The sequence below is a fragment of the Bacillus cereus group sp. BfR-BA-01309 genome, assembly GCF_022664315.1.
In the GTDB taxonomy this organism is placed as follows: domain Bacteria; phylum Bacillota; class Bacilli; order Bacillales; family Bacillaceae_G; genus Bacillus_A; species Bacillus_A mobilis.
In genome coordinates this window covers 1-57,671 of sequence record NZ_JAKUHE010000001.1, presented here as the reverse complement: position 1 = coordinate 57,671, position 57,671 = coordinate 1, and the positions used below count along the sequence as shown (strand labels likewise).

Sequence of the window (57,671 nt, the reverse complement as noted above, 5' to 3'; positions counted from 1 at the left end):
TGCATCAATCATTACAATTTTTTCTTGTCCAACGATCATTCCTAATATAGGTCTATCTGTTTCAGAAACAGGTGTCATATACCAAAATGAGTTTCCTATTTTTTTAAGTTGCTGCATAATTAGCTCCTCCATTTACTACTATTCTTTTCAATTATTATCTGTAAAACCTTCATCCAGCATAAAGCATGAAATAACACTATTTTTTCTTCCGACAAACTACTACCATAGAATAGCAATCTTCCCCTAACTCATTTCCTTCCCAATCATTATGTATATGTAATAATTCAAATCCATTCGCTGCTAATAATCTGTCTAACTCCTGCGGATATGTATAGCGAAGATCAATCGTTGTTTTCAGTTCTTCTACTTTCACATCATCCTCATAAAACCTTCTTGTTGTTATGTAGTGCTGTATTTGCTGAATTGAATCGTATGTCATTTCAGTATATAAATCACATTTTCTTCCCTTTTCATCACTAATAGTTGTCCAATATTCTTCTGTAGATGGTTGTATTAATTCTTCTTTTGAAGGAAAACGTGTATCGAATATAAATATACCATTATCAGCTAACACATGATGAATAGATGTTAATAAATTATTTTGATCAGTATTCATAAGAAAATGCTGAAATCCGTGACCAACCATAAATGCTAACGGAATCGTTTCTTCAATCTTTAATTGTAAGCAGTCTTGTTGTAGCCATTTTACTTTTTTATACTCCGTAGATTTTCTCTTCGCTTCAGCAAGCATACCTTCATGTATATCTACACCGATCATTTTATATCCGTTTTCTATAAAGGGAAGTGTAACTCTCCCTGTTCCGCAAGCAATATCTAGAATCCATTCATTTTTGATATTTAATTTTTGTGCCCATGATAGTAAAAACGGAAAATCTGACAAACTTTTATTTTCCACATCATATTGTTTTGGATTTTCATATTCAGATAGACTCCATTTTGTATGCAAACTTATTCCCTATTTCCACTTAAATTTAATATGTAAATTATAACGAATTATTAGTTTTTTCTCTATAATCAAACACAATTACTTGGACTAATCTAACTTTCCTTTTCGTAAGCTAAAAATAAGTGGAAGAATCGGAGTGTGATACGATGGAACGATTATGGATTCCTATGATAGTTACATTTTTTTCATTCGGTGGATTACTATTAGGCGGTGCTGTCGGCATTGCTACGCGCCAGCTAATTGAAGAAAAAATGCATCGTTTATATGCATTATGTGGCGGAATTTTGCTCGGTCTTTTATCCCTTGAAATTATTCCTGAAACATTTGCAAGCTATGAAATAATTGGCCCTATACTCGGTATAGCTATCGGTATTTTAGTTATGAGCTTATTAGATAACTATTGTCATCATCCAATGATACATAAAAAAGATCAACAAGCATGGCAAACTTTCCTTTTTCTTTCTTTTGCTATATTTATTCATAATTTGCCGAGTGGCTTTGCATTAGGTACAGCATTTATAAATCATAATGACTCTGCCATTCCTTTCTTACTTGCGATTGTTATTCACCATATTCCCGAAGGCTTAGCATTAATCATCCCCTTCCTATTTACAAAGCATAAATATATTTCATTTTTATTAACAACTTTATTACTTTCTCTTATCCTCGGTACAGGTACTGTTTTTGGAATTTTGATGGAAGGAAAGGCTTTACATTTACAAGGGCTCATTATGGGGAGCGCTATCGGTTCACTTGGCTATGTCACAATTCATGAAATGCTTTGGAAAGCAAAGAAACAGCTCTCTTTCCTTTCATTTTTAACATGGGCAACTAGCGGTTTTTTCCTAATAACAGTATTTACACTATTTACTGGTCATCATTAAAGATAATAATATTATTATTTGTATATTTTTCCTTTTTCTCCAAAACATAATAGTATCTACCTAATTATAAGGAGGAAACATTATGTTTGGGAAAACAGCCGGTGAAGCACTAGTTGACCTATTAATTGACTGGGGAGTAGAACACATATACGGAATGCCTGGAGATTCTATCAATTCTATAATTGAAGCTTTAAGAAAAAAACAAGATAAAATCAAATTTATTCAAGTTCGCCATGAAGAAGCTGGCGCACTAGCAGCTGCTGCCTATGCTAAGTTAACAGGAAAACTCGGCGTTTGTATGGCAATCGCAGGACCGGGTGCTATTCATTTATTAAATGGTTTGTATGATGCAAAACTTGATAAAGCCCCTGTTCTAGCAATTTCAGGTCAAGTAGAGACAGATTTACTCGGGACAGATTTTTTTCAAGAAGTTAACTTAGAAAGATTGTTCGATGATGTCGCAGTTTATAACCAGCGCATTATGTCAGCAGAACAACTACCTGCTGTCGTAAATCAAGCGATTCGAATGGCTTATACGAAAAAAGGTGTATCTGTTCTTACAATTCCAGATGATGTTCCGAAATTCGAAGTAAAAAGCGGTGCTCGTGTTACAAATACTTCTTTTACATTACCTGAGTTATTTCCGCAAGAAGAAGATTTACACGCTGCAAAACTCGCAATAAATGAAGCGAAAAAGCCAGTTATTTTAGCTGGAAAAGGTGCAAAACATGCGAGAGAATCTTTACTTACTTTCGCAGAACACATTGGTGCTCCAATTGTACTTACATTACCAGCTAAAGGAATTATCCCTGACGAACATCCACTTTGTATCGGTGGATTAGGATTAATTGGAACAAAACCTTCTTATGATGCAATGAAACATGCAGATACTTTAATTATGGTTGGTACTTCTTATCCGTTCACCGGTTTCTTACCCGAAAAAGCAAAAACAATCCATATCGATACTGATCCTGCCCAAATCGGAAAACGTTACGCTACAGATATCGGCTTAGCTGGTGATGCTGATAAAACATTAAAATGGTTAATTGAAAATGTAGAAAAACACGAGGACCATTCCTTCTTAGAGCATCATCAAGAAATGATGAAAAAGTGGGAGGAAAAATTACACGATCAAGAAGACGATACTTCTACTCCAATTAAGCCACAACGTGTTATGCATGCACTGCAACAAGTAGCTCATGATGATGCAATATTATCAGTCGATGTCGGAAATGTAACCGTTTGGACAGCAAGGCACTTCCGTATGACAAATCAGCAATTTATTATTTCTAGCTGGCTCGCAACACTTGGCTGCGGTTTACCTGGTGCCCTTGCTGGAAAAATTGCTTTCCCGGATAAACAAGTATTTGCTGTTTGTGGTGATGGTGGTTTCGGAATGACAATGAACGATTTCGTAACAGCTGTTAAATATAAACTGCCAATCGTTGTCGTCGTTTTAAATAATAATAAAATCGCCATGATTAAATTCGAACAAGAAGTTATGGGGAATATCGAATTTGGTACAGACTTAACAAACCCTGATTTTGCAAAATACGCAGAGGCGTGTGGAGGTATTGGATACCGTGTTGAGAATGTCAATGAACTACTTCCTGCTTTCGAAAGTGCGATAAAACAAAATAGACCGTGTATTATTGATGTTGTTGTTGATGCAAATGAAGCACCAATGCCAGCAAAAATCACCTTTGGTCAGGCCGCTGGTTATACGAAGCATATGATAAAAGAATTATTTGAAGAAGGTAAGATTGATTTACCACCACTATAAACAAAAAAGATAGCTGAAAACGATTTGTCTTCAGCTATCTCTTTTATTTTTGTATCTCACTATAGAAAGAAAAATCATTCACAGTATGCTGTATTTGTTTCTCTTCCTTCATTTCTTTATCCTTGTTCTTAGATGTTCTTACATTGCCTAGTTTAATCGCATCTTGCATACTATTACTTACTAGATTTCCCGCAAGAATTGTCATACTATAAAAAGCAATCGGTATAAGTACAATCCATGTATGAGTCGTTAAGTGGCGGAAGTTTTGACCAATTAGACCCGTCCATTCTTTTGTTACACTATCTGGGTCCATTCCACTGAAGGTTATTGTTCCACCAAAAAATAATTGCAACAAACCAAGGTGTAAAAGAAGCAATAAAGTACTCACAAATTGTTGCGCTACTAATAAAAGAAATGATGGTAACATATGTGGCCATATATGGCGCTTCAACCTATGCCACTTACTTCCGCCGAGCACAGTAGCTGCCAACATAAATTCTTCTTTCTTAATACGCTTTACTTCTTGCGCTATATACAACATAACCGTTGGTACAGCAAGGCATACAAGTACTATAATTTGAAATGCCACACGCAAATATAACGGCACAACTTCCGCTCCACTATCAAACGTTAAAACTTCATTTAACATAAAATAAGAAATCATAACCATCGGTACAATACTAAAAGGATCAAAAAAGGATGAAATAACTGGAAAAGAACGTTTACCATACATACCAAGAAGTAAACCAATTCCCCCGCCAACTATAACTCGTAAAATCGCTATAATTATACTCGCTCCAACTGTCCATTTCGCGCCTTCTATTATTAATTGAACAAGATCGCGACCTTTCACATCACTTCCAAACCAAAATTTACTTGATGGTGAAAATGGAGCTGCCTCTAGTTCCCCTTTTTCGTTATACATCATCGTAAGTTCACGAATATTCCCATCAAAAAACACCGTATATCTAATACTAACAATCATTAGTACACTCAAAAAAGTAATACCTATCCAAAATCTCACATCTCTTTTTACAACTTGCCACATGTTACACACGCTCCTTTATCACATTTTGTAAAAGCGTATGTAATATACGAAATAGTATAAAAAGCGGTACATATAATATTACTAGACTCACTGTAAATATTTCTAATTTAGAATTTTCTTTTACAAAAACAAACATACCATATGTATTAAATATCCATTCAATAATATATAAATTGGAAAGCATAAATAAAATATTTGTTTTCGCATAATAAATTGTCGTCAATAAAACATTTCTTGAAATATGATGTGTCAAAATATGCCGTAAGCTTAACCCTTTACTCTTGGCAAACAAGCTATATTCTTTCTCTAATTCTTCTTTAAATCGTAATAACAATAGTTTAATAAACAATAATGTTGTTGGTATTGTAAGACATATAATCGGTAACAAACGTATTCTTTCTTCCCCTAATCCAGCCAGTTTGACCGGCATAAACCCTGTTTTTTGAAAAAGAATTACGACAAGAAGTTGTGATAATAATATAAGTAATATATCCGGTATACTCTCCAGCGTAAGAAAAACTCCGTTCCACAATTTTTGTTTCATATGAGAACGCTGCAATACCCAAACAACAAGTATATACGCTATAAGCAAAGATAGTAAAAACGCTGATAGAAATACAATCATCGTTTCAAAATAATGAATCCATATTTGCGGAAATAATTTTCTTGAGTCTCGAAATCCATATGTAATTTCACCCGGTTGAAGTATCTTCCCTCCAAGAAAGACAATCGTGTTCCAAAAACCGATTAAATCAATTTGCAATCCCTTAAATAAACGCGGTAGCGCGCCTAGACAGATTATACATAAAATTGCAGCTACTAGTTGTAAACAAGTAAACCCACACCATTTAGCAATTCGCATCAACATAACGATTTCCCCTTACTATTCGATAGAATATTCAGAAATCAAAGTCAGATATATTACATCTCTTCAGCTATACTTTGCACGCGTTTCTTCCCACTAGGTAAAATGGCTTGATATAAACACGTAACAAAAAATAATAAACCAAATAAAATAATAAACAACGTATCTGCACGAATCCATTTCGGGAACAACATCGCTATCGCACCGAGAGATAACAACTGGAATCCTGTAGTTAATGGACTAAGTAAACTTTGAACACGTCCCATGAATGATTCTTCTACAATTTCATACATCCAGCCCATAATTGCAACATTAATAAACGGTAAAAAGAAAGTCGCAAAAGCGATACACACATAAAAAGACCATACGTGGTTTACAAAGTAACACATACCGAAAAAGACCCCTGAGCCTGCCATACCAAAGACAATAATAGGCTTGGGTGCATATTTCTTCCCTACACTTGTTGCTACTATACTTCCAATTAGTAATGAAATCCCTCCAACTACACCACCCACCATCGCTAAACTTTCATACGTTGCAGGTGCTAATTTATATTTTAATATGTAAGTTGTGGATACGCTTAAAATACCATTTAATAGTCCAAATACGATAAATCCTAAAAGTAATTTTTTTAAAGTGTCATTTTGATATATATACTTGATCCCTTCTTGAAACTCTGTTATTAACATTTTCAAATTAACTTCTTTCCATTTTGTTCTACCGTTTGGCAAACGCACTTTTTCTGGAATGGAGATCGTTTGAATCAAAATACCACTCATAATAAAAGTAAGCGTATTTACTAAAATACTCCCGTATATTCCAAAAGTCCAGTACACCATCGTTGCAATTCCTACACCAAACAAAGCATACAAACTATTCACCATTTGATTCACACCTGCTGCTGCACCGTATTGATCGGATTCAACTACTCCCTGTATCATCGACTGTTCTGATGGAGAGAAAAATTGTATACATGCATTTTCCAAAAATAAAAATATAAAGACGAGTATAATCATCCCGTAATAAAGCGAAATTAGAATTCCAATATTACAGAGCGAACAACATATGTTACTTACCGTGCATATACGCTGTCTATCAAAACGATCTACTACTGTCCCTACTAATAGAAAAAAGATTAATGCAGGTAATGCCATCATAATTTGTGTCATCGTTGCGTAAACTGGTTGTTTTCCGTATTGATCTAGCAAATAAAACATTAAAGAAACTCCAGCAATCATAGAACCGAGTCGCTCTAAAATATTTGCTAGAAAAAAACGTGCATACACTTTGTTGCGAAATAACTGTAGCATTTCTTTCATACTTAATATCCTTTCTCTCGACAAAATTTTATTAATCTAGTCATTTCTTGGAAGTTATATTATAATTTTTCGACTATTATCCAATCTTTTCCTTCTATATAGAGAACATTATAAAAGGACTTTTTTATAAAAGAGTCCTTTTATTTCACTTCGCTTCACGTAATGATATGTAGCTAAAATCTTTTACGTCTCGCTAACTATTTTAATTTTCTAAAGTTCGGATACACTTTATTTATTTTACGAATGTATCGCACATCCACTTGTAAAACTTTTCTTTCTCTTCAAATTGTGGATAATGAGCTGATTTCTCAAAAGTAATAAATTCTTTTTGATCTGCTTCAATCGTATCAAAATATGTTTTTGCTGCATGAAATGAAGTGTTATAGTCATATGTCCCCATAAGGAAATAAAGCGGTAATTTCATTTTAGTCACCTTAGTAGGCAATGGACTCTTTAAATCCTTTTCTAATAAGACAGTTTGAGAATATGATAATCCAACATTATAACGAATTACGTCTAACAAGTTATATTCATTACTGAGTAACATTCCGGTGTTATCACCATCTGGATTTTCAATGCCTCTTGATGTTCCACCATATTTCGCAACATAATTTCTCGGAGTGTATGTATCACCATTTTTAATTTTTTCAGTCAACCCATTAAAATAGGAAACCTCATCTGTATTTCCAGCATTTTGTGCCTGTTCAATCACATAGTTTAAACTATCCATTTCACTTTCTACTGTATCACTCATCTGCCCTATGCCAACATATGCTTCATATTTTTCAGGAGCTTTATTGGCAGCTTGCATTCCAATATATGTACCGTAAGAATGACCAATCAATATTACTTTTTCTTTACCAAGACGTTTTGAAACATAATCTGTCATAGCTAATACATCTTCTACAAGAAAATCTGATGTAAGATTCGAATAGTCTTCAAAAAAATGATACGACTTCCCGCTCGCTCTTTGATCATAATTAACAACTGTGAATTTCTCTTCCAATAAGTTTTGGTATTTTTGAGCATATGGTATTTCTGAAGTACCTGGTCCACCATGTACAAAAATAATAACCGGATTGTTCTTATCTTTTCCGCGTATCATAATTTCATGACCACTTCCATTTATCTCTACTTGCTCTAATGTACTTATACTATTTTTCCCTTTTATTTGCGAGGTCCATGTAGGAAATATTAGTGCTACGATTAATAATAGTATAGTAATGACTCCAATTAGTTTTATTAATTTTATTATCTTCTTCATACGTAGTTTCCTTTCTTTTAAACTTATATAAACATCAATTTAATTCTGTAAAACTCCCTCAAAATAATATGAATATATGACAATTTCGCTCTGCAATTTCATCTTGCTCTTTTGCACATACTTAATATCCCATACACTTCTTAACTTTCCGCTATATAAACTCTTAATATTTTCTTAATTTTCAATACACAATTCGTAGAAAGACTCGATCACAATGTATTACAAATATAGAAAAGAGCCCTTGTTTTCTAAACAAGGACTCTTTTCTTAAACTATTTCGCTACTTCTTCTTTCGGCATTACCATACCTTTATAAAGTTGGACAGTAATCCAGTAATAGATGAAATAAATGACTAAGAAAATCCCTATCGGCACCCACACCTTTACAAACGGGTCAACTAGTATAAAGCTGAATAAGTTAAGCCCTACTAACACGTGGGAAATTCCAATAATCGCTGGGAAGATAAATAAATATGAAATTTCTTTATAAATACTTTTCGTTAACATACTACGTCTCACGCCGATTTTTCGTAACATTTCATAACGACGTACGTCACGAGAAGCACCTGTTAATATTTTGAACATAAGCGAACTTGCCATCATTGCTAAAAAGGCAATCCCTAGGAAGAATCCCATAAACATTGTTCCACTCATGAAACTGTTCATAAACTGATAAATTGTCATTTTTGTAAATAAGTCTACTTTTGTACCTGTTGTTTTTTCAATTTGTTCTTTTTGTCTCTTGTCTATTTCAATTAACAACGGTTTATATTTTTTCATATCATCTACTTTTGCTAATGTTACACTATGTTCCGTTCCTTGAACAGCTTTGTAGTGCTCTTCATCGGCAATTCTTACAGGTTTTCCGTTAAATTGATTATGTGTAATTTGTATTTCTCTTACAACCGCATCTTCCCAATCCCTTGGCATACGAGGAAGCTTATTCGCTGCTTCGGGAGCTTCCAAAGCAGAATAAACAGGTTCAGTTAAAGGTTCAGCCACTCGTTTTCGAACTGGCTCTTTTAAAGTTTTTGTATCAAAGTGATCAGAAACAAGTGGTGGTTTCGCAGTTAAGTCGTTACGTAAATAATAAACCGCTTCTCCATCTACTTTATACTTGTACTTACTTTCTTCAACAATTTTCATTTCTTTCAAGGCCGCATTATCCTGTTCATTTGGATCATGAATTACAACATCATATACACGAGAAAAGTCTGTCATAATGCCGACATTTTTTTGAAACGCCATACCTGCCGTCATTGCTCCTGCACCTAATGCAATTAACATCGCTACCGTACCTAATACTCTCGATAAACTATTTACTCGAAAACGTAGCTGTGCATATGTAAAACTATTTAAGCCCGTTTCATTTCGTTTTTTATTCCCTTTAATTTTCATCACAAAAAATGGGAGCAATGAACTAAAGATAAAATATGTTCCAAGTGTTGTAACGATTGTCGCTATTATAAAACCAAGTTCGGCAAATGTTTTTATATTTACCATAAAGTAGTATCCTGTACTTACTAGCAATATACCGAGTACTGTCATGATAATAATACGAGTTTTACTTTTCTTCACTTCATCTAGTGTTTCATCTTCACGAATTAACTCTAGTTCTGTTTTGCGTAATAACCGGATGCTATTCATTAAACCAGTAATAAAAAATAGTATTAAGAAGAAAATAGCTGTAACTAAGATTGCTGGTGTATATACAGATGAGTAACTACCTTTCGCTGAAATTTCCATACCATTCATTAAAAAGTTTCCTGCTACACTTGCAAGTAACATCCCTACTAAAATCCCGATAATAATACTGACAATACCCATACCGAATGTTTCAATAAATAATAATTGCGCTACTTTTTTCTTTTTCGCACCGAGCATCATGTACATACCCAGTTCTTTTCTTCTTAATGTGAGCAAGAAAGAATTGGCATATATAATATAAAATACAGTAATAAACGATAATAGGATGGCGCCTACCCAGAATACGAGTCTAATACTACTAATAAGACTATTATCCTTCGTAAATTCACTATTCATCGCCATCGTTTGGAACATGTAGAAGATACTAATACTAATAACGAGACCAATAAGTAAAACCATATAATCTTTTAACATCTTTTTCATACTATGACGTGATAATTTGAATAACATAGTCTCGCCCCCCTACTTAGACTCAGCAGCTGAGCCCATATGAGCGAGCACACCTAAAATATCTTGATAGAAATTTTCTCGCGTTCCTTGACGCATTAACTCTTTATATAGAAGGCCATCTTGAATAAATAAAATACGTTCACAATAACTCGCACTAAACGCATCGTGCGTTACCATTAAAATACTTACATTGTGATTTTCATGTAAATCTTGCATCGCTTCTAATAAGCTTTTTGCATTTTTACTATCAAGCGCTCCTGTCGGTTCATCTGCTAATACGATTGCTGGATTATGTACTAAAGCTCGAGCTGCCGCTGTTCTTTGCTTTTGTCCACCAGAAACAGCAGTTGGATATTTCGTTAAAATTTCAGTAATCCCTAATTTCTTCGCAACCTCATTCACCTTTCCAGTAATCTCACTTGAAGGTACTCCTTGCAAAGAAAGTGGTAAAGCGATATTTTCATAAATTGATAAGTTTTCTAGTAAGTTAAAATCTTGAAAAATAAACCCTAATTTTTGAGATCGAAAATCTGATAAAGCATTCCCCTTCATTGAGGTAATATTTGTGCCAGCTATTGTCACACTGCCACCTGTCGCTTGATCCAGTGTACTAATCACATTAAGTAGTGTCGTTTTTCCAGAGCCAGAAGGACCCATAATCCCGACGAATTCCCCTTCTTTAATACTTAATGACACACCCCTTAATGCTTTTGACTGATTCTCATTTCTTTTCCCATACGTTTTTTCTACACTTTCTACAGTAACTACATTTGTTGACATCTCTTTCACTCCATCCCTTTTGTATAAAATGAATTTCTCACATATTTCTTATCTTTTTCTCATGTAAATTCTTAAGAATTTTTTAATTTTTCAATCAGAAAGTATTGTACGAGTTACGCAAACCTTTTTCCTATTTCATATTCTCACTTTTCTAACACTCGTTCCTTCGATTTCGCTTACATTTACCTTACATTTTTGTAAGGTAAAAAAGAAAACACACCATTTTGAAGTGGTGTGTTTTCTTTTCAAACTCTATTTCCGATTATTTATTTCCTCTTTCATACTTTCCACAAATACACCTAATTCAAAAACTTCTGATTTTTCTTCCCCATATTTACGTACATTTACAGCCCCGTTCTCCATTTCCTTATCCCCAATAACAAGAACATAAGGAACTTTTTGCATTTGTGCTTCTCTTATTTTATATCCTAATTTTTCTTCTCGCATATCTCGTTCTACACGAACACCAGCTTGTTCTAATTTATCTGCAACTTCATCTGCATATTGTACATGAACTGCATTTGAAACAGGAATGACTTTTACTTGAACTGGTGCTACCCATGCCGGGAATGCCCCTCCAAAATGCTCAATTAATATAGCTAAGAAACGATCTAAAGACCCTAATACTGCCCGGTGAATAACAACTGGTCTTTTCTTTTCATTCTTCTCATCTATATAATTTAAATCAAACTTCTCTGGCATTTGGAAATCTAGCTGGATTGTTCCGCACTGATGACTTCTATTTAAAGCGTCTTTAATATGAAAATCGATTTTCGGTCCGTAAAATGCACCGTCACCTTCATTTAGTCTATATTTATAATGCAATGAATGTAATACATTTGCTAATGACGCCTCTGCTTGCTCCCATAACTTATCATCACCCATTGAATCTTCTGGACGAGTAGAAAGCTCTACTTCATATTCGAATCCGAAAGTTTTATAAACGTAATCAATTTGCGCCATTACGGATTTAATTTCATTTTCAATTTGTTCTGGAGTTACAAATAAATGAGCATCATCTTGGCAGAAAGTACGTACTCTTAATAATCCGTTTAATGCCCCGCTAAATTCGTGTCGGTGTACTTGACCGAACTCACACATACGAATTGGTAATTCACGATAAGAATGTAATTTATTTTTGAACATTAGCATATGTCCTGGGCAGTTCATCGGTTTTAATGCAAAGCTTTTATTGTCTACCTCTGAGAAATACATGTTATCCTTGTAATGTCCCCAATGTCCTGATTTCTCCCATAATTCTTGGTTCATCATAAACGGAGTACGTACTTCTTGATACTTATACTCTTTTTGAATTTCTCTTAAAAATGCTTCTAATTCATTTCGGATAATCTGGCCTTTCGGTAAATAAAATGGCATTCCCGGAGCCTCTTCTGAAAACATAAATAACTCTAGCTCACTACCTAACTTACGATGATTTCTTTTTGCTGCTTCTTCAACGAAATGTACATACTCTTCTAATTTTTTTTGAGAAGAGAACGCAACGCCATATATACGCTGAAGCACTTGATTGTTACTATCCCCCCGCCAATATGCACCTGAAACGTGAGTTAATTGGAATGCTTTCAAATATCCTGTTGACGGTAAATGTGGTCCTCTACATAAATCTACAAATTCACCTTGTTTATATAGTGTTACACTTTCCCCACTAGGAATTGCTTCTAACAATTCTAATTTCAGGTGATCATTCATTTCATGAAACAGTTTTTTCGCCTCTTCTCTTGAGACTTCAACTCGCTCTATTTTTACATTTTCATTTATAATCTTTTTCATTTCTTTTTCGATTTCCGGTAAATCTTCTACGTTCACACTACTCGGAAGGTCCATATCATAATAAAATCCATTTTCAATAACAGGCCCTACACCAAGGTTTACATTGCCATACATTCTCTTTACAGCTTGCGCTAAAATATGTGCCGCAGAATGTCTTGCAATTTCTACCCCTTCATTTGAATCTATAGTAACGATTTCTACTTCCGCATTTTCTTCAATATTTCGGCGTAAATCATATAACTGATTATTTACTTTCCCCGCTACTGCTTTCTTTTTCAAACTACTGCTAATGGATTCAGCAATTTCTTCTAAAGTAATTCCTTTTGCAAATTCTTTAACGCTACCATCTGGAAATTTAATTTCAATCATTTGTTCTTTCATTTTTCATCTCTCCATTTCATAATAAAAAGCACACTCATCCCTAAAATAGGGACGAGTGTGCTTATACCCGTGGTTCCACCCAGATTCCCATCGTAAACATACAATGGCTTCTTTTACGGTAACGTCGTTTACACGGCACTAGATACTTAATTTCCCCAGTGCAGCTCTAAGGTGGTAAGTTATTTTTCTGTGTTAGGAAGTTCTCAGCTTTCCTTCCTTCTCTGTATAACCGGATAAAATAACTCGTGTCCTTTTCTTCGCTTATTATGAAATTGAATGCAAAAAAGCATATTCATCCCTAAAAATTAGGGACGAATATGCTTATATTCGTGGTTCCACCCAGATTCCCATCATAAAAAACATAATGGCTTCTTTTGCGATAACGTCGCTTACACGGCACTAGATACTTAATTTCCCTAGTGCAGCTCTAAGGTGGTAAGTTATTTTTCTGCGTTAGGAAGTTCTCAGCTTTCCTTCCCTCTCTGTATAACCGGGTAAAATAACTCGTGTCCTTTTCTTTGCTTTTATAAGTACATCCATTAATTGTTATTTACTATATCCTATTCATTTTATTATTGCAAGTGTTTAAAAAAGTTTTTTTATTTAATAAAAAAAGAAACCAAAAATAGATTCTTGGTTTCTCCTTCTCAATTTTACCAATCTTGTGGTTCGTAATTTAAGTCTGAAAATAGACGTCGTTTCTCTTTCTTCGATAAATCTCTCCACTGTCCAACAGGTAAATTATTCAATTCAATATTCATAATTCTCGTACGTTTTAACGTGTATACTTGATAACCTAAAGCTTCACACATGCGACGAATTTGGCGATTTAGCCCTTGTGTTAAAATAATGTTGAACTCATATTTTGATAACTGTGTGATCTCACAAGGAAGTGTTTTCGTTCCTAAAATTTTCACACCAGCTGCCATTTTTTCTAAGAAATCAGGTGTAATTGGCTTATCTACTGAAACGATATATTCTTTCTCATGTTTGTTTTCAGCACGTAAAATTTCATTAACGATATCACCATCATTCGTTAACAAAATTAAACCGTCTGAGTCTTTATCAAGACGTCCAATGTGACTAATTCGTAAAGGATGGTTCACTAAATCGATAATGTTACCTTTTACAGCTTTTTCACTCGTACATGTAATACCTACTGGTTTATTTAAAGCAATATATACGTGATCTCGAGCAATACGAAGTTGCTCTCCATTTACGCGTACATCATCACCTGGATTGACTTGGTCACCAATTTTTGCAACCTTACCGTTAATAATTACTCTTCTCTCATTAATTAATTTATCTGCTCCACGTCGAGACGCTTTTCCAGCTTCACTAATAAATTTATTGATACGCAAATTAGGCACATCCTTTTCTAAACAAAATTTCAAGCTCACACTGCTTCTACCGTACAATACAAAAGGGTAAGCCTTCTATTATAACTTAAATATATTAACATGAAAGGGTATATAACGTCTTCTATTAATTACTCGTTTATAAGAAAATATCTTTATTATACATTCATTTATGCACGTTTTGTACACTTAATATACAAGCCACTCTTCCTTACATATAGCTTGTTTACCTCGTATATCTTCTAAGTCATCATGAATATTAGCTAGTTTATATAACTCAGGCAAAATCTCTTCTACATAACTTTGATGTGCCATTTCATCTTTCCAATAAGTTAACACTATGTAACGATTTTCAGTTTTTAAAGACTTCCCAACAAATCCAGCTAACATCCCTTTTGCTTTTTCCATTCCTGTATTCCAAATTGTTTCTTGTTTATGTAAAAAATACTTTTCCTTTCCAACCTTTACATCACATATAGCAACTCTGACGAATGCCCCTCCTGTAACAACGTCTTTCAAAGGCATATCAGTAATATTATACAACGTTTGAAACAATTCAATTTCACATGAAAGAAAGGTATCCTCTTGATTACTATTTACATAAATGGTATCGTGAGCACCATTCATAAATGATTGATATGCACCTCGATCTTCCCATAAAGTAAATACACATGCCTCATCTTTATTCCACCCACCAAATTGTCCTTGAAATCCATCTAGATGCTGTATATCACGCCATTTTTCTTGTGCTTTTGAAAATAAGTTTTTTTTCTCTTCTTCCACTTTACAATAGATTGTTTTTAGTAACATTTTTAATTCCCCCTTATGATACGATCCATTTCCCACTTTCAATACTTTCTACTTTTCCACCTACACTAACATTAATTTCACTCTCTATTTCTTTTTGTTTACATAATATAATTATATTCACCTAGTTATCTATAGTATTCAAAAAATCATCCGCTTTTTCTATCAACCATTCACCAAATGTATCTAAAAACATTAAAATTTCATTTATATCATTTACCGTTTCAATTACATATTGTAATGCCTTTCTCATACTTTTTTCTTGTTCGGGAAAATACTTACTAAATAATATATATGCTGGGTATAAGTCTCTAGAGTAGAGCCCTTCTCTATCAATCGTTAATGCAAGACCTGCCCTGATTATTATCTTCATTATCCAACGACAACAATCTTCTATATCTTCCACGCCTTTATTATGTATTAACTCTTTGCGTGCTTGTCCAATTTGTTTACGCAGTTGAATAAGATGTACATAGGTTAACTCTTGACTCACTTTATATTTAGGTAAAGACAATTTTACGTCTTCCCCCAGTATACAAACACCATGTGTCTGTATAATAAAGCTTATAAAAGAAAAACGATTGGGATTTATCACTTCTTTTTCACTGTAAAAACTTAACTCCACTCCTGATATACAATTAAACTTTTTTAAACTTTGAACTTCTAGCTTCTCTCGCCAACTTAAGTCTATTAATTTTGGATCCTTTCGCACTAATATAATTACATCTATATCAGCAATCCCTTCAATTCCAATCCCTCTTGGAATTGAACCTCTTATATAAACACTGTGTAAATCATCCTGTAACAATTCACAACAAGTATTTTTTATTTCCTGTATTACCTCCATAAACATAGGTTGTACTTTTTCAATATGTGCATCATTTATAATATATCCTTCATCATCTGTAGGACAAAAACGTCCTATTTTTTTTATACTTGGCAAATTATCACCTCACTTCCATACAAAAATCATTTTATTCCATACGTATATTATAATTCGAATAATTCAGAATTAAAAACAGAAAAATAGGACGTAAACGCTCTTATAAGGGCGTTTACATCCTTTCACTTTTATCATCATTTATTTTTCAAATCATACCGCATATCTTTCCATATGCTGTCTATATAACTTCCAGCCATCCATTTCTTTCTTAAAAACTTCCATCGCTAAAACGGATACTACTTTTTTATCCTGCACATAAAAATCTACAATTGCAGATAAAATCAGTTCGCTCTCCGTTCTTAAACTGTTTGCTAAATCTTTTTATTTCCAATAGGGTTTTTGTCCTTCATAACTTTTTAAAGTTTCAATATTATCTTCTTTATATGTATCGCCTCGGTATACCTCATAGTCTTTATCACTGTAATACCCAAAGTAACCTATAAAATCATCTGATACCCAACTATTTATTTTCTCAATGTTACCAGCATTTAAATCTTTACGATATTCCTCAACCGCACGTATGGCTTCGTTTTCCATTGAATATATCTCCTTTTATTTTCTTATACCATTTTTGTATTCTCTTCTTTATAACAAAACACCTTCTAATTTATAGATTCAACTTCTTTTTAAAAATACAAATAGCCATAAACTACTTAGTAAAACCGCGTTGTCTATGACTCATTCCATTTACTTTTCAAATAGGTAATACGTAATTTCTCCTGGATAATGTAATACAGTTACCTTCCGCTCTCCTTTTTTAAAACTAACAGTATGCCCGTTTTCCCCTAAGTTCTCCCATCCACTCGCCTTTGTAATTGGCATTACACTTATATATTTATAATCCTCTTCCTTATCATTGTTAATATGTATTGCTGACATTGGCACTGGAAAATCTTTAATTTTAGATTCTTTATTCATAAATATGAATGCAATTAAACCCATTAGTAACATAGCCATTGAAATATTTGAAACTAGTTTTCTTCTATTTATTTTCACTAAAAATCCTCTTTTCTCACATATAACTTTCATCATTTTACTAACTTTAATTATTTTTTTATAGAAAATATATAATTTAAATCATTTCTAACCTATTTTCTCTACTTTAAACAACTTTATTGTTATATATTATAATTATAAGTTTTTTAATTTTGGAGGCGTTACATATTGCAGAAATTATTTTTTACTAAATGGACAGTTGTTATTTCTATTTTCATCATTTTCGGTACAATTTTCTACGTTACTAATGTTAAAAATAACAACGAAAAAGCAACTGTAGAAACAATTGATACAAAAACATTCACAACTAAATTGCAACCTAAAATTAATGAATTAACTAATAATTATAATGACATCATCGATAAACATTGGTTACCTGCCTGGGAAGAAATTAACACGAACGGAGATTCAGTAGACAGAGATAAACTATTAGTCACAATGACTGCTATTTCCAAACAATACGAAAAAATTATGAACGAAATAGACACTTTAAAAATTAAAGAAAATATATCAGAAGTACAAATACAAGAACAACTAGTTTATTTCACAACTGAATTTAAGGCTGCTTCTAAATTTATGAAAAACGCCGCAGATTTAATTATAGACGGAGCCAAAAACTCTACTCTAAACAGTGCAACAATTGAAAATACTAAACATGCTTTAGGCCTTGCGGATCAACATATTGTCATTGCTTTATCTACTTTAACTGAAGTTGAGGAGAAATTAGGACTTGCAAAAAAATAAAACTGTTTACTATTTTAAAATAAAAAAAGATTGCATTTCACATTTTGTCTGTCTATAATATTTTTATTGATTTACAATCAATGTTCTTATAATTTTTATAATTCGGATGAACCATTCAGGAGAAGATCAATTGATCTACCGACGGGGCAAAAAGTTGTAAAACCAACTTTGAAACTCTCAGGTCTTGGTTACAAGTAGAACTGCATGGGGACGAATCTCTGGAGAGACTCCCTCTCGATTTATATAGCGCGGAGGAAAACGAGCACCGAAGGAGCAAATCCGCTACTATAGCGGATAATCTCTCAGGTAAAAGGACAGAGACAAGCGAAAGAAAAAGCCGATTTGTATCGGTTTATTTTTCTATCCCTTGTTTCTCCAGAGACCATTTCATTTACTTGAAGTGGTTTTTATTTTTTCTAAAAAAGGAGAATACAGATGGAGACAGTAAGTACAGTATTAGAACAAATCAATCACTATGTGTGGGGATTACCAACATTATTGTTACTCGTTGGTACTGGTATCATTCTCACAGTGCGTTTAAAAGGTTTACAATTTAGTAAACTATTATACGCTCACAAACTAGCATTTAAAAAATCAGAAGATACATCTTCCTCTGGAGATATTAGCCACTTCCAAGCACTTATGACAGCTATGGCAGCAACGATTGGTATGGGAAATATAGCCGGTGTTGCAACTGCTGTGACAATCGGTGGACCCGGTGCAATCTTTTGGATGTGGATTACTGCTTTGTTCGGTATGGCAACAAAATATGCCGAAGCAATTCTTGCGGTGAAATACCGTGTTAGCAATGAAAATGGTGAATATTCAGGTGGACCAATGTATTATTTAGAACGAGGTTTAGGTAAGAAATGGCTTGCGGTTTTATTTGCTATATTTGGTACAACTGCTTCTTTCGGTATCGGTAATATGGTGCAGTCTAACTCAGTAGCAGAGGCAATGCGAATTAATTTCTCTTTCCCCCCTGTTTTAACTGGTATATTCATGTCCTTTTTAATTGCTATTGTTATTTTAGGCGGTGTTAAAAAAATTGGGAAAGTAACAGGATATATCGTTCCTATTAAAGCTTTCTTTTATATCATTGCTGGTCTTATTATTATTTTCTATCACTACGATCAAATTCCAGAAGCATTCTCACTTATTTTTTCTGGTGCGTTTAATGGTACTGCAGCTGCTGGTGGTTTTATCGGTGCAACAGTTGCATCAGCTATTCAAATCGGAATGGCGCGCGGTGTATTTGCAAACGAAGCTGGTTTAGGTAGTGCGCCCATTGCCGCGGCTGCTGCAAAAACAGATTCACCTGCAAAGCAAGCTTTAGTTTCTATGACTGGTACTTTTCTAGATACGTTTATTGTATGTACCATTACAGGGCTAGTATTAATTACTACAGGTGCATGGAAATCTGGTAAAACTGGCGTTGAAGCTACCACACTTGCGTTCCAATCTGTATTTGGCACTGCTGGTAGTATGATTCTCGGTATCGCGATTATATTATTCGCCTACTCTACTATTTTAGGCTGGTCGTATTACGGTGAAAAATGCGTGGCTTATTTATTTGGAGAAGGCGCTGTTAAATATTATAAAGCAATCTTTATCGTCATGATTGCTGTTGGTGCGAATTTAAAATTAGGCATCGTATGGACATTTGCTGATATTGCAAATGGACTTATGGCGATTCCAAACTTAATAGGGCTAATTGGTTTAAGTGGTATTGTTGTAGCTGAAACGAATCGTTTTTTACAAGAAGAAAAATTGAAAGAAAGTCATAAAAAGCAGGCAAGTTAATCTATTGATAAAGGAATGACTCATACATAATGAGCATTCCTTTTTTCGTTATCTTATTCAATCAATTTCATATGAAAGAGTGACCTTAACAATCAAAGATTCTCTTTCCTAGAAACTATATTCCCCCTTCTTTCTGAACATATGTCACCCTTATCAATTAGCACCTTACTGTATGAAACAAATCTTTTGCTTTTTCATTTCCGCATTTCTATCAGCCTTTGCAATCCCTTTCCCTTCAATTTCACGTTTATTTATAGTTTTATATTTTACATACGTATGAAAGTCCGTTTGAAATGGAAACGGTGTGATCCGAATTGTTTCCTCGCCCACCCACTCTGCTTGAACAGGTTTCTCCTCCTTACTATTAAACATTTCTGTTCCTTCAAAACCACCTTTAAACAAATCAATTTCATTTTCCTTTTTTACACCAGGTTTATTCATACATACATATAAAGAAAGTTCATCGCAAAACTTTAATAATCTATAATGTTTATCAAACATCGCAAACTGTTCTTTTGTTAACGTTTTCAAAATTCTTTTTTGTCGTTCCAATTCCCCTGTATAAAATGACATCATCTCTTCATCTTCCTCATTTAATGGAAATGATAAAAAATGTTTACTACAAAGTAATGCTCCGTATGGATTTGAATCTTCAATTTCATTCAAACCAATCGTATAAAAAACAAAGCGTAATGAACTTGGACAGTCCATAAATGTATATGGAATATTTTTAGCATCATTCAAAATTGGCACTTTATCAAGTTCTATCCATCCCCTATCATGCTCATATATTGCATCAATGGCCGCTTTTAAGTACGTGTCATCATCAAAAAAATCTTCTTTTATATGCTTCGCAATTTCCCCAGCTAAAAAACCGTGATCATGTTGACGAATTAAAATACTTTCTTTCTCATCCTTTTCACGAAAAATCATCCGTATACTCCCCCTCATCCTCATATTACAGTGATTTCTATGCATCAATTCTTAATTAATCCCTAATTAATAGCAGGGATTCAGTTTCTTACAACGAAATTAACATAACTATATAGCATTCTTTCTAACAATATAAATAGCTTTATCTTTACTATCCATTATACTAAAACATTCATTCTAAAAAACTTTTTATGAGGTGAAAACATGAATAAAACAGAATTAGTTAAAAACGTGGCACAATCCGCTGATATTTCTCAAAAGGAAGCTTCTGCAGCTGTACAATCTGTTTTTGACACAATTGCTACTGCATTACAATCTGGCGATAAAGTTCAATTGATTGGCTTTGGAACTTTTGAAGTACGCGAAAGATCTGCTCGTACAGGACGTAACCCACAAACTGGCGAAGAAATTCAAATCGCTGCTGGTAAAGTCCCAGCATTTAAAGCAGGTAAAGAATTAAAAGAAGCTGTGAAATAAACAAGAAACCAGCCTATAAAATGGCTGGTTTTTTGTTTTCTATTAAAGCAGATTTTTTATATTCTCTGCATGATACACTTCACAAATATAAAATATACATTTGCAGTTACTTACAATTTGATATTTTCTAGTTGGATACACATTCGCCGTAACAGAGCATCCATCAAACAATTCAATAATATTCCCAGATGGCTGATATCCTTCGTATAATACATTTCTTCTTACTTCCATCTTTTCTATAAGTTTTTCAACTGGAATGTTTCCACTCTCTAATTCACAATTAAGTGTATTTGGTAAAAACGAAGTGTCCGCAAAAATAAGATTTTCAGATAACACTTTTCCTTTATAACTAACTTGAGATACACGGTAAAGAAATGTTCCGTTTTTATCAAAGAAATTCTTTGCTTCTTTCGGGATGTACTGTCTATCAAGTACCTCTTGTTCGAGAACATCGAACTGAACTGTATCATTCAAAAGCTTTTCTAAAGCATGAATAGATGATGTATCTCCAGAAAATAAAATATCTTTAATTGCTTGTACATTATAAGTGAATTCATTTTTTCTATTTTCCGCTACTAACATGAGGAACACCTCTTCTATAAAATATTTTATTAAACTTATTTATAATTTAAAAGCGCTACTGCGTCTAACTGTGTGATTTCAGTTACTTCATTACTAAATATTGCAATGGAAGCCATATAATCTACACTTGGCTTTATATCTTCCATCCTTGTATTTTCTACTAATTCTTGTCTATCCTTAAAAACCAACAAATTTGGAGGATCATTAGGAGCTGATACGGTAATATGGACTGGTGGAATCATTAGTCCTTCACCTGTCGCTTTGAGTACCGCTTCTTTTCGAGTCCAATATGTTAAAAAACCTTCTATTTTCTGTTCATCTGGTAATTTCATAACTTGCGCGATTTCAAAGTCTGTTAATACTCCCTCTGCCATTTTCATAACATCTACATTTGGATTCATTTGTTCAACATCAACGCCTACAGGTGCAGTCTTTGTGAATGCAACAACAACCCACTCACCCGAATGCGAAACAGATAACTGTGGCTTTCCTTCTGGTAATTGTGGTCTGCCATGTTGTAACTTACATACTGGGCACATTCGATCAATTGGTACTTGAACTGGTGAAATAGAAAGTATTTGCCCAAGAACTAACCTACTAATTACACAACCTATTATAAAACGTGCACGATCTGCCGAATGGTGATATGAATTTGCTTTCTCTCGTTCTACATCATTTAGCAAATTGTAATGCCATGATTGTAAATCGGAAATTCTTGCCCACCATATTTGACAATCATTCTCACTAAGAGTTGGTACAGAATCTACAACTTTACTCTCTATCATGTAAACTCTCCTTCTAACAAACAATATCATTTTATTTCAAAAGAATATTATTATTCTATAACTTATTCGTTTACAACTTCTTCCTCTTTTTGTAATACAGGTAACGGCCTTTTCTTCTTCTTTGACATTATCTCTTTATCAGAAATACGTAAAGAAAATAGTAATGCTACGAGTAAAAAGATTGCTGATCCAATTAATGCCGCTTGATAAGGTAAGAAATCTGCCTGTGCATTATTCTGTATTTCATTACTTCCAAATCCAGATAATATGCTAGCTAATACAGCAACTCCTATTGCTGAACCTAATCGATTTTGCACATTGAATATAGTCGTTGCTCTTCCCATAGAAGGTGGCGTTATATTGTTAAATGCAGAAAATTGAACTGCACCGACAGACTGACCTAAGAAAATACCGATACCAAACAATAATGCCCGTATTTGCCAAGGATTTGTATCGTGATTTACAAAACTTAATAATACAAAGATAACCGCTGTACAAGCTAATCCAATAGAAATTACTTTGCGAGCTCCTAATTTCTTATATGACCATGGTACAATCTGTGACGATATCATTAATCCAATCGCCTCTGGGAATGTCGTAAGACCTGATTCCAGTGCGGAAACCCCTATTACATTTTGATACATAAGCGGAAAAACAAATAACATTCCTAGTAAACCAGCGGATGAAAACAATGAAATTAGACTCATTTTTCTAAAGACTGGTTCTTTTAATAAGCGTAAATCTAACATCGGTTGCTGTACTTTAAGTTCTACGATGATAAACAATGTAATGAATATAATCCCAGCTATTCCAGTACTTATAATCTCTGGAGAAACCCAGCCTTTTGATGGACCTTGGCTAAGTGCATAGATTAGCATCGCAAATCCTGGTGCTGAAAGAACAAAACCGAGAGAATCAAAGCGACCAGCTGATTTTTCAATATGCTCTTTTAAAAATAGTAGACCGAATAGTAACGCTACGATTCCAAACGGTACATTAATATAAAATGCCCAGCGCCAAGACATTTGATCTACAAAGAAACCACCAATAATTGGTCCTACTGCCGGTGCGACAGCAATTGGCAACACAATAAACCGTGAAATTTTCGGCCTTTCCTCTGGTGAAAATGTTCGGAATAACATCGCCATCCCCACCGGTGTTAAAAGCCCCCCACCAGCACCTTGCATGATACGAAAAATATTCAATGAAGTAATATCGTTCGCTACACCGCATAATGCAGACGCAGTTGTAAATACGAAAAGAGCGGTTAGAAATACTCTTTTCGTACCAAAGCGATCTCCTAACCAACCAGAAATAGGAAGGAAAACAGCTAAGCTAACTAAATACCCAACATTAACTGTCCCCATAGCAGATGGAGGAACTTGTAATTCTTTACTTATCGTTTGCAGTGCTACATTCACAATTGTTGCATCCATCGCAGCCATAAACATCGCTGTTATATATACGATACTTACAACTACTTTCGGATTTATTTTTTCCTTCATTATCGTTTTCCTACTAATATTTTTTCGCCAACTTGATTACTTTTTGGATTCAAATCTTCCCACTTATTTTCAACATATTGTAAACAATCATTCCTACTAGCCTCTTCATGTACGACATTCCAACCAATAGGTACTTCGAGAAAGACAGGCCAGAGAGAATACTGACCCTCCTCATTTTTTAATACTTTATATGTGTAATTATCATTTTCGAATGGATTCGTCATACTGTACTTACCCCTTTCTTTTCCTGCAAATATTTCGCCAGTACTTGTCCGATTTCTGTAAGCGGACCTGGCTGACATAAATCTTTATGTCTACAATCAATATCGTGCTGCACAATTCCTCCGTCTAAATAATTTAGCCACGTATTTGGAGAAATTGGATCAAACCAGTCTGGTATAACAGTAGATCTAAAGAATAAAATATCTCCGTTATAAACTTTCGGTACATATTTCCCCAACAATCCTACTGAATTCACATATGTTTCTTTCAAATTCAAAATTGTCTCTTCTTCAAGACTTGCTAATGCACTTCCATCTTTACGAAGTATTTCAACTGCACTTTCCATCGTAAGTGGTTTTCCATCCATATTATCTGGATCATATCCACCTAAAGCAAGTAATGCGATTAATGCTTCTTCTTCAGTAGGTGCTTCCGTATTCGGTAAGAAGTGTCCAGGATAAGAATCCAGCATAACGAGTAATTCTACTTCTTCTCCTTCATTTTGTAGTTGCGCTGCCATTGCATGAACAACATTTCCTCCAAGTGACCAACCGAGTAACCGATATGGTCCGTGAGGCTGTACTTCACGAATGTGTTTTAAATAATCCGCCGCCATCTCCTCTAAACTTTTTGGAAGTTTTTCATTTTTAGCGATACCACGTGCTTGAACACCATAGATTGGATAATCTGTTCCTAAAGATTTCATAAGTCCTGCATAGCACCAACTTAATCCACCTGCTGGGTGTACACAAAATAGTGGTAATTGGTCTCCGCTTGCTCGTAATGGAAGCAACACATCAAGTGCACTTTGACCATTTCCCATTTCAAGTCTTTCCGCAAGCCCTGCAACAGTAGGTGCTGCAAATAAAGTTCCAATATTTAGTTCCACTCCAAGCGCTTCTTTAATTCGGCTCATAAGCTGCACTGCAAGAAGTGAATGACCACCAAGATCAAAGAATCCGTCATCAATTCCAATTTGAGGTACACTTAAAATCTCTGTAAATAAGTCACATAACATTTCTTCTTGCGGTGTTCTTGGTCCACGACTAGAAGATGATGCGATAAATTCTGGAGCTGGCAATGCCTTTCTATCTAATTTACCGTTTGGAGTTAAAGGTAACTTATTTACTACTACAAAAGCGTATGGAACCATGTAATCTGGTAAACTACCTCCAGCATATTGACGCATTTCATTCGTATCAATCATTTCATAATTAGATGCGACAATATATGAAACCAACCGTTTATCCCCTGGTTGATCTTCCCGTACAATAACGGCTACTTGCTCAACTTTAGGATGTTTCATTATGACCGCTTCTATTTCCCCTAATTCAATTCGGAATCCACGAATTTTTATTTGGTGATCTGCACGTCCTATATAATCTAGCGTCCCATCTTTACGCCAACGCGCTAAGTCTCCTGTACGATACATTCTTGTACCTGACTTACCAAATGGATCTGCGATAAAGCGTTCTGCAGTTAAGCCCGCTCTTCCTAAATAACCACGAGCAAGCCCAGCACCTGCAACATACATTTCTCCCACTACTCCAGGTGGCACTGGTTGTAAATAGTTGTCTAATACGTATACTTTAAGGTCTGGTATACTGCAACCAATTAAACTATTCGCGCGTAAAGAAACAATATTCTCATCTAACTCAATATAACTAACATGTACTGTCGTCTCTGTAATACCGTACATATTAATAAGCTTTGGTGCGTTATGAGGATGTCGACTATACCAATCTTCTAATCGACTTAACTCAAGTGCTTCTCCTCCAAAAACAACATATCGTAAAGATAATCTTTGACCAATTTCTTCATTTTCACGATCCGCTTGCATCAATTGATAGAACGCTGATGGAGTTTGGTTTAAAACAGTAACCTTTTCCTTAACAAGAAGTTGTAAAAATTCTTTCGGCGAACGACTAACAGTATGTGGTACAACGACAAGACGCCCTCCATATAATAAAGGTCCCCAAATTTCCCAAACGGAGAAATCAAAAGCGTATGAATGGAACATCGTCCACACATCATCTGCATCAAACTGGAACCAATGATCAGTTGCTCCTAAAAGTCTTACTACGTTTTGGTGGGGTATCATAACGCCTTTCGGTCTACCTGTTGAGCCTGACGTATAAATAACGTAAGCAATATGTGAAGGCGATAATGGCTTCATGCGCTCCATTTCATCAATATTATCTTCACTATATTTCACTATTTCTTTTATTACTTTCTCATCATCCACTAAAATTTTCAGTTCCTCATCACATTCAATTTCCACATCTGAATTTGTTAAAACACATGATGGTTTCGCATCGTGGAGCATAAATGAAATACGTTCAGACGGGTAATCTGGATCTAATGGAAGATAACCTGCTCCTGCTTTAAGAACCGCGAGTAAACTCACAACCATATTTAAAGATCTCGGCATCGCTAATGCAACAAGTTGATTAGGACCGACTCCTTTTGTTATTAGCAATCGAGCTATTTTATTCGCTTTTTTATTCAATTCTTCATAAGTTAATTTTTCATCTTCAAAGACGACAGCAATAGAATTTGGATTTATATAAGCCTGTTTTTCAAATAATTGTGGTAATGTCATTTCTGGTACAATTTGAAAACCACCATTCCACTTTTCTAACACTGTATTTTTCTCTGCTAAAGTTAATATTTCTAATCTACCAATTGATTGATCCTGATTTTTCGCCGCATCGTCTAATAACAGAATGTATCTTTCTATTAATTTTTGAATCGTTTCACGTTTATATAAATCAGTACTAAACTCTAACAATCCGTGTAAGCCATTTGGAGTACCATCAACTCCGTTACTCTCGCTAATTTCAATTGTTAGATCAAATTTCGCAGAGCCGACGCTTTGAATTTCAAGGTTCGCTTCTATATTTGGAGCATCAAAGGTTGCTTCTGGCGTATTTTGGAAAGCTAACATAACTTGAAACAGTGGATGACTATTTCGTGTACGTACTGGATTTAACACTTCAACAAGTCGTTCAAATGGTACATCTTGATTTTCATAAGCTGCAAGATTTACTTGCTTCACTCTATTCAATAATTCTTTAAAACTTGGATCTCCTGATGTATTTGTACGTAACACTAATGTATTTACAAATAAACCGACAATATCAGAGAGAGCATCATCGTTTCTTCCAGCAATCGGACTACCGATTGGTATATCAGTACCTGCACCTAATCTTGTAAATAGTGCACTAAGTCCTGCTTGCAACACCATAAACAAACTAACTCCGTTTTTCCGTGCAAGCTCTATTAACCTGCTATGCATACCCCCATCTATTTGAAAATGAATTGTTTCTCCGCGGTAACTCGTTTCAATTGGACGCTGGTAATCTGTAGGCAATTCCAATTGATCTGGTAAACCCTTTAACTCTTGTTTCCAAAAATCTAATTGTGTTGAAATGAGACTCTCTCGTGTAGTTTCATCACCTAGCAATTGCTGTTGCCATAGTGCATAATCTGCGTATTGAACTGGAAGTGTCTCCAGCTGTACTCTCTCTCCTTGACATCGTGCTTTATAGGCCGCTGTAAAATCTCTTGTTAACGGTTGTAATGACCAGCCATCCCCAACAATATGGTGCAATAGAATTAGTAATACATGTTCGTTTTCATTCACTGTAAATAGCTGCAAACGAACTGCTGGTTCAACATCGAGGTTAAAGCTATATCTTACCGCCTCTGCAAGCACACTTTCTAATTCATCTTTACACGTTCTTGTTATAATCATTTCTAAATTTAAATTTTCCATATCTAAAATTTTCTGATAGGAACTCCCTAATACGTTAGGGAAAATCGTTCTAAGCGTTTCATGTTTCTCAACTACATCGTAAAAGGCACCTTGCAATGCTTCTTCGTTCAACTTTCCAGATAAACGAATGACTAACGGAATATTATAAGTAGGGCTTGGACCTTCTAAACAATTTAAGAACCATAACCTACGCTGCGCAAATGAAAGTGGAACTTCATTTGGTCTACTTACTTTCTTAATAGCTGGTCTTGCACATTTTGCTCGGTCTAATTGTTTCGCTAGTTCTGCAACAGTTGGCGATTCAAATAGTTTTCCAATTCCTAATTCGACACTTAACGTTTCACGAATTCTTGCCATTAAACGAGATGCGAGAAGCGAATGGCCTCCCATTTCAAAGAAATTATCATCAATGCTAATACGAGAAACACCAAGTACTTCTGCAAATAAATCACATAATATTTCTTCTTTCGGATTTCTAGCAACTCTCTCCTTATTCATTTCATTAAAATCAGGAGCTGGTAATTTCTTTCTATCAACCTTTCCATTTGGTGTTAATGGTAATTCTTCTAACAACACAAACGCTGAAGGTACCATATAATTCGCTAAACTTTCTGAAACATAAGAACGAATTTCTGCAAAGTTAATTGTATCCTTCTGTTCAGCAACGATATACGCAATAATTCGTTTATCATTTGGGCAATCTTCTCGTACCATTACTACTGCTTGTTTAATATTTTCATGTCGTTGTAATACCATTTCAATTTCAGCTAATTCAATTCGGAAACCACGGATCTTTATTTGATGATCTGCTCGGCTCACGTATTCCAGCACACCATCGTTACGCCATTTCACAAGATCACCTGTGCGGTACATGCGCTTCCCTCGTTCTCCAAAAGGATTTGCAACAAATCGTTCAGCCGTTAACTCTGGTTTTCCTAAATAGCCGTTCGCAAGTCCTTCTCCAGCAATATATAGTTCACCAATTACTCCAGGTGGTACTGGTTGTAATCCTGCATCTAATACATATACATCTGTACTCCAAATCGGTTTTCCAATAGGAGGTATACCAATTTCATTTTCATCGATGTTCTTGAAAGTAGACCAAATAGTCGTTTCAGTAGGTCCATATAAGTTTGTAATAGAGCAACCTAATTCTTTTAATGTATTTGCTAAATGAGCTGGAAGTGCTTCACCACCAACGAGCACTTTTAGCCCTTGTAGTCTATCTGGATATTCCATTACTAACGCCTGCCAAAGGGTCGGTGTAGCTTGCATAATTGTCGCTCTTTCTTCTTGCAACAATGCGGTTAACACAGATGGTTCTTGAATTACTTCTTTTTGTGCGATTGTTAAACTTGCACCACTAATAAGAGGTAAATAAATTTCTAGTGCAGAAATATCAAACGCAAACGTTGTAACTGCTAATAAATGATCATTTTCATTTAATGAAAACATATTGTCCATAGCCAATAAAAAGTTACTTAAAGCTCTCATAGGAACAATTACACCTTTTGGATTTCCAGTTGATCCTGAAGTGTAAATTGTATAAGCTGGGTTTAAAAGTGATTCGTCCTTTATAAATGGTAGATTCATATAAGAATATGCTTTTAATGCTAGTTCTGTTTCTTCGCTATCTAATTCGATTTTTTTTATATCATTTTCTATAACTAAAGCAGATGAATGTGTGATGATACACACTGGTTTTGCATCATTTACAATATAATTGATTCGTTCAGCTGGATATTCTGGATCTATCGGTAAATACGCTGCACCAGCCTTTAAAACTGCTAGCATACTAACTACCATTTCTATTGATCGTGGAAACACTAAAGCTACGAACTGATTTGCCCCTATTCCTTCTTCTACTAAATAGTGCGCCAGTTCATTTGCTCGTTCATTTAGCTCATTATACGTAAGGTCTACTCCGTTACACATAACCGCTATTTTATTTGGATTTTTTCGCACTTGATTTTCAAATAAAATAGGTAAAGGGATTAACTCTTCAGCTTCTTTAGTCTTATTCCATTCCATTAGAACTTTATGATTTTCTTCAGGAAGAGTAATGTTTATATTTCCAATCGACTCGTCTTTTTGATCATCATTTATCACTAATTCTAATAACTTCATAAATCTCTCTTTATGTAACGCTAGTTCCGCGCCACTATATACTTCCGGATTCGCATCAAAATGAATCATTAACTCATTTTCATCGAAACGTTTATAAACATTTATCGATAAATCATCGACAGGTCCTGCTGATAAATTATGTGTAATACCACGATTCCCAGCAAAATTAAGCCCATAATCAAAAGGCATAACATTCACTAACGGCCCGAATAACCTTTGATTTTCACCTAGTAACTTTAAGTCTCTTCTTAATTCCTCATGACGATATTTATGATGACGACGTACGTCTCGGATTTCTTTAGAAACTTGCTGTAATAATTCCGCAAGCGTTATATTTGGAGTTACAGTGAGGCAAAGTGGTACTAAATTCATTACCATACTCGGTGTATAAATAGATGCAGAACCGAGACGCCCCATCATCGGTAAACCTAAAACAATATCATTTGCACCTGTTAATTTATGCATATAAATACTTGTTACAGCGACAATAAATTCTGGCCAACTTGTTAACGAAACATTAATATCTTCTAGTAAAGCTTTCGTACTAGAACTGGATAAATAAGCTGTTTCTCGTAAAAATCCATTTGATGTTCTCGGCGCTCTTTCTGCTAAACTTACAACTTCTGGTTCATCTGCAAACTTCTCTAACCAAAAAGCACGATCTTCCTGAATTAGTTTAGAATCCTGATACTCAATATCTTCTTGTACAATTTTTGAAATAGAACCAAATGGCTTTTCATTCTTATTTGTTTCTTCTATAAGTGATGTATACTCTTTCGCTACCTTTTGGCTAAGAAGTGAAAATCCATAGCCATCCATCACAATGTGATGGATGCGCTGATACCAAAAGAAACGATTATTTTCAACTTGAATAAGTGCTTCAGTAAATAATGCATCTGTTTTCAAATCGACTGGCATAGATAAATCATTTTTCATCCATACTTTAGCAGCTTTTTCAGGATTTTCTTCTTTACGAGCGTCAATAAAATGCATATGAAACTGTAATTCTTCAATAACTTGCCATGGGCCCATTTCATCCTCTTCGAAACGAACATGTAGTGCTTCTGCTTCTGTTACAACTTTACGTACTGCTAATTCGAAAATTTCTTGATTAACATTTCCGCTTATTTCAACATACTCTCCAGTATTATAAATCGGATTGAGCGGATCTAATTGCTGTGCAAACCACATACCAGTCTGCGCAGATGATAACGAATGACGAACCTTTTGACTATTAGGCATTCTTTACTACCCCTTTATTATGTAGTCTATATTAAAGTACATGTTCTGTTTGCGGAGATAATAAACGGTACCAATCAACAACAGTTGGGCTCTCTGCTAAATCCGCAAAAGTGATTTCTTTTCCTTCACGACGCCACTTCTCTACTAAACTCATAATTCTGACCGAATCAAGTCCTCTATTTAATAAATCTTCATCAGTCTCAACACTTTCTACTGGTTCACGAAGTAATTGTGCAACTAGTTCATGTACTTCCTGTAAAGTGATTCCTTCACTCTTATCGCCTTTTACATTTTGTAAATCTTTTAACAGTAAGTTGGTTGATGTCGTCACTGCACATCTATTAGATGCATACTGTAATGCTTGTTTATGATGCTCTAATGAAAAATCAGCAACTGCATCTGCTACAAAGAACGGCTCTATGCCATCCATAAACGCTTCACAAGCTGTTAAAAGGCAGCCAATATGCGCATAAATACCGCAAATAATAAGTTGATCTCTTCCTTGCTCATTTAAAATTTCTAATAGATTTGTCTTTTTAAATGCACTATATCTCCATTTCGTTAAGAATATATCATTCTCATCAGGAGTAAGTTCATCCACAATTTTCTTTTTATCTGGTCCAGCAGGAATACCATCACCCCAGAAGTCTTGTAATAACCCTCGTTGTTCTAACGTTTGTCCACCTGGCTGAGCTGTATAAACAACTGGGATACCAAGTTCCTTACATCTTTCTCTTATCACCTTAATATTTGAAATGAGTTCTACTTTCGGTGATTCTTTATCGCTATATGCATCAAGAAAATATTCTTGCATGTCATGGATTAAAAGAACCGCACGTTTTGGATCTGGAGTCCAATTCACTTTATTTTTTGGTAGTTCTGATTCAACTGGCATTTTGTATACTGAAATAGATGGGATAGCCATCTAATCACTTCCTTCCAATTTTTATATTCTTTATCGTTTTATCGTAATAAGTTTTTCAGCAATGACTTTACGTAATTCTTTTTTGCTTACCTTTCCAACACCTGTTTGCGGGAATGATTCAATAAATTCAATTCGATCTGGAATTTTATAAGCTGCTATACCGCGTTCTCTTAAAAACATTTTTAATTCACTTACTGTCGGAGCTTGTCCGCGAGCTATAACAAATGCACAAGTACGTTCCCCTAAATACTCGTCAGGCATTGATACAATTGCAACATCATGTACTGCATCATGTGCTAATAGGTGATTTTCAACCTCTTCCGCAGCAACTTTCTCACCACCACGGTTAATTTGATCTTTATCCCTACCTTCTACAATGATGTAACCTTGTTCATTTACTTTCACAAGATCTCCTGTGCGATAAAATCCATCCTTTGTAAATGACCGTGCATTATGCTCTTCTGCTTTATAATAGCCTCGAATTGTATATGGTCCTCTTGTTAATAAACTTCCTACTTCACCAACGTTTACATCGCTATCATTTTCATCAACAACCCTTACTTCGTCGTATGTAGACATCGGTCTACCTTGTGTATAAATGATGATTTCTTCCGGATCATTTAATCTTGTGTAATTTACTAAACCTTCTGCCATACCGAACACTTGCTGTAACGTACATCCAAATGTAGGACGTATACGTTTTGCAACTTCGGCGCCAAATTTCGCACCACCAACCTGAATCACTTCTAGGCTCGATAAATCGTTATTACGAGAAGATGCAGCATCAAGCCAGATCATTGCTAATGGCGGAACGAGAGCAGTAATCGTGACTTTTTCTTTTTCTATTAGAGCAAATGCCTCGTCTGGACTACCTCCAGTTGCTAGCACTACTTTTCCACCCGCATAGAAAGTTCCAAATGTCCCTGGAGAACTCATCGGGTAATTGTGCGCTACTGGAAGAACTGCCATATAGACGCTATCCGTATTCAAATTACAAATTTCAGCGCTAACACGTAAACTATAAATATAGTCATCATGTGTTCTAGGAATTAATTTAGAAAGTCCTGTTGTCCCTCCTGACAATTGGAGAAACGCAACATCACTTGGCTGAACTTCTGGTAATGGAATAGAATCTATATACAGATCACTTATGTTCACAAACTCTTCTTCTTCTCCCACTACAATTACATGTTGTAAAGTTGACACTTTCTCTTTCACTTCTCTTGCTAGTTTTCGATAATCAAAGCCGAGAGCCTTATCTGAAATAACGTAAGCACTCGCCTCACCAAACTCACAAAAATAACTAATTTCACTGCTTCGATGTGAAGGTAGTGCAAAGACAGGAAGTGCTCCAATTCGAAATAGCGCAAAACATATTTCGAAAAACTCGATAACGTTAGGTAATTGGATTACAACTCGATCCTCTTGTTTTATTCCTAAATTCAGTAAACCTGACGCTAAGCGATCTACTTTTTTATCAAGCTCACTGTACGATATATGCGTATTACCACTTACAACCGCAATTTGATCTCCATATTTTTCAGCACGCTCTCTTAACACCCCGCCAAATGTTTCACCAAGCCAACACCCTTCTTCTCGATAGCGATTAGCAAATTCTTTTGGCCATTTTGTATAACCTGTCAACATTCTTTCTCCCCCCTATTTTTCATTCAATGAATTATCACTTAACCCTAGAGCCTTCAGCATTGTTTGGAACTTAGCTGATGTTTCTGCTAACTCATCTTCTGGTTTTGACTCAGCCACAACTCCCGCTCCTGCAAATAATCTAAGTGTATTTTCTTGCACTTCAGCACAACGAATTGTAACAATCCATTCACCATCTCCATTTAAATCGCTCCACCCTAGCATTCCTGTAAAGAATTCACGGTCAAATGGCTCAATTTTTTGAATCGCCTCTCTCGCTTCTTCCATAGGCGTTCCGCAAACTGCTGGCGTAGGATGTAGTGCAATTGCTAATTCTAAAGAAGTAGTATTCGGATCCTTTAGTTCACCTTTCACTTCAGTAGACAAATGCCACATCGCTTCACTATGAATAACGGATGGTTTTTCTGGAACATGTAATGTGTGACAGTATGGACGAAGCGCAGCAGCTACCGCTTCTACTACTACCGCATGTTCATGTAAATCTTTTGGAGAAGAAAGTAACTCCTCTGCTCTTCTTTTATCTTCAACTGGATCATCACTACGTGGTCTTGAACCAGCTAACGGATTAGAAATAACTTGCATACCATTACGGGAAACGAGTAACTCAGGACTTGCTCCAATTAATGTCTTACTATTCTCGTTTTCATCTTTCGGTAAATTAACAGCAAATGTATAACCGTGCTTATTATGCTCTGCTAATTCTCGAAGAAGCTTTTGCTTATCAATCATTTCAGAAGATTTAACATCTAACGATCTGGATAGAACGATTTTTTTTAAATCTCCGTCTTGTATTTTTTCAATTCCTTGCCTCACACCATTCATATACACTTCAGGATCTGGTACAGGCGTCATTTCAAATGTTAAGTTCTCATTTGTTTCAAGCTGATTTGTTGTATCTAATTGTAATCGTTCAGATATTCTGCTATATTCTGGTACGATAAGTTGAACTTCTTTTCTACGATCAAATGGCAAAGCACCAACAACGATAGGATTCGGATTTCCAGCTTGTTTTGCATTACGTAATACTGCCTGTACTAGTTCTGGAAAACTTTCAATTTCACGATGCTTTATTGTAGTAAACTCTCCTTCTGTCAATATTGTTCGAGTAGGTGAAGCGAAAAAGAATGAAGATTCAGTCTTATAATCTTCTAAAAGTTTTTCTGACAGTTCCTTTAAAGCCGTAAATTCATTCATAGTATACTAACCCCCTGAATTTTTTATTAAACGCCTAATGTAGCTCCGCCATCGACACATAAGTTGTGCATTGTAATGTGGCTTGCTTTATCTGAAGCTAAAAACAATACCGCTTCGGCAATTTCTGAAGGCTGTGCAATTTTTTGTAACGGTATACCGATTCTATATGTACTTTGAGAACCAGCAATGATATTTTTTGCTCCATTCTCATCAGCCCATAGTAACCTTTGCATTTCAGTTTCAGTTGAACCTGGAGAAACTAAGTTACAGCGAATGTTATATGCTGCAAGTTCTAATCCTAAACACTTCATAAACATCGTCGTTGCAGCTTTGGATGCCGCATACGCAGCCATATCCATTCTCGGGGTATTTGCTGCATTGGAACCAACTGTAACAATTGCCCCTGACTTTCTTTGCATCATACGTTTACTTACCGCTCGTGACATATAGAAAACTCCTGTAGAATTTACAGAGAATGTTTTATTCCAATCTTCATCACTTAAAGAGTGAATCGCTCCCATACGTAAAACCCCTGCAACATTAACTAATATATCTATCGGTGCTATATCATTTTCAATACCGTTTACCATATCTTCAACTGCGGTACTATCACTCACATCTAAACAAAACGTTTTCATACGTATTTCATTTAATTCATTTTCATTTAAGAGAACATTTAACCCCTCTTCATTTTGATCAACCGCAATAACTGTAGCTCCTCTTTCTAAAAACATTTTGGCAACAACACTACCTATACCTTGGGCTGCACCTGTTACTAAAACCGTTTTCCCATCAAATTCCCCTAAGTTCATTTCCTCTATCCTTTCATTTAAAAATTCATCTAATTAAACAAATTTCGATAATGATTATCATTATCAATGTAAAAAATAATACACTTACTAAACTAATTGGTCAAGTGTACTTTTCATCAAAATATTATTCATTGATAATGTTTTTCATTTAATATTCTTACACCGAAATGATAATCTTTCTCAATAAACTTGTCAACCTATTTTTATTTTTCAGATAAAATATTTTAGTGCTTCTCAATGCAATTACATCTAAAAGTATTAATAAGCACGTACATTAAACATTTAATTCCTACTCCTCTTTGTAAAATTAAAGAAGATAAACTGTAGATACCCTCATTTACAAAGCCTTACCAAAAAATCGAGTATATATTTTCTCAACATTTTTCTGAAAATATCGAGAAAGTATATCTTGCAATTATTGATGTAAGTCTTGTTTATTATTTAAGATTTAATAAATAGTTCGAATATAATGCATCACTTTTTAATATTCCAATATATTCCAAATAGGTATGTCACTCATTTTTCGTCTCAAAAAATTCCAAAGATTATATAACCTATTTAAAACAACTCAAAAAAGCACCCTATTTAACAGGATGCTTTTTCGTAATCATAGTGTTATAGAAGGTTTATATACTTATGCTACGCTGCGATACTCTTCTTCGTGTTCTTTTTTCTGTTTAGGTGCTTGAATTAATATTGCGATAATAAATGATACGACACATAATACGCCGATCACCATGAATGTTGGTTTGAATCCACCTAGAAGTGCACCGATAAAGGAACCTGCAAGCGCTCCAAATCCAAATCCTTGATACACAATTCCATAATTCTTACTATGGTTTTTCATACCGTAGAAATCACCAACAATAGCTGGGAAAATCGTGATATTTCCACCAAAGCAAAACGCTACACTTGCTACACATACGAAGTAAATACCGTAATTTAAATCTACGAAACTTAGAACTAAGACTGAACTTGCCATAACAACAAAAGTGCCAGTAACGATTTTTAAGCGGCCGATTTTATCTGATAACGGCCCTAGAATAATACGACCTAATGTATTGAAGATTGCCACCATAGCCACCGCATTGGCTGCTGTTGCTGCGCTAAGTCCTACAAGTTGAACACCAATATCTTTTACCATACCAATTAAGTATAAGCCACTCATACATGATGTAAATAACATAATAAATAATAAGTATACTTGTTTTGTGCCTAACATTTCTTTCGTTGTATATTCGTGAGTTTTTGTCTCATGAACTGCACCTTGATCAGCAGCTTGATGGATTAAACAAGCTCCAAGGACAATCATAGCTGTAACAATTAAACCCCAGTATATAAATGCTTGTGATACACCAACTGATTCAATTAACTGTGCGTTGACGTATTTAAAGATTAAGCTACCTGAACCATATGCAGAGACAGAAATACCAGCAATTAGACCTTTACGCTTTGGAAACCACTTTATTAAATTGGATAATGAAGTGATATATGCTGTACCATCTGCATAACCTACAACAACACCTGCTAGTACATACAGCAATATTAATGAGGACGCTTGCGAACTAAGTACTAATCCTAGTCCTAATGCTAGTCCAGCTATCATAATAAGTTTACGAAGTCCCCATTTTTCTTGTAATTTACTCGCAAATAAAGTTGAAAATGCTAAGGAAAGACTAGTAATTGAGAACGTTATAGCTACTGCGTTAAGACTCCAACCGTATTTACTAACTAAAGGCTGATTGAATAAACTCCATGTATATATTGTTCCAAGCCCCATTTGTACGATGACTGTGCCAAGTACAACTAGCCATGGATTAACATTTGATTTTTTCATACCTTTCCGCCTCCTCTTTCTATTTCAATGCTGTTCGCTAAATTTACTTTTTTTATGTTCATATTGACCACCTCTTTTGATTTAACACCTTCATTGTATAAGATGTTACCGCTTATGTAAGCACTTACAAGATAGAGCGTCAAAAATATGGAATCAGTTACAGAAAACGAAGGACGAAATACAAAAAACGAATTATTAAATACGTAAATAGCTATTATCATGTTTTTCATCCATACAATTTACAGCTGTTTTATCATCTTTTTTATAAAAATTATGTCTCAAGTTATATCATAGCGAGATTACAAAATTTTAATTTTCCTATACAACCAAAAAAACTATTTTTATACTATGATGCACTTTATTTTTTATAAAATAAAAAATATTTTATTGATAAACAAAACTAAATATTCACTAATATATCTATACGTGGTTTAATATATATAATAAAAAAATAATTCTGTCTTTAATAAGGAGGTACTATGAAAGCAAACGTAGGGGATACTATACTTTTTCACCGAAATAATTTAAAGATTACAGGATCTGTACTAAAACTATATACTGAATCGGTCTTAGTTGAAATTACAGATGTAAGCGGTGGTACTTTTGAATTTGATCGAACAATTGTAAATCATAAAAACTACAAAATTTTAAATACGAATACATAAAACAACACAAAATAGCCCCTGCTTACCAGCAGCGGCTATTTTATATGAAAATATTTCATTAGTTTATATATCCTAAAACACTTACAATCTTACTCGCTTTTAAATTATTAATGTGATAATAAATTTCTAAGCCCCTTCTCTCAGCTCGTAACACTTTACCTTTCATTTTTGATAAATGTTGCGAAACAGTCGATTGTGGAATATTTAGTAATTCTGTTAATTGCGTTACATTACAAGTTTTTCTCGTACTTAATTCATTTACAATTTGTAATCGGATTGGGTGAGCCATAATTTTTAAAATATCTACATCTTCTTCTGAAACTAAACTTTTTCTCATTTCACTCGTATATGTTGTCATAAGACATTCCCCTTTTATGTGAATTTCTCTTATTTAGATCTATTTCCAAAATATTTAAAACTCCGACGAGAAACCTTTATATAAAAATAATAGAATTTTAAATTTTTAAAAACAGAACAAAATACAATTCACTTTATTTATTTGGTACATATACATAATACAATGTTAATATGTGCTCTATGTGAAGTTAGCATAAATTTATAATGAAGATTTTTCAAACAATTCACATGTAACTATATACTTCCTCATAATACTATCCAGTGATTTTAACATATTTTAGGCATTTGTATATACTATCTACAAAATAAATGTTGTTCAGGAGGAATTCAAATGCCAACAATGTTACAAGAAGAAGTTGAAGAAGCGCGCGAAACGTATGTCAGTCGTATCATTTTGGTCGGTGGATCAGCTTTATTTTTAGTAGGTGGTGTTATCTCGGCAATTTCGGCCTTTAAAACTTATAATCGATTGGAAAATACACCGCCTTCTACGGATAACTCCTAAGTGAATTATTTAATTTTGAATAACAAATAAATGCCGTCTCTAAAAAGAGGCGGCATTTATTTCATCATAAGTTCTTTACTAGAAACTCACAAACTATACTTTGAATTACACTTGAACTTACTTCACCACAAACCGAGTCTGACTACACCCATCCTTCTGCTTCGTTACTTCTAATACAGCTGGCATTGCGTTTTTCAGCTCTTGAACGTGTGAAATGACACCGATAAATCGGCCTGATTTTTGTAAGTCAATTAAGGCGTCTACTGCTTTTGTTAATGACTCCTCATCTAGTGAACCGAATCCTTCATCTATAAACATCGTTTCAATGGAAATACCACCTTCATACGATTGAATGACGTCTGCCATTCCAAGCGCTAAGCACAGTGATGCATTAAATTTCTCACCGCCAGATAATGTTTTTACATCGCGTGTTTGGCCAGTGTATGCGTCGTATACATCTAATCCTAATCCACTTTGACGATTTCTCTTTTCAACTCGTTCACTTCGTTTTAAATAAAATTGTCCATTTGATAATTTACGTAATCGTTCGTTTGCAATTTGAACAATTTGTTCTAAATACTCAATTAAGATGTAACGTTCAAATGATATACGGCTTTCGTTATCACCTTTCATTACTTCATATAAATCAACAAGTTCTTGGAAGGCTTTTTCTTCCTCATGAATTTGCTCATCAATACGTCTAATATTTTCATGTAAATCAGAAATATATGTTACCGCATTTTGCGCACGTTGACGTTTTTCTTTAATGATATCAAGATTAATTTCTAAATCTTTTATATGTTCACCTAACGCTGTAATATCCATATACTCTTTATCTTTTAATTCAGCACGTAACTCTTCAATTTGTTTTGCTAGTACTTCAAGAGATGAATAATAGCTTTGAATTTCTTTTTGTAACATCTCCATCTCGGCATCATTTAATTTAGCTTCTTTATACGTAGATTGATCTGTAAATCCGCTCTGCTCAAGCTCTTTCATAAAGCGCACGAAAGTCTCTTCTTTCTTCAATTTTGTACTTTCAAATTGATTAGAAGCACTTTCCTGTTCTGCTTGAATTCGTATATTTTCATTTTGCCAATGTTGATACGCTTCCTGTACTTTCTTCCATTCGTCCTCCATTAATTTGAGTTCATGCATAGCTTGGTCAAACTGGACTTTCCAAGCTTGGACGGTTTGTAAGTTTTCAGGAATATTTTTCTTATCATGTTCATATGACGTACGAAGCTGCATACACTCTATTTCTATTCGGTGCTGCTCTGTTTCTACTTCACGCTTTTGCTTCTGAAGTGCATCTACTTTTTCTTCTACGCTTTTTATATTCACAGCAATTTGCTTACGCGTTTCTTCGCTTGCTTTTAACGTATTCACTTCAGTTGCTAATTGTTTTCCCTTTTGAACAAGCGCACTATATGTTTCAGCTAATTCTTCCGAGCGATAACCTCGCTTCTTAACCTCTTCTATTACTTGCTCATATTGAAGATGATAGAAATTCCATTTCTCCTCTAATTGTACATGTAATTTTTCAGCGGTATTCTTCTTGTCTCTTAAATCATTTAACTCTTTTTCATCGATCGCATCACTTTGTTCTGTAGCCTTTTTCGGATGGTTCGTACTACCACATACTGGACAAGATTCACCATCATGTAAATGAAGTGCTAATATACCAGCTTGTTCATTTAACCAGCGGCGTTCCATATTTTCATATGCGTTCACTGCCATTTGCATCTTATTGTATGCCGCTTCTTTTTCTTGCTCGAATTTTTGCTTTTCTTGCCAAACATCATATGCTTGCTTTAAAACTTTTGCATCTTCTCGCATATTCGTTAGTTCTTCTACTTTAGCTACATATTGCTCAAGTGCTCGTTCTAATTGCTGCAATTCACCAGACATTTGCTGTTTTTGATTTGTATGCTCGTCTAATTGTCGCTCTAAGTTGTGCATACCTTCTTTTAATTTCCCAACTTGAATTTCTGCATTTTGTAAATTCATCTGTTTCTCAGCTAATGATGCAATAATCGGTTGTAACTCTTCTAATCTTTGAACAAGTTTTTTTGCATCTTCTCTCTCAGGTTCTTTATTCTTTAATGCTTCATATTTCTGCTGAGCTAGTTCAAAGCTATTCGTTATATTTTCTTTTTTGGCGATTATCTGTTTTAACAAACTTTCAGCCTTCTGCTCATTTTGTATTGCTTCTTCGTACCATTGTTCAAATGGTAATAAGCGCTTCGCTTCTTCCGCACGTTTAAAAGATGTTTCTTTCATTTCAATAACTGTACGGTTTTCTTGTAAAGTATTATATTTCTCATTCTTTTGTTGTAAATCTATAAATTTCTCATTTACAGATTTCGCTGCATGAAAACGTGTTTCAGCATCTTTTAATTGCTTCGTTAGAACTTCTTGTTCTACTTGTAATTGCTCAACTTCTGCCTTATACACATCTGTTTCTTGTTCTAATACTTCTACTACTTGATGCGTATTTACATGTTCTTGTTCCACTAATGTCTCTAATAATGACCCATCACGAATTGGTAATTTAAAAACATTACGGAAGTATAATTCTCGCTCTTTCTGCTTTTCTTGTAAGACGTCTTTCCATTGTTTTCGTTTTTGATCAAGTAACTCACGCATTAACTTATAACGATCTGTTTTGAAAATACGACGCAAAATTTCTTCTTTGTTTTCTGTCTCAGATGTTAATAGTTTACGGAATTCCCCTTGCGGTAACATAACGATTTGACTAAATTGATGTTTACTTAAACCAATTAAATCTTCTACTTTTTTATTTACATCCGTTACATGGAAACGATCAACAGCTGGAACCTTCTCTTCATCAATCACTTCATATAATTCTACTGCATGTCCCGTAATCGTCTTATTCCCTTGTTTTTTATGTCCAAGTTGGCGTTTTATTTCATAACGTTTCCCTTTTAGCTGAAAGGTTAGTTCTACACTAGTATACATATTATCATCAGCAAATTGACTGCGCAGCATGCTCGTATCACTACGTTCTTCTCCGCTTGCCTCACCATATAACACGTAACAAATCGCATCAAAAATGGTTGTCTTTCCAGCACCTGTATTCCCAGAAATGGCGAAAATACGATGATCTCCAAGATCGTTAAAATCGATTACTTCTTTCTGTTTATATGGTCCAAATGCTGTCATAATAAGCTGAATCGGTCTCATCCTCGTTCACCTTCCCGTTCTTGCACTGTTTGTAGTACCTCTACAAATAGACGTTCTTTCTCTTCTGATAAATCTAAGCCTTTCATTTCTTTATAAAAAGCCTTTAATAGCGATAAATCATCCGTTTTATGTCTTGAAACTGTTACTTCATTTGACTCTGTGAACTCTCGTCTTTGAATAGATCTTTCAACATGCATTGCATTTGGATATACAGAGCGTATTTTTTCCATTGGCTGCAAGACAGGATTTTCATCTAATAATTTTACAAACACGTAATCTTCACTTATTGGATGTTGTAACAATGCATCTATTTTTGCTTCTACTGTTCGCATTTTAAGGCGTGGTGTAAGTAACCTTTTTTCAATTGTTACTTCACCTTGCTCGCCCAGTTCTACAATATAATATCCTTTTTTATGTTTTTCTTCAGAAATAGAATATGCAAGTGGCGAACCTGAATATCGAATTGTCTCATTACGTACGAAATGCGCTTGATGTAAATGTCCAAGCGCTGTGTAATGAAACTTATCAAAATAATGACTATTTACGTATTCAGCACCACCAATTGAAAGTGGTCGTTCTGCATCACTTGTATTCTCCTCTGCTTCTCCCGCAGAAGTTACAAATGCATGACCTACAAATACATGTCTAGCTTCTTTATCCATCGTTTCAGAAAGCTCATTCATAAAAATACGCATCGCATCATCATGTGAACGTACGTCTTCATTTTTCAATACGTGTCTAACTATGCTTGGATCAGCATATGGAACGAGATGGAAGTGAACCTCACCATGTTCATCATTTAATATAATTGGATCATATGGAAATTGAAATTGTCCCACAATAAATAGTCCTTGTTTCTTCATTAAACTACTACCAAAATGAATACGATCAGGACTATCATGGTTACCTGCAACCGCAATAACTGGTGTTTGTAAGTCAATCACTATTTTTTGTAACACATCATTTAATAAGTCTACTGCTTCTGTTGGTGGAATTGCTCGGTCGTATAAATCTCCTGCAATAATTACGGCATCTGGTTTTTCTTCTTCAACAGCTTGTACAAACTGATCTAATACAATCTTTTGATCTTCAGTCATATACACGCCATGAACAAGCTTTCCTAAGTGCCAATCCGCTGTATGAAATAACTTCATATTGTCCTGCTCCTTTTAATTTACTGATTTTAGTGATACGAGTTGATAGTTTATAGTAGTTTTTCCGTTCTCCCACTCTAATTTTTGTATCATTGCACTACCAATTCTTTCTTCATTTGATTTATATAAAGGTAATATTTCTTGAACTGTAAATAAGTGATAACCATCCAATTTTAATTGAAATATGTTTTCTTCTATATGTAACCTTACTTCTTTTTCATTTGAAATAATTTTTGTGTGCATCTCAAATTTCATGATAGATACAACCCCTTTTTTTAATCTCTACACTATTAATAGTATATTGGCTATGCAAGATTGACAAGTAAATACACGGTAAAGTACATACTTTTCTATCGCTATATGTTTTTTATTTTTAACATATAATACGGTATGTGAAATTTTATTCGTTTCAAAAATAAAAATGTCTCATGGGACATTTTTATTTTTGTATAAAGTCTTTCATTACATAATATAAAACTGTAATTAAAACGATCGCTACAAAAAATGAAAATACAGCGACGATGTACCCATCCTTATTTAATAAAATACAAAAAGAAATAGATATGATAAAAATCGGAAATACGAGACGTACTTTATCCTTCACTTCCTCTGTCGTATCTGTATGATGAAAAAACTGAGTTATCCCTATCATTAAAGAAGACAAAATAATCACCGACAACAGTAAAGGTCCTGGCATTCCGATTTCTCCTTTCTCTATTTCTAATAAAAAGTAATATTTCTTTTATCATAATCATTTCAAATACCCTTTTAAGGTGATTATGTACAATTTACACCTATATAATAGCGTGTTTATCATGATAACTTCAAATAATTACAATTACAGTAATGTTGTAATATTCATTGTCAACCTCCGAAATCCTGCAAATATAACTCGTCAAAATATGCATTTGGCAAATTAACATGTATCGCCAACTTTAGACAAAGTTTATAAAGGACATTTCAGTACGTATCAAGAATTAAGAATAAGAAGATATGTAAGGGAGGATGAATTATGACTGAACACGTTTTATTTTCTGTTAGTGAAAACGGCGTTGCATCAATTACTTTAAACCGCCCAAAAGCACTTAATTCTTTATCTTATGACATGTTACAACCAATTGGGCAAAAACTGAAAGAATGGGAAAATGACGAGCGAATTGCGCTTATCGTTTTAAAAGGAGCTGGCACAAAAGGTTTTTGTGCAGGCGGTGACATTAAAACTCTTTATGAAGCACGTTCAAATGAAGCTGCATTACAGCATGCGGAACGTTTTTTTGAAGAAGAGTATGAAATTGATACATATATTTATCAATATAAAAAACCAATCATCGCTTGTTTAGATGGAATTGTAATGGGCGGAGGTGTCGGTCTTACAAATGGTGCGAAATATCGAATTGTAACTGAGCGTACGAAATGGGCAATGCCAGAGATGAATATCGGCTTCTTCCCGGACGTTGGTGCTGCTTATTTCTTAAATAAAGCTCCAGGGTTTGCTGGTCGCTATGTTGCTTTAACGGCATCTATTTTAAAAGCTGCTGACGTTTTATTTATAAACGCTGCTGATTACTTTATGGCATCTGATTCATTACCAAATTTCCTTACTGAACTGGAAAGTATAAATTGGCATAAAGAAGATGATGTACATACTAATTTAAAAGAAGTCATTCGTACATTTGCAACTGCTTCAAGCTTAGAAAGCGAGCTTGCTCCTTCATTAGAAGAAATTACTTCACATTTTGCTTTCGATACAATTGAAGAGATCATCCATTCATTGGAGAAAGATCCAAGTCCTTTTGCCATAAAAACGAAAGAAACGCTATTATCAAAATCCCCTATTTCGTTAAAAGTAACATTAAAACAGTTTATCGATGGAAAAGATAAATCCGTTGAAGAATGTTTTGCTACCGACCTTATACTTGCTAAAAATTTCATGAGACATGCGGATTTCTTCGAAGGAGTACGCTCTGTTGTCGTTGATAAAGATCAAAATCCAATTTATAAATATAAGCAGTTAAGTGATGTTTCAGAAGAAGATGTAAATCGATTCTTTAACTTACTTAATGCATAAATCATCCCCGTTTATACAGGATAAAACTGAGGCTATATAGTCGTGTCATTACGCGACTATATGGCCTCTTTCCTATTTAATAATTTTTAATAAAATTTAATTTTATTAAATCAAAATATGTGCTAAACTATTTTTAATCAAATATTCTAAAAATAAAAAAAGGAGGAGCGACTATGATTGAAAATTTTTTTCTTTTCATCATTATGTCTATTTGTCTTATTATTTTACCTGGTCCTGATACTGCCATGGCCACGAAAAACACATTAGTTGCCGGTAAGATGGGTGGAGTAAAAACAGTGTTCGGCACATGTATTGCACTTTTGATTCATACGTTAGCAGCAGTAATCGGACTATCTGCACTTATTGTAAAGTCAGCTCTTTTATTCTCTATTTTCAAGTACGTTGGAGCTCTATATTTAATTTATATTGGTATTAAAGCTCTTTTAGCAGTAAGAAACAAAGAAAGTGTTGATACGAACGATTTACCTTTGCATAACGAGAACGAACATACTTCTTGCTTTCGCCAAGGATTTCTTACAAATTTATTAAACCCTAAAGTTGCAGTCTTCTTTTTAACCTTTTTACCGCAATTTTTAAATCCAAATCATAATACGTTTATCCAACTTCTCGTTATGGGTCTTACTTACCTCGTTTTAACAGTTATTTGGTTCGCTTTTTATATATTTTTAATTGATAAAATTAGTGCTTTTATGAAAAAACCGAAGACGCAACGTTATATTCAAGGGTTAACGGGTATCGTCTTAATTGGTTTTGGTATTAAACTAGCTTTTGAAAAAAGTAATTAATAACGGCGAAAAACACCACTATTAATAGTGGTGTTTTTCATTTAATAACTGATTTGGCTGTCTACTCTTTATTAAAACCAGCGCTCAGTTACAACTTTTTTACGTGTATAGAATTGTACACCATCTGTACCATTTGTACCTAAATCTCCAAAGAATGAAGCTTTATTTCCTGCAAATGCGAAGAATGCCATTGGTGCTGGAACGTTTACGTTTACACCGATCATACCAGCATCGATGTTATCACGGAACGTTTGTGCATGCTTACCATTTGACGTATAAATAACCGCACCATTTGCAAATTTAGATTGATTTGTTAGTTTAATACCTTCTTCTAAATCTTTAACTCTTACAATGCTTAATACTGGAGCAAAGATTTCATCTTGCCAAATTTTCATTTCTTGATTTACACCATCAAAGATTGTCGCACCTACAAAGTAACCTTCTCCAACTTCTTCCTTAATTTTACGGCCATCTACTAATAAAGTTGCTCCATCTGCTACACCGCTATTAATATAGCCTAGTACACGCTCTTTATGAGATTCACGAATTAATGGTCCAACATAATTATCTTCGTGGAAACCATCACCTACTTTTAACTTCTTCGTCTCTGCTACTAGTACGTCGATGAATTCATCAGCAATTTCATCTACTACCGCTACTACTGAACATGCCATGCAGCGCTCTCCACTACTTGCGAATGCAGATCCAATTACACCTTGCACTGTTTTCTCAAGATTGCAATCTGGCATTACAATCGCATGGTTTTTCGCACCAGCTAACGCTTGTACACGTTTCCCGTGTTTCGTACCTGTTTCATAAACGTAACGAGCTACCGGCTCAGATCCAACGAACGAAACAGCTTGAATATCTTTATTTTCTAAAATGCTATTTACAACATCTTTTCCGCCTTGTACTAAATTTAATACTCCTTTTGGAAAACCAGCTTCATAGAATAACTCTACAAGTCGCTCTGCTAAAAGTGGCGTTCTTTCAGATGTTTTTAATACGAACGTATTACCGCAAGCAATTGCAAGTGGGAACATCCATAATGGAATCATCATTGGGAAATTAAACGGTGTAATACCCGCAACAACTCCAATTGGATAACGCCAAATCGATCCATCAATGCCACTAGCAATATTCGGAAGAGCTTGTCCCATCATTAAATTTGGTGCTGACGTTGCAAGTTCTACCGCTTCAATACCACGCTGTACTTCACCAGTCGCATCTGTTAATGTTTTACCATTTTCGAGCGTAATGATTTTTGCAAGCTCTTCTTTATTTTCTTGTAAAAGCTGTAAATATTTATACAATTGTCTTGAACGATTCGGAACTGGTACTTTAGACCATGTTTCGTATGCTGCTTTTGCTGCTTCAACAGCTTTTTCAACATCTTCTTTCGGAGATAGTGGAACGTAAGCGATAATTTTTCCAGTCGCCGGATTTGGAACTGCTTCTACTTCTGTACCAGTAGATTCTACCCACTCACCATTAATATGATTTTTTACTCGCTTAATTTCAGTTGTAATCATTATATTCTCTCCTTTTTTATGATGTATTTACGTCTATTATTTTTGATTAGAAATTAATTGTTCACTAACTTTCTTATATAAAGCAGCCATATCATTTTCACCATACCCAGCTTCACTTGCTTCTTCATATACATTTAATAGCATTTCGCTTACTGGTAAGTGGAGTTCGCTTTCTTTCGCTAAATCTACTGCAAACCCTAAATCTTTCTTTAATAAATTCACAGTAAATCCTGGATCGTAGTTTTCAGTTGCAATGAAACTTTTATAATTACGCTCATAAATTCTACTTTGACCGTAACTTACATTTAAAATATCAAACATTTTATCTAAATCCATATTATTCTTTTTCGCTAATGTTAAAGCTTCACTCACACCAGCTGTATAAAAACCAATTAATAGGTTATTAATTAATTTTACTGTTGTACCACTATCAATCTGCTCACTAACATGGAAAATGTTAGTGCCTAGTACGCCCATGATAGATTCCGTTTTGTCATATACCTCTTTTGATCCACCAACCATAAACGTTAATGTACGGTTTTCAGCTCCAATTACCCCACCACTAACAGGTGCTGCTAAAAAGTCTACTTTCTTTTCCTTCGCAGCTTCCTCTAACTGTTTGTTTAACTGTGGAGATACAGTACTTGTATCAATTAAAACTACATTCGCGTGACCATTTTCAAATAATCCTTCTTCGCCAAAATATACCGCTTCAACAGCGCGAGGTGAAGGTAAACTTGTAAAAATCACATCACATGTTTCTGCTAGTTTTGAGATTGATAAGCCAATAATTCCTCCTTCACTTTCAAAGGAAGCTTCAGCCTCTTTATTTAAATCCACACCGTATACTGTGTAACTTGATTTAACTAAATTTTTAGACATTGGAAGACCCATGTTACCTAAACCGATAAAACCAATCTTTTTCATATCGCTTTCCTCCTATTTACACAATATACTTTCCGCGATTTATAATAGCTTTCGCAATTTCTCTCTTTTTTGTAAATACGTTCGTGTATAAAGGCACTAATAATTGACGAATTTCAGTTAAAATCACATGTCTATCTTGTTCTTCTATGACAGCAGCTGAAAGTATAGAAATCGCCGCTTCCTCTACTTTGCGATAGCCTTCTTCACAAATAACGTCAGTTATCATTTGTTTCGTACGCTCTTTCTCTTCACCATTTTTACTAATGGCTTTACTCGTACGTAAAAATGCTGATTCCATGACGTACACGTCCGTTAACATATTTGATAATACACGTGAATATTCTTGCTCTTGATCAATTTTTAATCCTGGAGTTTTAGAGAGCGTTTTCAAAGATTGTTTCAACAATTTTTTCGCTAATAAAATGTAACGATGGTTTCTTTCGACATTTGCTACATCAATCTCTACTTCTGTATCTTCAATTTGTTCCATTTGCTTCATTAACATTTTGGCAACTGTTAATCTATTAATTTCGTTCGTTCCTTCAAAAATACGACTAATTCTAGCATCACGATATAATCGTTCTACCTCGTACTCTTGCATATAACCGTAACCACCATGAATTTGTACAGCTTCATCTACGATATGACCTAGTGTTTCAGAAGCATTTACTTTATTAAGTGCACATTCAATTGCAAATTGAGACATTTTCTTCATAAGATCTTCATCACTCTCATGAATTGCTTCATCAATTACACCCGCTGTACGATAAGCTGCACTTTCTGCTCCATATGTAGCAATGATCATATTTGCAATTTTCTCTTGAATCATCGTAAAATCTACTAATTCCGTTTGGAACTGTTTTCGCTCTTTTCCATAGTGAACCGACAAACCAATTGCTTGTTTTGCTGTTCCAATATTTCCAAAAGCAAGCTTAAGTCTAGCGAAGTTAAGAATATTAAGAGCTACATGATGCCCTTTCCCAACTTCCCCTAAAACATTTTCTGCAGGGATGACAACATCTTCTAAAATAAGAGTAGCGGTTGATGAGCCTTTAATCCCCATTTTCTTTTCTTCTAGTCCAATGGATACACCTTCACATGTTCTTTCGACAATAAACGCTGTCATTCCTTTATTTGTCTTCGCAAAAACAACGTATACATCTGCCATATGAGCATTTGTGATCCACTGCTTCTCACCATTCAACTTCCAAGCAGTACCATCTTCATTTAATACTGCACTCGTTTTTGCACTTAAAGCATCAGAACCAGCATTCGGTTCAGTTAGAGCGTAAGCCCCAATCCATTCTCCAGATGCAATTTTCGGCAAATATTTTTCTTTTTGTTCTTTCGTTCCGTAATATATGTAAGGCAATGTACCTACACCTGCGTGTATATTAAATGAAACGCTAAATGCACCAGCGTATCCCATTTTTTCTGCTACAAGCCCTGAAACTGCCTTTCCTAACTCAAATCCACCGTACTCTTCTGGGACCTCGATACTTAATAATCCAAGTTCTCCAGCTTTCTCAAATAATTGACGAGAAACTTTATAATTATGTTGTTCAATATTCTCCATTTGTGGAACAATTTCTTGTTTAACGAATTGTTCTGTCGTTTTTGCGATTAAATCTTCATCTCCTGAAAAATCTTCTGGCGTAAAGAAAGTATGATTCACATCTTTATTAAGTGAAAAAAATTCATCCCACGGTAACTTCGTTTTCTCCATCTGAATCCCCCTATCATTTCGGCGTTATTTTCTACTTCATATGCTCGTCTACGATGAGTGGAATATCTTATTTTTGAAAACAGAAGGCGATGAATATTCACATCAAGCAGTTCTTTTTGCCAAAGATGTATTCTCATCGCCTTAGTTGCTTTATCTATTGATCCTCTGATAATACTGTTTTTGCAATTCCAGTATCTAATTCTTCAAAGTCATGATATGAAATTGTTTCATATAACTCACTTCTCGTTTGCATACTTGAAAGTGCATCTTTTTGAGAACCTGTTTCCTTAATTAAAGTAAACACATTCTCATATGCTTTCGCTGCAACGCGAAGTGAAGTTACAGGATAAATAACCATTTGGAAGCCCATATTTGCAAATTCCTCTGCACTATAATACGGCGTTTTTCCGAACTCAGTCATATTCGCAAGTAAAGGTGCATTAACTTTACTATTAAATAGACGGAACTCTTCTTCTGATTGAAGCGCTTCAGGGAATATCGCATCTGCACCTGCTTTTACATAGGCGTTCGCTCTTTCGATCGCTTCATCTAAGCCTTCTACACCGCGAGCATCTGTACGTGCCACAATATATAAGCTTGGTGCAACTTCTTTAATCGCTTTAATCTTTTGAACTAATTCTTCTGTCGTAACGAGTTTCTTACCATTTAAATGTCCACATTTCTTTGGTAATTGTTGATCTTCAATTTGAACAGCCGCAACTTTCGCTTCTAGCATTTCTACAGCTGTTCTCGCTACGTTTAATACACCGCCAAATCCTGTATCAATATCAACTAGAACTGGTAAGTCTGTAGCTCTTACTAGATCTCTTGCTCTCTCTGCTACTTCAGTAGACGTCACGATTCCTAAATCAGGTAGCCCTTTACTTGCAGTATAAGCCGCTCCTGATAAATAAAGAGCTGAAAATCCTGTATTTCTCGCAACTAAAGCTGCCATTGCATCATGAGCACCTGGAATTTGCAAAATTTCATTTGCTTCTACTAAAGCTCGGAAGCGATTCGCAAGCTCCTCTTGTGTTGACTGTTTATTCACAACCCAAGCCATTCTATATTCCCCCTATTATTAAATTAAGAATAGATCTACAAATTCGTTTACATTCATATTTTCTAGTTTCTCTTCATTTAAACAAGTTTCATGAATTTGTTCTTGTTGCTTACTAGAATAATGACCTGCCATATTTGCAGTGAATTTTTGAACAACTTTTGGAATTGCTTCGTCTCTACGGAAACGGTGACCAAGTGGATATTCACATTCCACGTTTTCTGTTACAGTGCCATCTTTGAAATGGACTTGAACAGCGTTGGCGATTGAGCGCTTGTTCGGGTCAAGGTAATCTAAACTGTACTGTTTGTTTTCAACAACAACCATCTTATTACGTAATTCATCTACACGTGGATTATTTGCTACTGCATCCTCATAATCGTCCGCAACGATATCTCCTTTTAATAAACCAATTGCCGTAATGTATTGTAAACAATGATCACGATCAGCTGGGTTATTTAATGGACCTTCTTTATCAATAATACGGATTGCTGACTCATGAGTTGTAATTGTAATACGATCAATTTCTTCTAATCTTTCTTTAATTTCTGGGTGTAATTTCACAGCACACTCTGCAGCTGTTTGTGCATGGAACTCTGCTGGATATGAAACTTTAAATAATACATTTTCCATTACATATGACTCTAATGGTCTCGCTAACTTTAATTCTTGTTTATTAAATAATACATCTTGGAATCCCCAGCCTGGTGCAGATAAAGCTGTTGGATAGCCCATTTCACCTTTTAGAGCAGTCATTGCAAGATGAACACCGCGGCTTGTTGCATCACCTGCTGCCCATGATTTACGTGAGCCAGTATTTGGTGCATGACGGTATGTACGAAGACTAGAATTATCAATCCATGCATGTGATAATGCATTAAAGATTTCTTCACGTGTTCCGCCAAGCATTTTTGCAACTACAGCAGTTGTTGCTACTTTTACATATAATACGTGGTCAAGACCGACACGGTTTAAGCTGTTTTCTAAAGCAAGTACACCTTGAATTTCATGTGCTTTAATCATCATTTCTAGTACTTCACGTACTTTTAATGGTTCTTTTCCTTCTGAAATACGAACACGGCTAATATAATCTGCAACTGCTAAAATTCCGCCTAAGTTATCAGATGGATGTCCCCACTCTGCTGCAAGCCAAGTATCGTTATAGTCTAACCAACGGATCATACATCCGATATTAAATGCACCTTTCACTGGATCAAGTACATATGACGTACCTGGTACACGTGTACCATTTGGCACGATTGTTCCTGGAACAACTGGTCCTAGTAATTTCGTACATTCTGGATATTGTAATGCTAAAATTCCACATCCAAGCGTATCAAGTAATACGTAACGAGCAGTACTGAATGCTTCTGCACTAGTTACCTCTTTATTTAATACATAATCCGCAATTTCTTCTAATAATGCATCTTTTTGTTTAATTTCATTTGTTTTAATCATGCTATTCTTCCCTTTCTGTCGAAAATTCGTTATTATTAATGATGGGTGTCGGTCAAACACCCATCTGGCGGGCGGCGCAAACAACTCCCCAGTTGTTCTTATTTACTAAGTACATGTCGCTCGCCAATGTAATTTACACGTGGACGGAACAATCGATTGTTCGCATGTTGCTCAATTACGTGCGCACATAGTCCCACTGTTCTAGAGCTAAAGAAGATTGGTGTATAAAGTTGAATCGGGATACCAAGCATCCAATATACTGGCGCTGCATAATAATCAAGATTTGGATAAATTCCTTTTTCCTTCTCCATAATCTTTTCTCCAGCTTCACACATTTCATATAGTGTATAATCACCTTTTACATCACATAACTGCTTTAAAGCTTCCTTCATCATCAGTGCTCTTGGATCCATCTTCTTCATATACACACGATGTCCAAAGCCCATAATTTTTTCTTTGTTATATAGTTTCTTCTGTAGCAACTCTTCAAACTTCTCAACATTACCAGCTTCTAAAAGCATGTACATAACCGCTTCGTTTGCACCGCCGTGTAAGCTACCTTTTAAAGATGCAACTGCACCTGTTAAAGCACCATATAAGTCGGATTGAGTTGATGCAATAACGCGCGCTGTAAATGTAGAGTTTGGCATTTCATGTTCACTATATAAAACAAGGGAACGATCAAAGATCTTCTCCTCAAGTTCAGTTGGTTTTTTACCTGTTAACATATAGAAGAAATTCGCACTATATGTTAATTCTTTAAGAGGCTGAATTGGGTCTTCATTATTTAAAATATGATAGCTATTCGCTACAATGTTTGGTACTTTACTCAATAATTTGTACCCGCGGCTTTTGTTTACCTCTAACGAGCGGTTTTCGATATCATTATCGTAACCAGCTAATGCGGACACACCTGTACGCAATCCATCCATCGGGTGCGTTTCTTTCGGTAATGCTTTTAATACGTTGAATACACCTTCTGGTACCGCGTATTCTTCTTTTAATTTCTTTTCAAGTTTTGCTTTTTCATCCTCATTTGGTAGATGTTCTTCCAATAAAAGGTGCACAATGTCTAAATACTCTTTTGTTTTTGAGAGTTCGATTAAATCATACCCTTGAATTACAATTTCACCTTTCACTGTGTCAAGAAACGAGATTTTCGTCTCCGCTGCCACTATACCATCTAATCCCGGGGAAAATTTTTCTTCAGCTTTCATCATTATTTCCTCCAATCCTAATAGATCTTCGTGCACATAACTGTAAGCCTTTACAATACTGCGAAACTACATTTCTATTTCAATGTATCAGAGTTTTTAGAAGATTTCAATTTATTTTATAATGATAAGTTTCCTATACTTTTACCGATGTAACAATACAATTTTTCAAAAATAATTTTCATATTTTATAAAAAAAGGACAGACTTCTTTGTATTTCTTATTAAAACAAAATATAAAGATGACTCAGAAAATCCCACAAAATATATCATTCACCCGATTTTTTTAAGAAAATAAAAAAAAACGAGTTGTATACATATACAACTCGTTTCTACATGAAATTTATTTCACTATCTCATCAATATAATTCTTATATAAAACTTATTTATTTTTAAAAAAGTTATTCTTTTACATAATTAAATTAAATTTCTTTCGTTTCCTCATAGTAAGATTCAACTATATGATAGTTTTTAAAGTACTAAAGATTATAAACATCCCCTAAAATAGAATGTCTTCTTTCTCAACTGATACGATTTCCCCATCTGATTTCTCAGAAACTATCCCTAAAGAATAGTCCGGCTGAATTGAACTATTAATATATTATTCTTTAACCATTGCAAATCGTTACGTTCAATTGAAATTTTCAACTTTGTTACTTCCGTTTACGCAAATTCTTTTTTACCTAATCGCTGTTTTACAAAAACAACAAAAATAATTAAAGCAAGTAACCCTGAAATTGCACTACCTGCAAATAAAATTCGGTAACCAAACATTTGCGAAACAACTCCAAGTAAAATCGCACCAAGTCCAATCCCTAGATCAAATGCGGTAAAGAACGAAGCGTTAGCAACTCCTCTTTTACTCGGATCAACCATTGTAATCATCGCTGCTTGCAATGCCGGCTGTGCTGAACCGAATCCAACACCGTATAATGTAGCGGCGATAATTACACCCATTAAACTATTTGAAAGTGTTAATACAACTATTGCGATAATAGTAATGCATAGTGCCGGGAGTATGATAAATACTTCACCATACTTATCTAATAGTTTTCCTGAAATTGGTCGTACAATTGTTAAAGCAACTGCATATACAAGAAAGAATGTCCCAGGATTCACATCAATTGACGATGCAAATAGCGGTAGAAATGTCGTAATCCCTCCATATGCAAATGATAAAAAGAAAACAACAATCGTAATGGATAGAACCGATTTTTCAAACAACTGCATTTTCCCTTTTTCTTTTTGAGGTGTGAAGGGCATTTTCGTCATGAACGATAACAGAACTGCCATAAAGGATAAAAGAGTTGCTAACAAGAATAGGCCGTGAAATGAATAGTGTTGCACAACCGATAATCCAATCATTGGGCCGATTGCCATTGCAATTGTCATAGCCATCCCGTACCATCCCATCCCCTCACCACGGCGTGAATCTGGAATAATATCAGTTATCGCTGTTCCAACAGCTGTTGTAGAAACAGCCCATGTTACCCCATGAATAACCCGCAAAACAGCTAAAAGGACAATTGTCGACGCTAAATTATAAGAATACATCGTTATCCCAAAAAAGATGAGTCCGAAAATAATAAAAGATCTTCTACCATATTGATCTAACATTCCTCCGATAATCGGTCGTATTACAACTGCTGCTATTGTAAACATTCCCATCATGAGTCCAACTTGTGATTCATTGCCACCTATCTCTTTAATAAAAAGAGGTAGCGTTGGAACTAGTAAATAAAATCCTGTAAATAAAAATAACATTGCGAAAGTCATTTGAATAAATGATTTCGTCCATAATCGTTCCATTAAAATTCCTCCATAAATACGTATGTTCTTGCAATTAACACCTCCATTTTACATTTTCTTAAGCCCTTTGCCCTCCGTAAATAGACGTATCTTTTTATAATAAATGGTCCACTACCCATTTCAATTGGTCTTACAACTTAATACGTATACCTTAGCCTAAAGTCCTATCGATATGTACCTTTATATGTGTAAAAAGAATATACTACTTTATTATCACAACTTAGGAGTGATTATTTTATGTGGGTATCTTCAAGAGTAACAGTCGTCGTTCCTTCGACCCCCGAAATACACGTTCCAGCCGTACATACGGCTAGTTCCGATGTAGGAATTGAACTTCCCGCAACTTGGCAACAATATCAAATTCCCGGTCAAGTCACCCCATCATTTTGGCATCATGGTACACATCCAAGTAGTACCACCTTCCATAGCCAAAGTTATCCTCCACTACCTCAGACTCAAGTTTTTTATCATTTCCCTTCTATTTACTTCCAAAATTTCTACGGTACCTTTAACATCTAAATGCATCATTTTAGCGAAAATAATATGTCAATTTATGTTCAATATACAAAAAGTCGAATTCCTAGTAACCCGGAATTCGACTTTTTATGTAATCTATAAATATAAATACACTGTTATTGAACTACTCACCACTTAACGTCCTTACGGACTGTTTGAAGTGGGAGATTCCTAAGTACAGAAGCCTAGTGGCTTCTAATTCATTAGGCTATCCCCGTAGTTCCTACGGTTAGAAGCCTTAAAGCTTCATTTTTAAGATTGATACTTGCGTTAATATCTCTGTCGTGATGACTATCGCACTCAGGACAATCCCATTCACGAAGATTTAGATTCTTAACGTCTTTATTTTGATACCCACAACAAGAACATAATTGGCTTGAAACAAATGTTTTAGATACCGGAATGACTTGTTTTCCATACCATTTTGCCTTGTATTCTAGCAACGTTCTAAATTGCGACCAAGATACTTCACTAATCGCTTTTGCTAACTTATGATTTTTTAACATATTCGATACTTGCAAATCTTCTATACCGATAACATCGTGGTTTTTGATGATTTCAGTTGATATTTTGTCCAAGTAATCTTTTCTAGCATTAGCTATATATTCATGAATTCTAGCTACCCTTACTCGTTGTTTATTCCAGCGAGAAGATCCTTTCATTCTTCTAGAAAGAACACGCTGTGCTTTTGCCAA

At 34.8% G+C, this 57,671-nt stretch carries 48 protein-coding genes, 1 riboswitch and 2 other annotated features (1 of these 51 running past the window's edge); of the genes, 10 read left to right on the top strand and 38 right to left on the bottom strand.

From position 1 onward, the window contains the following. Both MR115_RS00245 and MR115_RS00240 read right to left on the bottom strand, forming a co-directional pair. Window positions 1-117, bottom strand: partial view of an MBL fold metallo-hydrolase gene (locus MR115_RS00245; protein ID WP_242239194.1) — the 5' end (the start) only. Its footprint begins 750 nt before the window's first position; the window shows 117 of its 867 coding nt (coding positions 1-117); it begins with the start codon at window positions 115-117; its stop codon lies beyond the left edge, outside the window. Window positions 118-196: 79 nt separating this feature from the next. Beyond that, window positions 197-967, bottom strand: coding sequence for a class I SAM-dependent methyltransferase (locus tag MR115_RS00240; protein ID WP_255863885.1), 771 nt, complete (start codon window positions 965-967; stop codon window positions 197-199). A gap of 146 nt (window positions 968-1,113) precedes the next feature. Here MR115_RS00240 and MR115_RS00235 point away from each other — a divergent pair, with 146 nt between their 5' ends. After that, window positions 1,114-1,851, top strand: coding sequence for a ZIP family metal transporter (locus MR115_RS00235; RefSeq protein WP_097864309.1), 738 nt, complete (start codon window positions 1,114-1,116; stop codon window positions 1,849-1,851). Window positions 1,852-1,933: 82 nt separating this feature from the next. Continuing rightward, complete coding sequence (locus MR115_RS00230) at window positions 1,934-3,634, top strand: pyruvate oxidase (RefSeq protein WP_242239192.1); 1,701 nt, start codon at window positions 1,934-1,936, stop codon at window positions 3,632-3,634. Window positions 3,635-3,677: 43 nt separating this feature from the next. On the opposite strand, the gene MR115_RS00225 is transcribed toward MR115_RS00230, so the two are convergent. The 12 genes from MR115_RS00225 to MR115_RS00170 form a co-directional block, all read right to left on the bottom strand. Then, on the bottom strand, window positions 3,678-4,682 hold the full coding sequence (locus MR115_RS00225; protein WP_242239189.1) for an ABC transporter permease subunit: 1,005 nt from the start codon (window positions 4,680-4,682) through the stop codon (window positions 3,678-3,680). A gap of 1 nt (window position 4,683) precedes the next feature. After that, window positions 4,684-5,550 (bottom strand): ABC transporter permease subunit, encoded by an 867-nt coding sequence (locus MR115_RS00220; protein WP_242239187.1) that lies wholly within the window; start codon window positions 5,548-5,550, stop codon window positions 4,684-4,686. Window positions 5,551-5,603: 53 nt separating this feature from the next. Further along, window positions 5,604-6,875, bottom strand: a complete 1,272-nt coding sequence (locus tag MR115_RS00215) for an MFS transporter (RefSeq protein ID WP_255298909.1) — start codon at window positions 6,873-6,875, stop codon at window positions 5,604-5,606. 223 nt (window positions 6,876-7,098) lie between these two features. Continuing rightward, a complete protein-coding gene (locus MR115_RS00210; RefSeq protein WP_242239186.1) occupies window positions 7,099-8,130 on the bottom strand; it encodes an alpha/beta hydrolase in 1,032 nt (343 codons plus the stop codon). 272 nt (window positions 8,131-8,402) lie between these two features. Next, complete coding sequence (locus MR115_RS00205; protein ID WP_242239183.1) at window positions 8,403-10,286, bottom strand: FtsX-like permease family protein; 1,884 nt, start codon at window positions 10,284-10,286, stop codon at window positions 8,403-8,405. A 12-nt stretch (window positions 10,287-10,298) separates the two neighbouring features. Continuing rightward, a complete protein-coding gene (locus MR115_RS00200; protein WP_071724180.1) occupies window positions 10,299-11,066 on the bottom strand; it encodes an ABC transporter ATP-binding protein in 768 nt (255 codons plus the stop codon). 252 nt (window positions 11,067-11,318) lie between these two features. Beyond that, window positions 11,319-13,238 (bottom strand): threonine--tRNA ligase, encoded by a 1,920-nt coding sequence (gene thrS / locus MR115_RS00195; RefSeq protein ID WP_242239181.1) that lies wholly within the window; start codon window positions 13,236-13,238, stop codon window positions 11,319-11,321. 44 nt (window positions 13,239-13,282) lie between these two features. Further along, window positions 13,283-13,505: a binding site (T-box leader), on the bottom strand. Window positions 13,506-13,542: 37 nt separating this feature from the next. Next, window positions 13,543-13,766, bottom strand: a binding site (T-box leader). 125 nt (window positions 13,767-13,891) lie between these two features. Beyond that, window positions 13,892-14,599 (bottom strand): pseudouridine synthase, encoded by a 708-nt coding sequence (locus MR115_RS00190; protein WP_001222159.1) that lies wholly within the window; start codon window positions 14,597-14,599, stop codon window positions 13,892-13,894. Between the two features lie 186 nt (window positions 14,600-14,785). Next, entirely contained in the window at window positions 14,786-15,406 is a 621-nt protein-coding gene (locus MR115_RS00185; protein WP_242239180.1) for a YdbC family protein, read from the bottom strand. A 121-nt stretch (window positions 15,407-15,527) separates the two neighbouring features. Beyond that, window positions 15,528-16,346 carry a nucleotidyltransferase family protein gene (locus MR115_RS00180; RefSeq protein ID WP_242239178.1) on the bottom strand — a complete coding sequence of 273 codons (819 nt, stop codon included), beginning with the start codon at window positions 16,344-16,346 and terminating at the stop codon, window positions 15,528-15,530. A gap of 321 nt (window positions 16,347-16,667) precedes the next feature. Beyond that, window positions 16,668-16,883 (bottom strand): hypothetical protein, encoded by a 216-nt coding sequence (locus MR115_RS00175; RefSeq protein WP_242239176.1) that lies wholly within the window; start codon window positions 16,881-16,883, stop codon window positions 16,668-16,670. A gap of 150 nt (window positions 16,884-17,033) precedes the next feature. After that, the gene (locus MR115_RS00170) at window positions 17,034-17,378 is read right to left on the bottom strand and encodes a hypothetical protein (protein WP_242239174.1); all 345 of its coding nucleotides are present in this window, start codon (window positions 17,376-17,378) and stop codon (window positions 17,034-17,036) included. A gap of 132 nt (window positions 17,379-17,510) precedes the next feature. Here MR115_RS00170 and MR115_RS00165 point away from each other — a divergent pair, with 132 nt between their 5' ends. After that, window positions 17,511-18,086: a hypothetical protein gene (locus tag MR115_RS00165; RefSeq protein ID WP_242239172.1), complete on the top strand. Its 576-nt coding sequence runs from the start codon at window positions 17,511-17,513 to the stop codon at window positions 18,084-18,086. A gap of 208 nt (window positions 18,087-18,294) precedes the next feature. Then, window positions 18,295-18,414: riboswitch (glycine riboswitch) on the top strand. Between the two features lie 107 nt (window positions 18,415-18,521). After that, window positions 18,522-19,889, top strand: coding sequence for an alanine/glycine:cation symporter family protein (locus MR115_RS00160; RefSeq protein ID WP_242239170.1), 1,368 nt, complete (start codon window positions 18,522-18,524; stop codon window positions 19,887-19,889). A gap of 165 nt (window positions 19,890-20,054) precedes the next feature. On the opposite strand, the gene MR115_RS00155 is transcribed toward MR115_RS00160, so the two are convergent. Next, the gene (locus MR115_RS00155) at window positions 20,055-20,822 is read right to left on the bottom strand and encodes a DUF3891 family protein (RefSeq protein WP_242239168.1); all 768 of its coding nucleotides are present in this window, start codon (window positions 20,820-20,822) and stop codon (window positions 20,055-20,057) included. 204 nt (window positions 20,823-21,026) lie between these two features. Between MR115_RS00155 and MR115_RS00150 the strand changes: the two genes are divergently transcribed. Next, window positions 21,027-21,299, top strand: a complete 273-nt coding sequence (locus MR115_RS00150) for an HU family DNA-binding protein (protein WP_001043960.1) — start codon at window positions 21,027-21,029, stop codon at window positions 21,297-21,299. Between the two features lie 42 nt (window positions 21,300-21,341). Here MR115_RS00150 and MR115_RS00145 read toward each other — a convergent pair whose 3' ends face one another. From MR115_RS00145 to MR115_RS00100, 10 genes are all read right to left on the bottom strand, one after another. After that, a complete protein-coding gene (locus tag MR115_RS00145) occupies window positions 21,342-21,881 on the bottom strand; it encodes a cold-shock protein (RefSeq protein WP_242239166.1) in 540 nt (179 codons plus the stop codon). Between the two features lie 35 nt (window positions 21,882-21,916). Then, on the bottom strand, window positions 21,917-22,666 hold the full coding sequence (gene sfp, locus MR115_RS00140) for a 4'-phosphopantetheinyl transferase Sfp (protein WP_242239165.1): 750 nt from the start codon (window positions 22,664-22,666) through the stop codon (window positions 21,917-21,919). Between the two features lie 62 nt (window positions 22,667-22,728). After that, window positions 22,729-24,171 (bottom strand): MDR family MFS transporter, encoded by a 1,443-nt coding sequence (locus MR115_RS00135; RefSeq protein WP_242239164.1) that lies wholly within the window; start codon window positions 24,169-24,171, stop codon window positions 22,729-22,731. Continuing rightward, window positions 24,171-24,395, bottom strand: a complete 225-nt coding sequence (locus MR115_RS00130) for an MbtH family protein (RefSeq protein ID WP_242239163.1) — start codon at window positions 24,393-24,395, stop codon at window positions 24,171-24,173. The genes MR115_RS00135 and MR115_RS00130 overlap by 1 nt, the downstream gene beginning before the upstream one ends. Then, on the bottom strand, window positions 24,392-31,540 hold the full coding sequence (locus MR115_RS00125) for an amino acid adenylation domain-containing protein (protein WP_242239162.1): 7,149 nt from the start codon (window positions 31,538-31,540) through the stop codon (window positions 24,392-24,394). Before MR115_RS00125 ends, MR115_RS00130 begins: the two co-directional genes overlap by 4 nt. Before the next feature lie 31 nt (window positions 31,541-31,571). Next, window positions 31,572-32,465 (bottom strand): isochorismatase family protein, encoded by an 894-nt coding sequence (locus MR115_RS00120; protein WP_242239161.1) that lies wholly within the window; start codon window positions 32,463-32,465, stop codon window positions 31,572-31,574. 30 nt (window positions 32,466-32,495) lie between these two features. Next, window positions 32,496-34,112 (bottom strand): (2,3-dihydroxybenzoyl)adenylate synthase, encoded by a 1,617-nt coding sequence (locus MR115_RS00115; RefSeq protein ID WP_242239160.1) that lies wholly within the window; start codon window positions 34,110-34,112, stop codon window positions 32,496-32,498. A 12-nt stretch (window positions 34,113-34,124) separates the two neighbouring features. Continuing rightward, window positions 34,125-35,324, bottom strand: a complete 1,200-nt coding sequence (gene dhbC / locus MR115_RS00110; protein ID WP_242239159.1) for an isochorismate synthase DhbC — start codon at window positions 35,322-35,324, stop codon at window positions 34,125-34,127. 26 nt (window positions 35,325-35,350) lie between these two features. Next, window positions 35,351-36,136, bottom strand: a complete 786-nt coding sequence (gene dhbA / locus MR115_RS00105; protein WP_242239157.1) for a 2,3-dihydro-2,3-dihydroxybenzoate dehydrogenase — start codon at window positions 36,134-36,136, stop codon at window positions 35,351-35,353. Window positions 36,137-36,770: 634 nt separating this feature from the next. Beyond that, window positions 36,771-37,973 (bottom strand): L-lactate MFS transporter, encoded by a 1,203-nt coding sequence (locus tag MR115_RS00100; protein ID WP_242239155.1) that lies wholly within the window; start codon window positions 37,971-37,973, stop codon window positions 36,771-36,773. 479 nt (window positions 37,974-38,452) lie between these two features. On the opposite strand from MR115_RS00100, the gene MR115_RS00095 reads away from it, so the two are divergent. Further along, the gene (locus tag MR115_RS00095; RefSeq protein WP_061679135.1) at window positions 38,453-38,638 is read left to right on the top strand and encodes a YkvS family protein; all 186 of its coding nucleotides are present in this window, start codon (window positions 38,453-38,455) and stop codon (window positions 38,636-38,638) included. Between the two features lie 58 nt (window positions 38,639-38,696). Here the strand turns inward: MR115_RS00095 and MR115_RS00090 are convergent, their stop codons facing one another. Next, window positions 38,697-38,996, bottom strand: a complete 300-nt coding sequence (locus MR115_RS00090) for an ArsR/SmtB family transcription factor (protein ID WP_000214798.1) — start codon at window positions 38,994-38,996, stop codon at window positions 38,697-38,699. Window positions 38,997-39,326: 330 nt separating this feature from the next. On the opposite strand from MR115_RS00090, the gene MR115_RS00085 reads away from it, so the two are divergent. Then, window positions 39,327-39,500, top strand: a complete 174-nt coding sequence (locus tag MR115_RS00085; RefSeq protein WP_001142748.1) for a hypothetical protein — start codon at window positions 39,327-39,329, stop codon at window positions 39,498-39,500. A 117-nt stretch (window positions 39,501-39,617) separates the two neighbouring features. Here the strand turns inward: MR115_RS00085 and MR115_RS00080 are convergent, their stop codons facing one another. The 4 genes from MR115_RS00080 to MR115_RS00065 form a co-directional block, all read right to left on the bottom strand. Continuing rightward, window positions 39,618-42,707 (bottom strand): SbcC/MukB-like Walker B domain-containing protein, encoded by a 3,090-nt coding sequence (locus MR115_RS00080; protein ID WP_242239154.1) that lies wholly within the window; start codon window positions 42,705-42,707, stop codon window positions 39,618-39,620. Further along, window positions 42,704-43,861 (bottom strand): exonuclease SbcCD subunit D, encoded by a 1,158-nt coding sequence (locus MR115_RS00075; protein WP_242239152.1) that lies wholly within the window; start codon window positions 43,859-43,861, stop codon window positions 42,704-42,706. Before MR115_RS00075 ends, MR115_RS00080 begins: the two co-directional genes overlap by 4 nt. A 15-nt stretch (window positions 43,862-43,876) precedes the next feature. Then, on the bottom strand, window positions 43,877-44,116 hold the full coding sequence (locus MR115_RS00070; protein ID WP_000667347.1) for a DUF2584 family protein: 240 nt from the start codon (window positions 44,114-44,116) through the stop codon (window positions 43,877-43,879). 184 nt (window positions 44,117-44,300) lie between these two features. Next, window positions 44,301-44,558, bottom strand: coding sequence for a hypothetical protein (locus MR115_RS00065; RefSeq protein WP_001119406.1), 258 nt, complete (start codon window positions 44,556-44,558; stop codon window positions 44,301-44,303). A 315-nt stretch (window positions 44,559-44,873) separates the two neighbouring features. Here MR115_RS00065 and MR115_RS00060 point away from each other — a divergent pair, with 315 nt between their 5' ends. Further along, window positions 44,874-45,929: an enoyl-CoA hydratase/isomerase family protein gene (locus tag MR115_RS00060; RefSeq protein ID WP_242239151.1), complete on the top strand. Its 1,056-nt coding sequence runs from the start codon at window positions 44,874-44,876 to the stop codon at window positions 45,927-45,929. Window positions 45,930-46,102: 173 nt separating this feature from the next. Then, the gene (locus tag MR115_RS00055) at window positions 46,103-46,735 is read left to right on the top strand and encodes a LysE family translocator (RefSeq protein ID WP_097819798.1); all 633 of its coding nucleotides are present in this window, start codon (window positions 46,103-46,105) and stop codon (window positions 46,733-46,735) included. Between the two features lie 71 nt (window positions 46,736-46,806). Here MR115_RS00055 and MR115_RS00050 read toward each other — a convergent pair whose 3' ends face one another. The 7 genes from MR115_RS00050 to MR115_RS00015 all read right to left on the bottom strand — a co-directional run bounded on the left by MR115_RS00050 (window position 46,807) and on the right by MR115_RS00015 (window position 56,460). Then, on the bottom strand, window positions 46,807-48,267 hold the full coding sequence (locus MR115_RS00050; RefSeq protein ID WP_000633351.1) for a CoA-acylating methylmalonate-semialdehyde dehydrogenase: 1,461 nt from the start codon (window positions 48,265-48,267) through the stop codon (window positions 46,807-46,809). 36 nt (window positions 48,268-48,303) lie between these two features. After that, window positions 48,304-49,194, bottom strand: coding sequence for an NAD(P)-dependent oxidoreductase (locus MR115_RS00045; RefSeq protein WP_242239149.1), 891 nt, complete (start codon window positions 49,192-49,194; stop codon window positions 48,304-48,306). A gap of 16 nt (window positions 49,195-49,210) precedes the next feature. After that, window positions 49,211-50,920, bottom strand: coding sequence for an acyl-CoA dehydrogenase family protein (locus MR115_RS00040; protein WP_242239147.1), 1,710 nt, complete (start codon window positions 50,918-50,920; stop codon window positions 49,211-49,213). Between the two features lie 154 nt (window positions 50,921-51,074). Next, the gene (gene prpB, locus MR115_RS00035) at window positions 51,075-51,983 is read right to left on the bottom strand and encodes a methylisocitrate lyase (protein ID WP_242239146.1); all 909 of its coding nucleotides are present in this window, start codon (window positions 51,981-51,983) and stop codon (window positions 51,075-51,077) included. Between the two features lie 18 nt (window positions 51,984-52,001). Next, entirely contained in the window at window positions 52,002-53,438 is a 1,437-nt protein-coding gene (gene prpD, locus MR115_RS00030; RefSeq protein ID WP_242239144.1) for a 2-methylcitrate dehydratase, read from the bottom strand. A 98-nt stretch (window positions 53,439-53,536) separates the two neighbouring features. After that, window positions 53,537-54,658: a citrate synthase gene (mmgD, locus tag MR115_RS00025; protein ID WP_242239142.1), complete on the bottom strand. Its 1,122-nt coding sequence runs from the start codon at window positions 54,656-54,658 to the stop codon at window positions 53,537-53,539. A 656-nt stretch (window positions 54,659-55,314) separates the two neighbouring features. Beyond that, window positions 55,315-56,460 carry an MFS transporter gene (locus tag MR115_RS00015; RefSeq protein ID WP_098597167.1) on the bottom strand — a complete coding sequence of 382 codons (1,146 nt, stop codon included), beginning with the start codon at window positions 56,458-56,460 and terminating at the stop codon, window positions 55,315-55,317. 237 nt (window positions 56,461-56,697) lie between these two features. Here MR115_RS00015 and MR115_RS00010 point away from each other — a divergent pair, with 237 nt between their 5' ends. Beyond that, a complete protein-coding gene (locus MR115_RS00010) occupies window positions 56,698-56,979 on the top strand; it encodes a hypothetical protein (protein ID WP_242239140.1) in 282 nt (93 codons plus the stop codon). A 200-nt stretch (window positions 56,980-57,179) separates the two neighbouring features. On the opposite strand, the gene MR115_RS00005 is transcribed toward MR115_RS00010, so the two are convergent. Further along, on the bottom strand, window positions 57,180-57,671 hold a 492-nt coding region (locus MR115_RS00005; protein ID WP_242239138.1), incomplete at its 5' end, for a transposase.

Coding starts and splice junctions, on each gene's coding strand:
- MR115_RS00015 (WP_098597167.1), bottom strand. CDS start 56,460: ATGGAACGATTATGGACGAAATCATTTATTCAAATGACTTTCGCAATG.
- MR115_RS00210 (WP_242239186.1), bottom strand. CDS start 8,130: ATGAAGAAGATAATAAAATTAATAAAACTAATTGGAGTCATTACTATA.
- MR115_RS00100 (WP_242239155.1), bottom strand. CDS start 37,973: ATGAAAAAATCAAATGTTAATCCATGGCTAGTTGTACTTGGCACAGTC.
- MR115_RS00225 (WP_242239189.1), bottom strand. CDS start 4,682: ATGTGGCAAGTTGTAAAAAGAGATGTGAGATTTTGGATAGGTATTACT.
- prpB (WP_242239146.1), bottom strand. CDS start 51,983: ATGGCTTGGGTTGTGAATAAACAGTCAACACAAGAGGAGCTTGCGAAT.
- MR115_RS00145 (WP_242239166.1), bottom strand. CDS start 21,881: ATGTTAGTAGCGGAAAATAGAAAAAATGAATTCACTTATAATGTACAA.
- MR115_RS00115 (WP_242239160.1), bottom strand. CDS start 34,112: ATGTTGACAGGTTATACAAAATGGCCAAAAGAATTTGCTAATCGCTAT.
- MR115_RS00125 (WP_242239162.1), bottom strand. CDS start 31,540: ATGCCTAATAGTCAAAAGGTTCGTCATTCGTTATCATCTGCGCAGACT.
- MR115_RS00135 (WP_242239164.1), bottom strand. CDS start 24,171: ATGAAGGAAAAAATAAATCCGAAAGTAGTTGTAAGTATCGTATATATA.
- MR115_RS00130 (WP_242239163.1), bottom strand. CDS start 24,395: ATGACGAATCCATTCGAAAATGATAATTACACATATAAAGTATTAAAA.
- MR115_RS00200 (WP_071724180.1), bottom strand. CDS start 11,066: ATGTCAACAAATGTAGTTACTGTAGAAAGTGTAGAAAAAACGTATGGG.
- MR115_RS00085 (WP_001142748.1), top strand. CDS start 39,327: ATGCCAACAATGTTACAAGAAGAAGTTGAAGAAGCGCGCGAAACGTAT.
- MR115_RS00045 (WP_242239149.1), bottom strand. CDS start 49,194: ATGAAAAAGATTGGTTTTATCGGTTTAGGTAACATGGGTCTTCCAATG.
- prpD (WP_242239144.1), bottom strand. CDS start 53,438: ATGATTAAAACAAATGAAATTAAACAAAAAGATGCATTATTAGAAGAA.
- thrS (WP_242239181.1), bottom strand. CDS start 13,238: ATGAAAGAACAAATGATTGAAATTAAATTTCCAGATGGTAGCGTTAAA.
- MR115_RS00205 (WP_242239183.1), bottom strand. CDS start 10,286: ATGTTATTCAAATTATCACGTCATAGTATGAAAAAGATGTTAAAAGAT.
- MR115_RS00095 (WP_061679135.1), top strand. CDS start 38,453: ATGAAAGCAAACGTAGGGGATACTATACTTTTTCACCGAAATAATTTA.
- MR115_RS00170 (WP_242239174.1), bottom strand. CDS start 17,378: ATGATGAAAGTTATATGTGAGAAAAGAGGATTTTTAGTGAAAATAAAT.
- dhbC (WP_242239159.1), bottom strand. CDS start 35,324: ATGAATGAATTTACGGCTTTAAAGGAACTGTCAGAAAAACTTTTAGAA.
- MR115_RS00060 (WP_242239151.1), top strand. CDS start 44,874: ATGACTGAACACGTTTTATTTTCTGTTAGTGAAAACGGCGTTGCATCA.
- MR115_RS00155 (WP_242239168.1), bottom strand. CDS start 20,822: ATGATTTTTCGTGAAAAGGATGAGAAAGAAAGTATTTTAATTCGTCAA.
- MR115_RS00160 (WP_242239170.1), top strand. CDS start 18,522: ATGGAGACAGTAAGTACAGTATTAGAACAAATCAATCACTATGTGTGG.
- MR115_RS00065 (WP_001119406.1), bottom strand. CDS start 44,558: ATGCCAGGACCTTTACTGTTGTCGGTGATTATTTTGTCTTCTTTAATG.
- MR115_RS00040 (WP_242239147.1), bottom strand. CDS start 50,920: ATGGAGAAAACGAAGTTACCGTGGGATGAATTTTTTTCACTTAATAAA.
- dhbA (WP_242239157.1), bottom strand. CDS start 36,136: ATGAACTTAGGGGAATTTGATGGGAAAACGGTTTTAGTAACAGGTGCA.
- MR115_RS00220 (WP_242239187.1), bottom strand. CDS start 5,550: ATGTTGATGCGAATTGCTAAATGGTGTGGGTTTACTTGTTTACAACTA.
- MR115_RS00080 (WP_242239154.1), bottom strand. CDS start 42,707: ATGAGACCGATTCAGCTTATTATGACAGCATTTGGACCATATAAACAG.
- MR115_RS00090 (WP_000214798.1), bottom strand. CDS start 38,996: ATGACAACATATACGAGTGAAATGAGAAAAAGTTTAGTTTCAGAAGAA.
- MR115_RS00010 (WP_242239140.1), top strand. CDS start 56,698: ATGTGGGTATCTTCAAGAGTAACAGTCGTCGTTCCTTCGACCCCCGAA.
- sfp (WP_242239165.1), bottom strand. CDS start 22,666: ATGATAGAGAGTAAAGTTGTAGATTCTGTACCAACTCTTAGTGAGAAT.
- MR115_RS00175 (WP_242239176.1), bottom strand. CDS start 16,883: ATGGAAAACGAAGCCATACGTGCGGTTGAGGAATATCGTAAAGATTTA.
- MR115_RS00185 (WP_242239180.1), bottom strand. CDS start 15,406: ATGTTACTAAAAACAATCTATTGTAAAGTGGAAGAAGAGAAAAAAAAC.
- MR115_RS00050 (WP_000633351.1), bottom strand. CDS start 48,267: ATGATTACAACTGAAATTAAGCGAGTAAAAAATCATATTAATGGTGAG.
- MR115_RS00055 (WP_097819798.1), top strand. CDS start 46,103: ATGATTGAAAATTTTTTTCTTTTCATCATTATGTCTATTTGTCTTATT.
- MR115_RS00120 (WP_242239161.1), bottom strand. CDS start 32,465: ATGGCTATCCCATCTATTTCAGTATACAAAATGCCAGTTGAATCAGAA.
- mmgD (WP_242239142.1), bottom strand. CDS start 54,658: ATGATGAAAGCTGAAGAAAAATTTTCCCCGGGATTAGATGGTATAGTG.
- MR115_RS00075 (WP_242239152.1), bottom strand. CDS start 43,861: ATGAAGTTATTTCATACAGCGGATTGGCACTTAGGAAAGCTTGTTCAT.
- MR115_RS00230 (WP_242239192.1), top strand. CDS start 1,934: ATGTTTGGGAAAACAGCCGGTGAAGCACTAGTTGACCTATTAATTGAC.
- MR115_RS00150 (WP_001043960.1), top strand. CDS start 21,027: ATGAATAAAACAGAATTAGTTAAAAACGTGGCACAATCCGCTGATATT.
- MR115_RS00235 (WP_097864309.1), top strand. CDS start 1,114: ATGGAACGATTATGGATTCCTATGATAGTTACATTTTTTTCATTCGGT.
- MR115_RS00070 (WP_000667347.1), bottom strand. CDS start 44,116: ATGAAATTTGAGATGCACACAAAAATTATTTCAAATGAAAAAGAAGTA.